Source organism: Mesorhizobium sp. YC-39 (assembly GCF_025753795.1).
Lineage (GTDB): Bacteria > Pseudomonadota > Alphaproteobacteria > Rhizobiales > Rhizobiaceae > Mesorhizobium.
Genome location: NZ_JAOWPS010000002.1, coordinates 977,903 through 1,032,572 on the forward strand (window position 1 = coordinate 977,903; position 54,670 = coordinate 1,032,572).

Sequence of the window (54,670 nt, forward strand, 5' to 3'; positions counted from 1 at the left end):
GATGAGCATGATGGCCAGGAACGCAAGACCGATCGAAATCGCCAGCGCTCCGTAGATACGGAACCGGCGTTCGGCGGCATAGCGGGCCTTCAATCCGATGTCGCGGCGCGGATGAGCCGCGACCCGAACCATAGTATCCATGGAGATGTCGGTCATTCGTACTGCTCCCGGTACTTGCGCACGATGTAGAGCGCCACGATGTTCATCACCAGTGTCAGCGCAAACAGCGTCAGGCCGAGCGCGAAGGCGACCAGCGTCTGCGGCGAATTGAACTCGAGGTCGCCGGTCAGCTGGTTGACGATCTTGACGGTGATGGTCGTCATCGCCTCGAACGGGTTGACGGTGAGATTGGCGGCGACGCCGGCAGCAAGCACGACGATCATTGTCTCGCCGATAGCGCGCGAGGCGGTCAACAGGATGGCGCCGACAATGCCTGGAAGTGCCGCCGGCAGGATCACCCGCTTGATCGTCTCCGAGCGTGTCGCGCCGAGGCCGAGCGAGCCGTCGCGCATGGCGCGCGGCACTGCTGTGATGATATCGTCGGACAGCGAAGACACGACCGGGATCAGCATAATGCCCATGACGAGGCCTGCGGTGAAGATGCTCTGGCCCTGGATGAAGGGCGAACCGCCGGTGAGCGCGGCGGAAAGGTCGCGCAGAAACGGTCCGAGCGTGACCACGGCGAAAATGCCATAGACGATGGTTGGTATGCCGGCGAGCAGTTCCAGCGCCGGCTTGACCACCGAGCGCACCTTGGGCGACGCGTATTCGGCCATGTAGACCGCCGACATCAGGCCGACCGGAACAGCGACCAGCAGCGCAACCAAGGCAATATAGAGCGTGCCGGCGAGAAGTGGGATCAGACCGAACTGACCCTGGCTGCCGCCCGACCCGGCCGCGGCGAAGCGCGGATCCCAGACGGTGCCGAAGAAGAAACTCATCGGCGAGACGCTCTCGAAGAAGCTGATCGTCTGGAACAGCATGGAAAGCACGATGCCGACCGTGGTCAGGATGGCGATGGTGGAGGCGGCGAGCAGCCCCCATAGCATCAGCTTCTCGACATTGTTGCGCGCCCTTGCGCGCGGCGCGATTTGCCTGAGCGCGTAGAAGGCGCCGGCGATCGACAGGGCAAGCGTAATGACCGCGCCGAACAGGCCGAGCCGGCTCTGCACCGCATTCGCCTCGACGGCGATCGGAATCATGTAATCCTGCGTATCGCTTGCCAGCGCCACACCCTTGGCGGCGAGCATCGGCTGCAGTTCGGCGAATGTGGTGGGCAGCGTGGTGTTCGCATCGAGCTGGCGCAGGCCCTTGGCGAGGCTTTTCACCAGGCTAACGTCCAGCGCCTCGCTCGCAACCTTGCTGTCGGCGGTACGCTCGGGCAGAGCGGCATGAATGTGCCGGTCGAGGTAGAAGGACGAACCGATGGTCCAGACGGCAAGCAGCAAAATGGCAGGCAGGACGGCGAGCAGGAAGGCCCACCAGCCATGATAATGGGCACGCGAATGCGGCTTCACCGCGCCATTGTCATGGGCCGCGGCACGCTGCCGGCCGACGAAGAATGCAACGACGCCGATGGCAACGACAATGGCGAGTACGAGCAAAGACGACATGGACCCACCCCAGGGAATTCCTTGTTTGAGCACGATCTACCCGAACCGGAGGTCAGCGAAAAAAAACCGGTTTCCCACTCTCGGGATCATGCTGCAGTCGCCACCGCCATTGCGGCTGGCGATAAAAACCGGGACGCAGACAATCCGCGCCCCGGCTTCATAGCTTGATTACATAGTCTTTCCGGCGGCGAAAGCGTCGCGCTGGGCCTGACGCTCGGCGTCCGGAGCAGCAACGAGGCCGTACTCGGCGAGCGGGCTTTCCGGGCCGACCATCTGGTCGTCAAGGAAGAACTCGACATACTCCTTAAGGCCCGGAACGACGCCGAGATGCGCCTTCTTCACGTAGAAGAACAACGGGCGCGAAACCGGATACTTGCCGCTGGCGATGGTCTCTGTCGACGGCACGACGCCTTCGACGGTAGCGACCTTCAGCTTGTCGGCATTGTTTTCGTAGAAGGCGAGACCGAACACGCCGACGCCGGTCTTGTTGGAGTCGATGCGGGCGAGCGTCTCGGTATAGTCGCCGTCGATGTCGACGGCCTTGCCGTCCTTGCGGATGGCGATGCAGGTCTTGCCGATTTCCTTGTCGTCGGCAATGCCGGCGGCCTTGAGAGCAGCCTTGTCGCAGCCAGCATCGAGAAGCTTGGTCTCGAACACTTCACGCGTGCCGTGCTTTTCGCCCGGAATGTAGGCGGCGATATCCCAGTCGGGCAGCTTCGGATTGACCTGGCTCCACTTGGTGTTCGGATTGTCGACGAGCTTGCCGTCAACGACGAGCTTGGCGGCGAGCGCCTTGTAGATGTCGGTGGGTACCAGCGCCCAGTCCGGACCCTTGATGTCGGTGGCGAAGACGATGCCGTCATAGCCGATGCGGACTTCCTGGATTTCCTTCACGCCAGCGGCGACGCAGGACTTGACTTCGTCTTCCTTGATCGGACGCGAGGAGTTGGCGATGTCGATTGTATCTTCGCCGACGCCCTTGCAGAATTCCTTGATGCCGGCACCGCTACCGCCGGATTCGACCACCGGGGTCTTGAAGTTGGTGAAGGCTTCGCCGAACTGCTCGGCGACGATCTTGGCATAGGGTAGAACGGTCGACGACCCGGCAACCTGGATCTGGTCGCGCGCGGCGGCGAAGCCGGACGACGCGGCGAGCGCAAGCGCCGCGGCCGACGCCGTAAGGAGGAATTTTTTCATGTGGCCTGCTCCTGTTCGGAAGATGGTCTCTCGGCACCATTGTGTGTCGGCGCCCGCTGAGGCCAATAGCCTTCGATTATTACAGTTGCATGACAGTTTCGTGTCACACCGGTAACGCCGCACAGCCATGTCGAAAGGATTGATCGCGGGCCCTCGCGGGCGTGGCCGCTGTTTGCCGCTGGAATCAGCGACTTGCGCGATTTCCGACCGTTCGCTGGCCGAACGGCCTAGTCAAAAAGAAAATCCGGGCGGGAGCGCGTTGCATGCGGCCAGAGGATGTCATGGCCCGTGCCATCGCCGAAACAGGGTCCGTTGGGGTAGAATTGACGCTGTCTCTTGCCGGCGGTCGCTGCTCCCGCCCGTAACTGGAGAGAGGGAACTCGAATGTGCACATTGTCCCGGCTGGGCGCGCGCTTTGGTATGGTGCGATCGCGCCATAGTCTTGTCCGCTGGGCATCACCGAATCTCGGCTGATTTCGCGATAACCTTCGCAAACTTGCGCACGACCGAACAAAAGGTTCGAAAGGACAAAGGACTGGGAGGCGCTGCAGATCCTGTGGGACTCTATCCCGCGTTGCGCTGGACCACGCCGTCCGCATCGAGCCAACGCTCGACCTTTTCGAGCAGGGCCCTCGGACTGATGGGCTTGGACAGATAATCGTCCATGCCGGCCTCCAGGCATCGCTCGCGATTGTCCTTCAGCGCGTGCGCGGTGACGCCGACGATCGGGACATGCCTGCCGCTCTCTTCCTCCAGCCGGCGTATAGCGGCGGTTGCTTCGAGACCGTTCATCTCAGGCATCGAGACATCCATCAGGATCATGCGTGGATCGAGCCTGTCGGCGGCGTCAAGCGCCTTGCGGCCGTTGTCGACGATCTCGAAGCGATAGCCGGTTTCTCCGAGGATCTGGGTGAAGACCAGCTGGTTTACCTCGTTGTCCTCGGCAACGAGGATGTCAAGCCGATGCCCGGCATCCCCAGGCGGGCGGGGGCGAACCGGCGGCGGTAGCAGCAGCGCCCGTTCGGACGCGCTCGACACCGGAGGGGGCGATTGCGCCGGCGATGGCTGCGGCATGTCGTTTGCCGAATCGGCGGGCTGCGCGCCGGTGCCGGTCATGGCGTGTCGGCGCCGTTGGATGGTGGCGACCAGCGTTTCCTGCAGCACCGAGGAGCGCACCGGCTTGATGAGTTGGGCATCGATGCCGAGATCATGAAAGCTGGTATTGGCCAGCGACTGGTCGACGGATGTCAGCATGATGATCGGCGTTTCGGCCAGGCCGGCAGTATTGCGCACGATCCGCGCCATTTCGGCGCCATTCATCTCCGGCATCTGATAGTCGAGCACGACGCAGTCGACCGGCACGCCATAGGCAGCGGCGGTGACGAGCACGTCAAGTGCGACGTCGCCGCTTTCTGCCGCACAGGAATCGAAGCCCCATGAAATCATCTGCTCGGTCAGGATCGACCGGTTGACGGCATTGTCGTCGACGATCAGCACCCGCGCGCCGGTCACGTCGACCGGCATGATACGCTGCTCGGTCTGGTTCCCGGCTGCAGGCAGTGTCACCGTAAACCAGAAGGTAGAGCCCTTGCCCTCGGCACTGTCTACGCCAATCTCGCCCCCCATGAGATCGACAAGTCGCGAGGTGATGGCAAGGCCAAGCCCGGTGCCTTCGTGCCGTCTTGTTGAAGAGGTGTCGACCTGGCTGAACTTCTCGAAGACGAATTTCAGCTTGTTCTGCGGAATGCCTATGCCCGTATCGGTCACCGAGATGGTGAGCCTGGTTCCTGCCGGAACCCTTTCGCCCGTCACATCGACCAGCACATGGCCTTCGTCGGTGAACTTCACTGCATTGCCAAGCAGGTTGGTGACGATTTGCCTGATGCGGCCGGCATCGCCGACGAACAGGCTTTCAAGGCCGGGCTCGACGCGCACGACGAGCTCGAGATCCTTCTCCTTGGCGCGTGCCGACACCAGCGTCGCCACGTCCTCGATCGCCTCGCGAAGGTTGAAGGGCGCCGGATCGAGCACGAGCTGACCGGCATCGATCTTGGAGAAATCCAGGATGTCGTTGATGATGGTGAGCAGCGCGTTCCCCGACTTCACGATAATATCGGTGAATATCCTCTGTTTCGGGTCAAGGTTGGATTTGGCCAGCAGTTCGGCCATGCCGAGCACGCCGTTCATCGGCGTGCGGATCTCGTGGCTCATATTGGCCAGGAATTCCGACTTGGCGCGGTCGGCGAGCACGGCCCGCTGCCGTGCCTCGCGCAGTTCGGCCTCGCGCTGCTTCATCTCGGTGATGTCGGTGGTCGAGCCGATCAGGTAGAGCGAACCGTCCGATGCCATCAGCGCGCCCTTGCGGGCGAACTGATGGCGGATGTTGCCATCGGCCAGCGTTACGGTCTCCTCGATCTCCTGGGTCTCGCCGCTGCTCAGCACCGCGAGATCACCTTTCGCGAAGGCTTCGCCATCCGTCCCGAAAATCTCGACGTCGGTCTTGCCGATCGCCTCTTCCATCTTGAAGCCGGTGAGATCGCACCAGCGCTTGTTGACGTAGAACAGCCTGAGGTCGGAGCGCTTGGCGTAGATCGACACCGGCACATTGTCGATGAGGCTGCGGAACACCTCATTCTCGCGCATGCTTTGTTCCAGGGCTCGTTCTCGCGCCTTGACGTCAGTGATGTCGGTGCTGGAACCGACAAGATGCACCGACCCGTCCAGTGCCACCAGACGGTTCTTGCGCGTCATCATTTGCCTCACCGTTCCGTCACGATGGGCGACAGGCTCCTCGATCTCCTTGAAACTGCCGGTGACGACGACCTCGGTATCGTCGCGATTGTAGTTTTCGGCATCCACGGCTCCGAAAAGCTGGTCGTCGGTTCGGCCGATGACATCCTCCTTGGGGATGCCTGTCATGGCGCACCAGGCCTTGTTGACGAACTCTATGGTCAGGTCCTCGGCCTTGATGAAAGCGGCCACCGGCAGTTCGTCCATCACGTGCCGGAACAGTTCGATCTGGCGCATGCTGTCATGCAGCGCCTTTTCGCGGCTCTTGATCTCGGAGATGTCGACGCGAACGCCGATGAACGTGCCGTCTTCGGTCCGCATGTCTTGGACCTGATACCAGCGGCCGTCCGGATTGACACGTTCGAAGGACGCGCTGGGCAGGCGATAGCGGGCCAATATGCCGTCGAGCCAACGGTCGGGATCGCTGTCGTAGAGCTTGTCGAGTTCGGGATCGCCGCTGGTGCGGAAATAGCCGGCCGAATGGCCGAGCGCCAACGCCTCGCGGAACGAGCGTCCGGCCTGCCACGCGGGTCTCAAGGCAGGCAGCATGTCCTGCAGCTTGCGGTTGGCAAAGACGAAATCGTCGTCGCGGTCGTAGATGAGGACACCGGCGGGTAATGAGTCCAGCACTGTGGCGAGATGCTTGCGCGCATCTTCGGCTTCGGTTTCGCGGCGCTTCATGTCGGAAATGTCGAAGATGAAGCCGGCAACATAATTGCGGCCGCTCGCCACCGAGACGCGGTTTTTCCTGACGATGCGGGAGCTGCCAATGCCCGAATAGGCGAAGTTTTCTTCCACCTCATATGGCTGGCCGCTCGCCAGGACCTGCCTTTCGCTCTCTTCGAAGCGTGTGGCCTCTTCCGGCTTGACGAAATCGCCACCAGGCCTGCCGAGCATGGCCTGCGGCCGCTGCCCGTAGAGCGCGGCGAACGCCTCGTTGACGAAGACGAAGCGCAGATTGTCGTCCTTGACGAAGATCGGATCCTTGACGTCGTTGATCACGGCCTCGGCCAGCCGCGATTTTTCCAGCGCCTCGGCAAGTTCCGCCTCTCGGTCCTTGATGTCGGTGACGTCGACATAGGAAATCAGCCGCCTGCCATCGGCAAGCGAGGCTATCGAAGAGATCAGCGTCCGCCCATCATTGCGCGGCAATTGCCGCGATCCCACCACGCCCGCCCTGATTTCCGTCTCGCGCCCGGCGATGTGCTTCTGCCAGGCCTCTTCATCGGAACCATTGGGATCGACGTTCCGGCTGGCCTCCATGACATCACGGAACGAACTCCCGACACCAGCGCGCCGAGGGTCGACCTTCCAGAGTTCGTAAAAAGCCTGGTTGATCATTTCCACGCGCAGTTCCGCGTCGAGGAGGATAATGCCGATCGGCATCGAATCGACCATGATGCGAAGGGTAGCAAAAGGTTCGGCCACCACTTCACTTTCGGGCATCCCGGAGCCCCCCGGATGAGCTTGGCTGGTGGCGAGCGTATAGGGTCCGTCATCCATCAGCACGGTGGCTACCGTGCGCGCCACGTCGGACAGGATCTGTCCGGTCTCGCCGTCTGTCGACGCAAGTTTTTGCTCTTGCGACCGCCTCAACTCGTCGAATGCATTGGCGAGCGCTGTGACATTGCGGCCGATGCCGCGATAGCCGGCAAATTTCTTCTCGCTATCGAAACGGGGAAAGGCGCTGATGCAAACCCAACGGCAATCCGCCCGGCCGCGCTTCAGCTCATGGACGAAATCACGAAACGGCCGATGTGCCCGCAGATCCTCCAGATGGGCAGCGGCGTTTCGATTGCCGACCAGGACCTGTTCCAGGAAGTTGAAGCAGAAGCGGCCGAGGACGCTGGCCGGATCGATGCCGGTGGCTGTCTGAAAGCTTTCTGAAAGCCAGGAAAAGCGTAGCTCGGCGTCGGTCTCCCAAATCCAGTCGGCCTCGACCAGTTCGCGAAGCGCCTTCGCCGAATCCCTATTTTCACCCGACGACGACGCACTGCGGCCACGCGCCGCCGTCTTGCGGGGCTTGCGTTTGCCGCGTACTGGTCCCTCCACTTCCGCCATGCTGTTCCAACCCGAAGATCAAGGCCGAACCTTCCCTCCACGGCCCGTCGGCGGAATGTGCCTGAGAAGCATTAACGTTCCGCTAACCTTAACGGATCGCGACCAGCGATTGATTTGGTAAAATCCCCTCTTTGTGCAGCCAGGGATCGCGGCGGACGCATCTCTGGGGACGCATTAGGCTGCGCTCATCTGCCCGTTGTCGCCAGTGCCGAAGGCGCGTTATAATTTCTGCAGGGGTGTTACTGATGTTGGGACGGATCCTGGCTTTTTTCCTGTGCCCGATGCTGTTGTTCGGGGGTGGTTGTTCGCGCAGTTACGACGGCACCGTGGTCATTCCCAGGCCGCTCGATGTCCGGCGCGTTTGGGACAAGCCCCCGCCGCATGCACAAGCCGATCAGTTGCAGCAGTCGGAGAGCGACGTCTTTCCGGTGGCGCCGCAAATGCCAAAGCGATCGGTGGCTCGCAGGAGTATCGCATCCGCAGCGCCTGCCAGGCGCATGACGGAGGTTTCCAACCCGCCCATTTTGTCGACCGGGCCAGCAAAGTCGCTCGCTTGCAGGAATGTCAGCGAGCCCGGCAAGCGGGTCCGGATGGTCTGCGAATAACGCCATCGACGCGCTTTGCGTCGAACGGCGAGGTCGAGAGGTGACGCTACAACGACGCCGCGCCCTTCTTGGGCTCTTGCGCACCAAGCTTGTCCAGCGCAATTCGGACCTGACGCAGTTCGTCCTGCCAGCCATCGTCGTCGCCCATCGGGCTTTCCGATGCCGCGCGCTGCAACCCCCGCGCTTCGGATTCGATGTCTCGAAGTTTTGCGATCTTCTCTTCGCTGGTCAGCGATTCGTCTTCGGTGATCTCCTGGACCTTCATTTCCCTGAATGTGACCATGGCATTGCTCCCCGATTGCTCCAGCGACAACGCAGCGACCGGCCAATGCGTTCCAGGCAGGAACGGCTGCTACGGGTTGGGGACCAGGGAGTTGGGAAACCGGGACAATGGCCGAGTGCACTCGAGAACGGCGGCCCGGCTGGCTGCCGCCTCGTCAATCTTCCTCGTCAATTCCGGGGAGATCAATCTTCAGGAAAGAAAGCCGGCCCGACCACCCTTACCGGTCTTGTGCCGGCCAGTTTTTCGATCGACTGATGCTGGGCGGCACCCTTGACCTCCGGGACTTTGGCATCGGGGGCTTCGGATTCGGGGATCTGCGCAACGGTGCCAAGATCCGGTTTTGCCGTCGGCAATGGAATGATGGCGTTGGCCATATTGGCGGGCGTTACCGTCCGTGCCCTGAGTTCGGCCACCCGCTGGTTGTAACGCTTGACGTCGCACGCTTTGAAATTCGCATCGTCGCGGTATCTGAAAGCGGTCGGAAGCTCTACATAGGGTTTTCGCGTTTCCAGCGCGACCATCTCTTCAGTCTCGCGGCTGACGTCGCTCAGTGTGTAGAGGTCGACGCCGACATCGTCGCAGATGTAGCGGCACTGATCGGCAGTTTCCTTCAGATCGTCCTTTTTGGCGAACTGCGATTTTGGCGCAGGGAAGAAATATCCGTCCGAAAGGCGGACGCAAAACAGCATCGGGCTGCCGGCATATTTCATGCCGTCGGACCGGGTCTTGGGTGCCGAACGCTGCTGCGCTTGCTTTTGGTCCTGCTGCTCTTTCTGCCGTTCCTGCTTCTTGGCCGTGGACGTGCAGCCTAGGGAAACGAACCGCGCCCGCAGGCCTGATGTATCCCGGCCCGAATTCGACGCACTGGCGATCTGGCGTTGCACCGCTGCCTTGCTCTGGATGAGATCGGCGCAGGGATTGAAAAAGAACCCGACCTTCGAATCTTTCGCCGAGCATCGGCGCTGCTTCTCCAACCTCTGGATCGCGACAAGCTGCCGGCGCAACTGGGCGACCTGCGGGCTTGACCCGGAGCCGCGACCGGCCGAGAGCATTTGGCCTCTGAGCGCGCTGCAAGTATCCGCATAGGAAGAGGAAACGCCGAGCGCGAATGTCGTTGCCAACACCAGCACCAGCATAGCGTTAGACCAGAAGCGTGTCATTGGAGTGACCCTTGCCTTGTTGCCGCCGAGAGCCCGGAACCGCATTCTTGTTGTCCGTGAATAAGACTGAACTAAATGAGGTCGACCTAATTCAAGCAAATCCACGATTTCCAGAGATTTTAGTTCTAGTCTATTACACCTGCTCTCGTAAATTCGATATTACACTTTTGTTTCAAGATTGAGACGAAAGCAGCGGCAACAACGCGGGCATGGTGAAACCGCAATTCGGCTTGGCTTCGACCATGATGGAAAATCAATTATCAATTTAACGCACAACAATCATGGGATTCCGCGCATAGATCAGAAAATATGTCTTAAATTGTTTATTTAAAATCGAATATTGCATTTATATCATCAATAAGTGATGGTATATTGTAAATATAAGCGGCTTATGTACAAATTTTCACTTTCCATTTAGGGGAAACGAGGCGCTGCATATCAGTTTTGATTTCCCATTCCTGGATTCTGACGCCAACAGCGGGACTGGACGTCAAATTCACGACGCTGGCGCCGGCGCGACCATCAAATTTGGGCGGCCGCTTCCCTGATCAATCCGGCATTGCTGGCGGTTGCGCTGAAACCTTTGCCCTGCCTCCGACGTTGATGCAGCAAAGGAGACGCAAGATGTCGATCCACTTCACTGTCTCGGACCTGACCAAAAATCTGTTCCACTCGCTGGGACTGGATCATCAGCGCGCGCCGCGGCCTCTCAACCCTGAGGAAAAACTGTTGCTGGAATGCTATCTGGCCGGGCAGATTCCGGAATCGGCCTGGAGCGACTATGTCTTCGAGACGCCGGAACTGGCGCGGCATGTCGAGGCGAGGCGCAGTCACCATTGAGACGCGTTGAACGGGTTCCAACAGCCATTGAGACAAGTTGCGTAGAGCGGTGGACGTTTCCGTTTGGGGCGGCTTTTCGGTGGAAATCTGATTGTCATTGGCGGACGTGGGTAAAGACATTGCCGGCGATGAAACACAGCTGAAAAAACAAAAAGGTCGGCACGTGGCCGACCTTTTCTTCTACCTCGGCATCCGCGCCGGTACATCCGCGGTCACGGGCATGAGGTGAACTGCCCCCAGTAGACTGAGTATTGGTAAACGAAACCTTAATCTTTCCCACACACTTGCCATCAGCCAAATGAACGACGCCTATCTACCGATAGCGCGATGCCAGACAGAGGGCTTCAACCTCTTCGAGGTAGAAGCGGCAGCGCATCCGCAGGTTTTCGAGACTGGCGCCGCTGGCCCCGTCGATCTCGACAGTCTGCATCATGAATTCGAAATGGGCGTGGAAGGCATCCGCCGCTCCCCAAAGCGTATCGAACTGGCAGGTATCGGCCATTGCCTCTGAAACGAGTTGGCGGGCTTCCGCGCGCGCAGCGTCCAACGACCACGGCCGTTCGGCGATCAAGGCTTCGAGCCGGCCGAAAATATCGCTCCTGGTTTCGGCGCCCAGGTTTTTCGCGCCCCTGATGTCAGCGCTTTTTATAGGTGCGATCATGTTCATGTCTTACGCTCCTTTCGTGCCGGATGAGCCGATGCCGGTTTACCGGGCCGGGCCGGGATCAAAGCCGGGTAGTGCGGCCGTGCGTTTCCCTCACGCACCCACCGATTGGGTCCGCACCGCTTTTGGTTGAAACGCCGAGCGGCGAGGCGTGCCAGCGATCAGCCGGACCGGCCGCCCGCCGCGAAGGACATCGAAAGCTTCGGCATAGGCCATGCCCAGCAGGTAGGCGATCATCGGGAAACGGCTCGCTTCAGCCATGGTCATGGTGGCAATGCATTGAAGATTTTCGATTTCGGATTGGCGTAGCGCTTGATTTGGCACGTGGCTGCTCCTGTTCATCTGGTGGAACTCGGGGAACACGTACCGGGCAACTAATTGATCGACCTGGCTTCGGAATGCGAAGCTGGGACTGCGATGGTCAATGCATAGACTGGCGCGTCGGTGAGGCGCTCCAGGCCGAGCAGACGCTTGATCGCCGAATGGCATAGCGCCGCCGTCGGGCACGCCGACAAGCCACGATTGGTCGCCGCCAGCATGATGTTCTGGCCGATATGGCCCGCCTCGATCAGGACCACCCGGTAGGCGTTGGCGTCCTCGTACTTCCACATCGTGCGATCGAGTTTTGCGCAGAGCAGGATCAGGCAAGGCATCGCATCCGCCCATTCCTGGCCACCGATCAGATCGGAGATCTTCGGCAGATGGTCCGCTGAAATTCTGCCGAGGTCGTGGTCGGCGGCTGAATAGTGATAGACGCCGGGATCGAGACCTTCGACCGCTTTCGCAACCACATAGGCTTCGTAGGGATTCCTCGCACCGCCCGAAGGCGTCATCGCCAGCGGCAGTGAACCCACGCAATTGGTGGTTTCGCCGGTAATGCCCATGCCGGCGAACAGGCAGTCGGAGAGCTGCTTCAATGTGATGGCGGGTGCGCCCGTTGTGCGATTGGTGCGCCGCCGCGCCATCAGTGCGAGCAGGTCATTGTCGTCCAACGCTTCCGGCAACCGAATGGCGCCAGGCGGGTTCTTGAGCAGAAGGCCCGGCTGCGGAATACGCCCCGCGCGCTCGATCTGCCGCTCCTCAGACTGCTCGATGCTGATGAATTCGCTGTCCTGCACGCAAAAATGCATTAGCGCGGTTGGCATGCCCCAGCCCCATTGACCGGAGAACGCCGCCTCCTGTTCGGCGACCTGCGACCCGGCCGTCACCAGTGCGGAAAAATCGACCAGCTGAGGAACAATAGCCTCGAGCTCGGAATGCGACCAGCCATGGCTGCGCGAGACATCTGCCGGCGATGCCCATTTATCCCAGGCCGCGAGAAGACCGATCACCTCGGAACTGCACTCGAACACGCGCCTGGTGAGGAAGTTGCAAGCGGTGACCTTGCCGGACCCGGGATAGAAGACCAGGGTTTTTGAGGAGCGCATCTTCATCGGTTCGACGCCATCGTGAAGACGGGGCGCCGGCAAGCGAAAAACCTGCCGGCGCCGCGCGGTTTCAGCGCTTGTTGTAGTGCATGCCCTGGGTGAAGAAGACGGTCTGCGTGCCAGCGCCGATTGTCAGCTTCGGAGCGGCGTTCACTTTCTTTGCCATTTCTTGTCCCTCTCTTTATGAGTCCACAATGGGATCCGCAGAAAGAAAGTAAGGTCTGAAATCCTAACGACTTCTTAAAAATATAGTAAATTTTTCAACAATACCGACATGATATAAGATATCATTTTCAATACGGAATGAACCGCAACAACTTACTCCGATATAGAGTAGCTTACATAAAATTTATGCTATTATCGAGTAGATTTATACTCAAAATGCGTCACAGGCAGATGCAGAGCCTGTCAGTCGACTCCGTCCCGGGCCAGACTGACGACGAGCTGATCGACGCTCGGGTCGTCGAGCCTGATGACATGCGCCATCCGGATCGCCTTTCTTGAGCTGATGGCAACTTCCTGCCGCATGATCACCGACACGAAAGCCGGCCCGGATTCGGTCAGCAGCATTGCCCTGCCGGTGAGAACTGGTTCGGAGATGGGCGCCCATTGCACCGAGATAAGCGACGGCTCGCCCGTCTGCCGGCGGTTGATGCCGCTGAAGTAGATCCAGTTCAGGCGCGAGATTGCCACCCCATAGTGATTGCCGCGCGCGCGTGCCCATGTCGACCCGCGCCGCTCGGACCATCCGGTCACCCTTCTGAAGGTGACCAGCTCGGCTTCGCGTCGCACGAACGTCACCGAACGCATCAAAAGGTCGGTGCGACCTGGTATGGAAAAATAGGTGAAGTAGGTGCCGCCGGCGATCGACGGGCTTGGCGGGCGTATCAACTGCTTGAACAGGCTTTCGGAAATCGGCGGCAGGCCTGGGACCGTAGACTCCGCAGCACCATGATCCTGGTACAACTCGGCCTCGTCGATCTTGAAATAATCGCAGATCAGCTTGGCTGTGGCCTTGTTCGGAACGGTCTGGCCTTGCAGATAGCGCTCGAACTGCGTGCGGTTGATGCGCAATTCACGGCACACCGCACTTACCGAGGCGTGATCCTTACAGAGCCGCCTCAGATTTGTGGCGAGATTCTCGCGAATTGACACGTCATCGCCCCCGCAGGCGAATTCAAAGTTTTTTCTGCCCGAATCCTATGGAACCTTTTTCTTCCCTACCCAGTGAACCCATTGATAGCACTCGCATAAAAAACCGGTATGATCCCGCCAATGTAACGGCGTGGCGGTCTAAAAAAAACAGCAAATCCGCTAGCGATCCCTGTCATAAGTCCAATTGACAATCGGATTTTCCGGACGTGATGGCAAATGGCCTGGAATTGCAAAAAGCGCCAGGCGGTTTTGCCAAAAAGCCGGCCCTGCTCTCGATCCGTCCAGTCGGCACCTCAGGCCTTGGCCTGCGATCTCACATAGGCAATATAGCCGCGCACGTCGCTGGCCGGTTCGGCATAGGCCTTGCCAAGTTTCTTCTCCATCGCCGCCATGTAATCCTTGGCCCATCCGGGCAGTGCATAGTCGATGACGGCCAGGAATTCGAGCGTCGCCGCGAGCCGAATGTCGGCGATCGATGGATTCTTGCCGCCGATGAATGGTTTGCCGTTCCTGAAGAAGGAGTGAAAGACCTCCAGCGGCTCCGCAATCGCGGCCGCGGCGGCTTTCTGGGCTTCCGACTTCCTGTCGGGATGGGCGTCGCTGTGGCCGACCTCGCCGGCATATTGCGGGAAGTTCAGCGCCGGATAGGTGGCCCGCGCCACATAGGGATAGAGCGTACCGATGAGATAGAACATGGCACTGTCGATCATCGCCCGCTTGGCCGGCGCCTTCGGATAGAATTTCTCCAGCCCGTGCTTGTTGGCGAGATACTGCATGATGGCGCAGCTTTCCCATAGGACGCCGCGCGGCAGGCCTTTATCCTCGATCATCGGTGTCAGATGCGCCGGGTTTCGCCCCATAAATTCGGGCGAGCGCGTAACACCCCATACGTCGGTCTCGAAATGGTCGAGCCCGGCCGCGCGCGCGAACACCCGCACACTCATATTGTTGACGCTCGGCTTCAGCATGCTGAGCTTCAGCCCGGCTTTTTTCGTTGATTTCGCTGCGTTCCGTGTGGACTTCTCGGAAACCTTGGCTGCAGGTTTTGCGGCGGCTTTCTTTGCCGGCTTGGCGGACGCTTTCGCTGCCTTGATCGCAGGCTTTGTCGCGGCCTTGGCCGCCGTTTTCGTCGCTGCCTTGGCAGCCGGCTTCTTCGCACTCTTCGTTGTCGTCTTTGCCATTGTGGTCCTCCCTCGGTTTGGCTGTCGTCAGTATGGATTCTTCGGCGCCCGGTCGTCCGACAAAGTGGCGCGCGAGCGCTCGACCAGCGCCTGGATCGCATCGGCGAGATGTACCTCCGCGATGTTGTAGTCGCCACGCGCCACACGCAGATTGTGCGCCTGCATCAGCACGTCGGCATGGGTGAAGCCGGCCGGCGGCTCGAAGCGGTAGGAGGCGAGCTCGATCAGCAGGCCGAGCGGATCCTCGAAATAGATCGAATCCATGAAGCCGCGATCCTTGACGCCACTGTGCTTGATGGCGCGCTCGTCGAGCCTGGCAACCGCCTGCAGGAAGGTGACGCGCGACACCGAAAAGGCGATGTGATGGACGCAGCCCGTGTCGGTCGGCGTGCGCCGTTTCTCCGGCGTGCGGCTCTCATCGGTGAAGATGGTGATCAGCCTTCCGTCGCCCGGGTCGAAATAGAGATGGCTTTCGCTGGCCTTGTCGAGGTTGGGCTGCTCGAAGATGAAAGGCATGCCAAGCACGCCTTCCCAGAAATCGATCGAGGTCTGACGCCCGGCGCCGACCAGCGTGATGTGATGGACGCCCTGCGATTGCAACTTCTGCATCTGGCTCCTCCCGGCCACGCCGCGCCTTGCCGGCGGACGGAAGCTTTGATGAACGGATGCTAATTCAATCCGAGCCGTTGCGCCAGAAGCGCCGGCGCTTCAGGACCCGGGCGGACCGATCGGCGATCCGTACTTGCCGGCGCCGAAGAATGCGCATCCGCGACCCTTAGATGAAAATCACATATTCTTCATCGGCACGTCGGGATCGACATGTCCCCCATCGGCAGTGATCTTCAGCCTCGAGAGGTAGTGTTCCCATCCCCTTCGATGGCTGTCACGCTCCTTTGCGTTCGGCAGTCCGCTGTGCGTGAAGCGGATCAGTGTCCCCGCATCCCTCGCGATCAGGTCGATCTCGACATGGCTGGAGCCGGGCGGCACGGTCTCGTTGTCTTCCCAGCCAAAACTGTAGGCAAGACGGTGGACCGGGATCACCTCGGTGAACTCGCCGCGCGCCATATGGCGACCACCGACATTGACGAGGAACAGACCGCCCGGCGTTGCATCCAAATTCGCTTCGGTCCCGATCCATCGCACGATCTGGTCCGGATCCGTCAAAAGCGCGAACACGGTCGCTTGTGGCGCCGCGACCTCAATCTCCGTGTAAACCGATTCTGCCATTGCTCACTCCAGTCACGTCCGCATCGAATGCCGCGTATGATTGAAGCGAATATGGGGAGTTGCAAGAACATGTTCGAGGCGTAAGCATAAGCCGGTGCCGAGTGATCTTCTACCGATGCTTCTCGCAAACTCGCTTTCATTCCTTCTGGACGACGCCGCGCATATTGGCGACGGTGGGCGACTTCTATTGCAGCTCTCAACACATTTGATGGAAGACGGCTTGCCGATCATTGCCGGCGCGCTGGCGCAGGATGCTCCCGACCCGATCATTTCACGCCGCATCTGGCTCTGGCGAGCGCCTAGCGGTGAAGTGGTCGAGGCTTTGGGGATAGGCGCCGACCGCCAGAATGCCGATCCCCGACTCGTGCTGCGGGAGTGGCTTGGCACGACGCGGGCGATCGTGTTCGACGAGGGAGCGGACCGTGTCGCACCGACTTTGGTGTGGGCGTTCGATCATACTCCGGATGAGGCGCAGTCAGAGCTGCTGCGGCAAATCTCCCGGTTTGCTGTGGCTCCGATGACCGCACTCGCAGAACGGTCTGCGAAACGCACATTGCTCGAAGCATATTTGGGAAAGCGCAGTGCAGCACATGTGCTCAACGGTCATTCTCGTCGAGTAAAGGGAGAGACGATACGGGCTGCGCTTCTGTGCGCGGACCTTCGAGGTTTCACCGATCTATCCGAGGTTCATGATGCAGACGAGATCGTATTGGTACTCGATGCCTGGTTCGATTGCGTCGCCGGCGCGGTGCACGCATTTGGTGGCGAGGTTCTCAAGTTTATAGGTGATGGCGTCCTCGCGATTTTCCCGATTGGCGAGCGCGATGCAAGGGCCGCATGTGACGCGGCGGTACGCGCCGTGAAGGCCACGCGCGCCGGAATAGATCATCTCAACCAAACTCGGCGCCGCAATGGGGGCCCTGAGTTCGGATATGGCATTGGCCTGCATGTCGGCGAGATACTTTGGGGGAATATCGGCACTGCCGGCAGGTTGGACTTCACCGCGATCGGCAAGGCTGTAAATCTTGTCAGCCGCATCGAAGGGCTGTGCAAGCCGTTAGGACGGACGGTGCTCGCGTCGACAGTGTTCGAGGCAGAAACTACCGAGCCGATGATCGCCATGGGCAGTCATCCGCTCAGAGGAATAGCAGGCGCGCAAACACTTTTCGGCTTGCCGGAATAGATCGAATGGTTGAGCGCGCCGTGGATGTGTCGTTCACCGCATATCTTGGTATCGTGCGAAGCCATGACTGGGAGAAATTCGAACGGCAAAGAAGCTACGATACTACAACGCGTTTCTGGAGCATGGCGCGTTTAGAGCCTAGCCACGCGCGTCGTGCGCAGCTTCGCTAGCCGGTGCTAAGGGCCGACTATTCCTGGCATCCACCCTTCGCCGAAGCGCCTGGAAGCGCCGAACAGATCGGCCAGCTCGCGCGGTCGAGCGTCAAGTTCGTCAGCGCCAAGAGCGGCGCGGGGATTGTCGACGCCTTCACGGAACTCGCCGAAAACGATCCGTCGCCGCCAATTTGTTTGATTGCTTGGTACGCCCAAGGGGAATCGAACCCCTGTTCCCGCCGTGAGAGGGCGGTGTCCTGACCGCTAGACGATGGGCGCGTTCAAGAACCGGCGATATAGGCTGACGGCCGGGAAAAAGCAACCGGGCTTCGAACAATCGGTTGTGCCGGGGATTCGGCCACTGCAGGCCTACCGTTTCGGCTGGATCAGGTCCCAGAGATTGCCATGGAGATCGGCGAAAACCGCCACCGTGCCATAGGGCTCAACGCGCGGCGCCTCACGGAATTCGACACCCTTTTCCAGCATCGTCGCGTGGTCGCGGCCAAAATCGTCGGTTTCGAGGAATAGAAAGACACGGCCGCCGGTCTGGTTGCCGATGCTATTTCTTTGCGCTTCATCCGCCGCCTCGGCCAGCAGCAGCCGCGCGCCCTGTCCGTTCGCCGGCGCGACCGTGACCCAGCGCTTGCCGCCACCGAGATCGACATCCTCGGTGAGGACAAAGCCGAGCTTGCCGACGTACCAGGAAATCGCCTCGTCATAATTTCTGACCACCAGCGCGACAGTCGCGACGCGTCGGCCTTCAGCAAAGCTGGTCATAGTTGCGGCCCCTATTTGTTACGGCCTAGCCATTTGTTGCGGCGAAGTCATCTGTTCCGGATTGCGAAGCGGCCGATAATGCGACGCTCGGCGATGTCGTAGACGAAGATCGCGCGGCTGCCGTCGGCGAGCTCGGCGTCGATGGAGACGCGGTTGCCGGAGAGCGACTGGCTGACTATTTTTGCGCCGACCGGCAGCACGATATCGCCGGTCAGTGGCTCGCCCGATGGCACCTGGATGTCGCCCGCCGGCGGCGGGCTGGCGGGCGGCGCATTGCGCGCTTTGTAGACAAGGGCTGCGATCACCACCATAAGGGCAAGGAACAGCAGGCCAAGATTGATGGCCATGAAGCGCACGAGTTTCTTCCGCACGCTTTCGACCCCGGGGTCGAGCGGTTTTTCCTCGTCTTCGTCGGCAAGCGGCCTGGCCATGGCAAAATTCCGGAACTTTTTTCGATGAGCGCTCATAACGAGAAGACCCCGCAATTCATAGAGGGCGCACCGACTGTGCTGGAGGCCGGCCTCGACGCGGCCGGCCAGCGCCTCGACCAATGGCTGGCGAGCAAGCTCGGCCCGGATATGTCGCGCAGCCGCGTGCAGATGCTGATCCGGCAAGGTGCGGTCAGCATCGGCGGCAAGCCGGTCGACGAGGCCAAGCGCAAGATGGCCGCCGGTGACCGCGTTTCGGTGGACATGCCGGAGCCGGAACCGGCCGAGCCGCAAGGCGAGGCGATCGCGCTCGACGTGCTCTATGAGGACAGCGAACTGATCGTCATCAACAAGCCGGCGGGGCTGGTCGTCCATCCCGGCGCCGGCAACTGGACCGGCACGCTGGTCAACGCGCTGATCCACCATTGCGGCGACAGTCTTTCCGGCATTGGCGGCGTCCGGCGGCCGGGCATCGTCCATCGCCTGGACAAGGAAACAAGCGGCGTCATGGTGGTGGCCAAGACCGACCGCGCCCACAAGGCCCTGTCGGAGGCCTTTGCCGACCACGGCCTGACCGGCGATCTCAAACGCGCCTATCTGGCGCTGGTCTGGGGCATACCGCCAAGGCCGACCGGCACGGTCGACGCGCCGCTCGGCCGCGCCGCCGACCGCGTGCGCCGTGCCGTGGTGCCGGAGGGTCGCGACGATGCGCGCCACGCGATCACGCATTTCACCGTGATCGAGCGCTTCGGCGAAAAGCAGCAGCAATTTGCCACGGCCAGCCTGGTCGAATGCCGGCTGGAGACCGGCCGCACCCACCAGATCCGCGTCCACATGGCCCATATCGGCCATCCCGTCGTCGGCGATCCCGATTACGGCCAGGCCTTTCGCACCAAGGCCAACCGCCTGCCCGAGCCGCTGAAGAGCGAGGTCAAGGCATTCCCACGACAGGCTTTGCACGCCCGGCTTCTTGAATTTCGCCACCCGACTACCCATCTAACCATGAGGTTCGAGGCGCCGATGCCAAGGGACATGGAGGAACTTGTCGGCGGCTTTCGCAAGCTCTGAACCTGACATCAACAAGCCTCAAGCAAGCCATCAAGAAACCTGACTGGCGTTGTTCACTTCAGCGTGACACACTGTTTCGTGTTGAACAAATGCCTGTCTTTTCTGGTTTTGTTCCTATATAGATCGGTTGTCGCGAGCGAGCCTTTTGGTGTTCGCGTCACATGCCCGCCGCGTTTCGGGGGCATCACTCCAATAGAGAGGGGGCGCTATCATGGCCCAGTCACTACCCAGTATCGTTTCCGGCGAAGGCGGCCTCAGCCGCTACCTGGAAGAAATCCGCCGCTTTCCGATGCTTCAGCCGCAGGAAGAGTACATGCTCGCCAAGCGTTATGCCGAGCATGAGGACACTACGGCTGCGCACAAGCTCGTCACCAGCCATTTGCGGCTCGTCGCCAAGATCGCCATGGGCTATCGCGGCTACGGCCTGCCGATCGGCGAAGTGATCTCGGAAGGCAATGTCGGCCTGATGCAGGCCGTTAAGAAATTCGAACCGGAGCGCGGCTTCCGGCTCGCCACTTACGCCATGTGGTGGATCAAGGCCTCGATCCAGGAATACATCCTGCGCTCGTGGAGCCTGGTCAAGATGGGCACCACCGCCAACCAGAAGCGTCTGTTCTTCAACCTGCGCAAGGTGAAGGGCAAGATCCAGGCGCTTGACGACGGCGATTTGAAGCCCGACCAGATCGCCGAGATCGCCACAAGGCTGAACGTCTCTGAAGCCGAAGTCGTGTCGATGAACCGCCGCCTGTCTGGCGACGCTTCGCTCAACGCCCCGATCCGCGCCAGCGAAGGTGAATCAGGCGAATGGCAGGACTGGCTGGTCGACGACCACGAAAGCCAGGAAGAGATGCTGATCGAGCAGGACGAGCTGGAAAACCGGCGCGGCATGCTGTCCGGCGCTCTTGCTGTGCTCAACGAGCGCGAGCGGCGTATCTTCGAGGCGCGCCGCCTGGCCGAGGAGCCGCTGACGCTGGAAGAGCTGTCGGCCGAGTTCGACATCAGCCGCGAGCGCGTGCGCCAGATCGAGGTGCGCGCCTTCGAGAAGGTGCAGGACGCGGTCAAGGCCGCGGCCAAGCGCCAGACGCAGGCCCTGCGCACCATCGAGGCGCAGCCGGCGGCTTAAGGCAGCTTCGGCAATGAACAGAAGGCGGCGCCAGGAAAACTGGCGGCGCCTTTTTTTGCGTCTAACGGCTGCGGCAGCGATTGGGGAAAAGAGGTGACATCCGATCAGGACAATCGCCTATGGTGCTCCCCCACTGGCGCCGACATAGGCGATTACCTATTGAGGCGGGCATCGACAGTTTCTTCAAAGCCCATCCAGCGGAAACTTCAGATACCGACGGCCATTGGCTTCCGGCTCCGGCAGTCGCCCGCCGTTCATGTTGACCTGCAGCGCGTGCAGGATCAGCCGGGGCATCGGCAGCGTCCTGTCGCGCGCCTCACGCAAGGCGACGAAATCGGCTTCGGTGTGCGCGGCAACGAGGTGGATATTCCCCGCTTTCTGCTCCGCGACCGTGCTTTCCCATCGCGCCTCGCGCCCGCCGGCCTGATAGTCATGGCCGACGAACAGGCGCGTCTCGTCCGGCAGCGCCAGAATGTCCTGGATCGAGCGCCACAGCCGCGCGGCGCTGCCGCCGGGAAAGTCGGCTCTCGCCGAGCCGCTGTCCGGCATGAACAGCGTGTCGTGGATGAAGGCGGCATCGCCGATCACATAGGTGATCGAGGCCAGCGTGTGGCCAGGCGAGAACAGCACCCTGACGGGAAGGGTTCCGATCCGGAAGGTCTCGCCATCGGCGAACAGCCTGTCCCATTGCGAACCGTCGGCGGGAAAATCCGGCCAGTTGTAGATCGCTTTCCACAATGCCTGGACGTCGACGATCCTGTCGCCGATAGCCGTTGGCGCTCCGGTCTTCTGTTTGAGATAGTGCGCCGCCGAGAAATGGTCGGCATGCGGATGGGTGTCGAGGATCCACTCGACGCTCAGTCCGCGCTCGCTGACGAAGTCGAGCAAAGCGTCAGCGCTCTTCGTGCCGGTCGCCCCGGACCTCTCGTCGAAGTCGAGAATCGGGTCGATGATGGCGCATCGTTTCGTCGTCTGGTCGGCGACGACATACTGGATGGCTCCCGTCGGCTTATCGTAGAAGCCGCTGACCTGTGGCTTCGCCAAAGCTACGTGCAATTTCGGCTTCCTCAAACCAACGCCGGCAGGAATGATTTTCTCTGTCAGCACCCGAGAGGAGTATGGTTGTCCACTCGGGCGGCTCAGTCAAGCATCACTTACCTCGCAACAGCGAGAAAGCCAAAAACGGTTCCGAAGCGCCGGGTTCAGCCAGAAGGCTGCTTGGTCTTCCTGAGATAGGGCAGGATCGTCTCATAGGCGCCGAAACGCTTGATCGCGTCCTCGTTGGAGACGGCGGCCGTGATGATGACATCCTCGCCCTGCTTCCAATTCGCCGGCGTCGCCACCTGGTGCTTGGCGGTCAGTTGCATGGAATCGATGGCACGCAGGATCTCATCGAAGTTGCGACCGGTCGTCATCGGATAGGTGAGAACCAGCTTGATCTTCTTGTCGGGACCGATGACGTAGACCGAACGCACTGTCGCATTGTCGGCCGGCGTGCGGCCTTCCGAGGTCTCGCCGGCACCTGCCGGCAGCATGTCATAGAGCTTGGCGACCTTGAGATCCCTGTCGCCGATCAGCGGATACTGCACCGAATGGCCGGTCGCCGTCTTGATGTCGTCCTGCCATTTGGCATGGTTCGCGACCGGATCGACGGAAATGCCGATGATCTTGACATTGCGCTTCTTGAACTCGCCTTCCAGTCCGGCCATCGTGCCGAGTTCGGTCGTGCAGACTGGCGTGAAGTTCTTCGGATGGCTGAAAAGCACCGCCCAGCCGTCGCCGATCCATTCATGAAAACTGATCGGCCCGTGCGTTGTCTCGGCGGTGAAATCCGGTGCGATATCGTTGATGCGAAGGCCCATGGCGTGTCCCTACCCTTAATTGGATTGCGGCCGGCACTGAGCGCAAACGCCGCCTTTGCCCTTTTATCACTCCGGCGTCATCCTTCAAACGACTGTTGCCGCCGGCATTGGCGTCGGCGGCAAAAAATTTTTGTCCTTTTTCGGTAAATGCAACAGGAATTTCTGCCGCCATCGCATCGGCCCAAAAATTGGAATCGATGTTCGCAAAGCACGATGCGAAGGGGTCAAAGAGATTAGAGCGTACTTTTGTGCGTCCGAACGGACGCACGTCGCTCTAATGGAAACCCGCCGGATCAGGCCTTCTTCACCACCAGCGTCGTCGCCAGATCCTCCATGCGCTGGGCCAGTGCGCCAAGCGCACCAGTCAGCACGCTGTCGTTCTTGTCGGCCTTGGTCAGCGCCTCATCGCGCGTCTTGCGCAGCGTCAGCACTTCCGTCTCCATGCCCTTGACGCGCTTTTGCAGTTCCGACAGCTCGTCCATGACCATGATGCCGGCCATCACCGTCAGCCTCTGGTCGCCGATCTCGCCGAACGAATCCTTCAGATGCGAGACATAGCGGTCGAAGCGCTCGGCGAGGTCGATCAGGTGCTCTTCCTGGCCCTCGTCGCAGGCCATGCGATATTGTTTGCCGTCGATGGAAACCGTGACTTGTGCCATTTGGCCAACCCCTATCTGTCCAGCACGGCGCGGATGGTTTCCATGGCGGTCACCAGCCGGCGCGAGACTTCCTTGTTGGCATCCTCCAGCCGTTCGGCGCGCGCTTCGGAATTGTCGAGTTCTTGCGCCAGCCGCGAGCGATCAGCGTTCATGCGCTGCACCTCGGCCTCGGCCTCCGAATAGTCCCGCTCGTTTTCGAGCTTGGCCGCCACGGCGTTTTCCAGCCCCTCGATGGCTTTACCCAGCCTGGCGATAACTTCCTTAAGCGTCGTTTCCCCGGTCATGGCTTTCGTCCTGCGCCCTGCCCATCACCGAATCATTCACGTTCAGAACGCGTTATGTCGGAAACATTACCCACCGTGTGAAGGCGACGTCAATAAAGCTCTCGCGACTGTCCCCTGCTAACGCTAATGTAGCGGGGTTACGGCATCACAAGGCCGGCAAAAACGCACCGATTTGTTGACTCAAGAGCCGCGCCTGCTATGTGTCGCGCACCCTTTCCAGGGCCTCTCCCAAGGCCCCAAACCCCCACCCTGGAGGAACCATGACGTCGCGTGAACAACATGACCGGATGGCCAATGCGATCCGTTTTCTCTCCATGGACGCCGTCGAGAAGGCTAACTCCGGCCATCCCGGGCTGCCCATGGGCTGCGCCGATATCGCCACGGTGCTGTTCACGCGCTTCCTGAAATATGATCCGAAGAACCCCCACTGGCCCGACCGCGACCGTTTCATCCTGTCGGCCGGCCATGGTTCGATGCTGCTCTATTCGCTGCTTCACCTGACTGGCTACGAGGACATGACCCTCGACCAGATCAAGCATTTCCGGCAGCTCGGATCGAAGACGGCAGGCCATCCCGAATACGGCCATGCCACGGGCATCGAGACGACGACCGGGCCGCTCGGCCAGGGCCTTGCCAATTCGGTCGGTTTCGCGCTCGGCGAGCGCATCATGAACGCCGCCTTCGGCAACGACCTCGTCGACCACTACACCTATGTGCTGTGCGGCGACGGCTGCCTGATGGAGGGTGTTTCCCAGGAAGCCATCGCGCTTGCCGGGCACCTCAAGCTCAACAAGCTGATCGTCTTCTGGGACAACAACAACATCTCGATCGATGGTCCGGTATCGCTCGCCGACAACACCGATCAGGTCGCCCGCTTCCAGGCCTCGGGCTGGAACGCCAGCCACATTGACGGCCAGGATCCCGAAGCAATTGCCTATGCCATCGAGGCTGCCCGCCACTCCGACAAGCCGACGATGATCGCCTGCAAGACGACCATCGGCTTCGGCGCCCCGACCAAGGCCGGCACCAACAAGGCGCATGGCTCGCCGCTCGGCGCCGAGGAAATCGCCGGCGCGCGCAAGTTCTTCAACTGGGATTCGCCGCCCTTCGAGATTCCCGCCGACATCCTCGATGCGTGGCGCGCCGCCGGTAAGGCCGGCGCCAAGCCCCGCACCGACTGGGAAGGCCGTCTCGCCAAGGCTGAGCCCAAGCTGAAGGCTGAGTTCGAGCGCCGCATCGCCGGCAAGCTGCCGTCGAATTTCGACGCCGTCATTGCCGACTACAAGAAGAAGCTTTCGGTCGACAAGCCGAAGGTCGCCACCCGCAAATCGTCGGAGATGGCGCTGGAAGTCATCAACGGCGCCGTGCCCGAAACCATCGGCGGCTCGGCCGACCTCACCGGGTCCAACAACACCAAGACCAGCCAGACCAAGAACATCACGCCTGACGATTACGGCCAGCGCTACGTCCATTACGGCATCCGCGAGCATGGCATGGCCGCGGCACTCAATGGTTTGACGTTGCATGGCGGCCTCATCGCCTATGGCGGCACCTTCATGTGCTTCTCCGACTACGCTCGCCCGTCGATGCGGCTTGCCTGCCTGATGGGCATCCGCTCGATCTTCGTCATGACCCATGATTCCATCGGTCTCGGCGAGGACGGCCCGACCCACCAGCCGGTCGAGCATCTGGCGGCCCTGCGCGCCATCCCCAATCACAATGTCTTCCGTCCGGCCGACGCGGTCGAGACAGCCGAATGCTGGCAGTTGGCCCTGGAGACGGAAAAGACGCCGTCGACGCTGGCGCTGACCCGCCAGAACCTGCCGACGGTGCGCACCGAATTCTCGGCGAAGAACCTGAGCAGCCAGGGCGCTTACGAGCTGGCCGCCGCCAGCGGCGAGGCGGCGGTGACGATCTTTGCCACCGGTTCCGAGGTCGAGATCGCACTTGCTGCCCGCGAGTTGCTGGAGAAGCACGGCCATCCGACACGCGTCGTCTCGGTTCCCTGCTTCGAACTGTTCGACAAGCAGAGCGAAGATTACCGCGCCAGGACGATCGGCAAGGCCAAGGTCAAGGTCGCCATCGAGGCCGGCATCCGCCAGGGCTGGGATCATCTCATCGGTATCGACGGCATCTTCATCGGCATGACCGGCTTCGGCGCTTCGGGTTCGATCGAACAGCTCTACCCGCATTTCGGCATCACCGCTGAAGCTGCGGCCAAGGCGGTGGAAGCCCGCCTGCACGGTAAGTGAGACCGGCTCCATGCACGGCAAAGCCGATTGATCGGCTTTGCCGGGCTGGACCAACCTAATCGATTTAAATTCGGCCTTCTGCGGCTGGATTCTTCGCTCGCCCGCCGCTATGAAGCAGCGGACCCATCGCCTTCCAGCTCCCAGGGAGAGAAAAATGACCGTCAGAGTTGCCATCAACGGATTCGGCCGCATCGGCCGCAACATCCTGCGCGCCATCCATGAATCCGGCCGCAAGGATATCGACGTCGTCGCCGTCAACGACCTCGGCCCGGTCGAGACCAACGCGCATCTCTTGCGCTACGACAGCGTGCATGGCCGCTTCCCGCATGAAGTGACGGTCTCCGGCGATCAGATCACCGTCGGCAAGGAGACGTTCAAGGTCACCGCGATCAAGGATCCGACGCAGCTGCCGTGGAAGGAACTCGGCATCGACATCGCGCTCGAATGCACCGGCATCTTCACCGCGCGCGACAAGGCCGCCGCGCACCTGACCGCCGGCGCCAAGCGTGTCATCGTCTCGGCCCCGGCCGAAGGCGCCGACCTCACTGTCGTCTATGGCATCAACCACGACAAGCTGACCAAGGACCACATCGTCATCTCCAACGCTTCGTGCACCACCAACTGCCTGGCACCGCTGGCAGCCGTGCTGCACGAGGCCGTCGGCATCGAAAAGGGCATGATGACGACGATCCACTCCTACACCGGCGACCAGCCGACGCTGGACACCATGCACAAGGACCTCTACCGCGCCCGCGCCGCGGCGTTGTCGCAGATCCCGACCTCGACTGGTGCCGCCAAGGCGATCGGCCTGGTGCTGCCCGACCTCAAGGGCAAGCTCGACGGCATCTCGATCCGCGTGCCGACCCCCAACGTCTCGGTCGTCGACTTCAAGTTCATCGCCAAGCGTTCGACCACCGTGCAGGAAATCAACGAAGCGGTGATCGCCGCTTCGAATGGCAGACTGAAGGGCATCCTCGCCGTCACTCATCACCCGAACGTGTCGATCGACTTCAATCATGATCCGCATTCCTCGATCATGGCGCTCGACCAGACCAAGGTCATGGACGGGAACTTCGTTTCGGTGCTGTCCTGGTACGACAATGAATGGGGCTTCTCCAACCGCATGGGCGACACATCCGTCGCCTTCGGCAAGACCATCGCCTGATCTCTTTTCTCACGACCTGAACGCCCGGCTTCGTCCGGGCGTTTTTTGTTGGAGCACCCATGTCCCCGGGACGCTCCAGGACCGCTTCGCGCTTTGGCCGGCACGATTGTGCTCTGAGCGTCAAAACCTGCGAAAATCAGCGGCATAGGCCAAAAAGCCGCTCTCCCGCCTTGCACTGGTCACGTCTTCGCCTCACTCTCCCGTAATTCGAGAGGGACACGAATGTGAGGGGCAAATTCGGATGGAGCATGCGATCTATCTCGTAACGCTGGTCGGCACCGCGCTCGTCGTTGCCGCCGCGTTTTCGAGCCTGATCGCCTTTCGCTTCGGCGCCCCTCTCCTGCTGCTCTTTTTATGCATCGGCCTCGCCACCGGAACCGACGGCCTCGGCATCGAGTTCGACAATGCGCGGCTGGCTTATTTTGCCGGTTCACTGGCGCTGGCCGTCATCCTGTTCGATTCCGGTTTCGGCACACCGCTCAACGCCTTGCGGCAGGCAGCAGCACCGGCGCTGTCGCTGGCAACGTTCGGCGTGTTGCTAACCACCGGTCTGTTTGGCGCCGCCGCCCACTATTTTATCGATCTCACCTGGCTGGAATCCTTCCTGCTCGGCGCTGCCGTCGCCTCGACCGACGCGGCGGCGGTCTTCTTCCTGCTGCGCGCCGGCGAGATCAATCTGCGCGAGCGTGTGCGTGCCACGCTCGAGGTGGAATCCGGCACCAACGATCCGATCGCCATCTTCTTGACCATCACCCTGGTCGAGATCATCGCGGCTCACGCCAACCCTGAAGCCAGGATGCTGGTCACCGACCTTTTCCTCGGCTTCCTCATCAATATGGGGCTTGGTGCCATTGTCGGCGTGCTCGGCGGCCTCGCCACCGTGCGCCTCGTCGACCGGCTCAACCTCGATCACGGCCTCCTGCCTATCTTCGTGCTAACGCTGTCGCTGATGGTGTTCGCCGCCGCCGGCGCTATTGGCGGCTCCGGCTTTCTGGCGGTCTATCTCGCCGGCCTGGTTGCCGGTAATTCCGACATCCGCGCCGTCACCATTCTCAAGCGCTTCCAGGACGGCATGTCATGGCTGGCGCAGATCATCATGTTCCTGATCCTCGGCCTGTTCGCGACGCCCTCGCAATTTCCGGCGATCCTGGTGCCGGCGGTGCTGCTTGGCCTGTTCCTGATCTTCGTGGCGCGGCCGATCGCCGTCTGGCTCTGCCTGATCCCATTTCGCCTGCCGCGCCCCGAGATCGCCTTCATCTCCTGGGTCGGCCTGCGCGGCGCCGTGTCGATCCTGCTCGCCATCACCCCGCTGCTCGGCGGTCTGGAGAACGGCCGTTTCATCTTCAACATCGCCTTCATCGTCGTGCTGGTGTCGCTGGTCGTGCAGGGATGGACCGTCGGCCCGCTGGCGCGCCGCCTCGGCCTGATCGTGCCGGCCCGCCTCGGACCGCTGGACAAGGTCGAGCTCGAACTGCCGGGTTCGGCCCATCACGAGCTTCTCGCCTACCGCGTGGCGCCTGGCAGCCCGGTGGCGCGCGGCGAGCGCATTCCGCGCTGGGCGCGGCCATCGCTGGTGCTGCGCGACGGGCGCTCGATGCGTTTCCAGGACATGGGCAGGCTGGCAGCAGGTGACCACGTCTACATCTTCGTGCCGGACCGCTATCCGCGCCTGCTCGACAAGCTGTTCGCCAGCCGCGCCGTGGTCGATCCCGAGGATGCCGATTTCTTCGGCGCCTTCGCCGTCGACCCGGCGCGCTCGGCCGCGGAACTGGAAGCAGCCTATGAGCCGGGCCTGACCGAGGAGGAGCGCAAGCTGACCGTCGGCGCCCTGGTGACCGCACGGCTCGGCGGCCGTGCCGAATATGCCGACCGCGTGCTGCTTGGCCCGATCGAATTGATCGTCCGCGACGTCGACGACAAGGGCAGGATCACGGGCCTTGGTCTTTCCTTTGAGCCGACAGCGCCGGTGGCGCGGGTGCCAGTGTTCCTCAGCGCCGGCGAGATCGGCGACCGCATCGCCGCCTTTGTCCGCAATTGGCGCAAGCCGCCCGAAGCGCACAATGGCGAGACGCAGATTGCCGAGGCGCTAATTGCCGAGGCACAGGCGGATGCGAAGCCGACCCAGGAACCTGCGGCAGAAAAAGCAGCGACCGAGAACTGACCACTCCACACAGGCACCGGGTCATATTTTCCGCCTAGGCCCTGTCGCAGGCCTTGCATCGTCATTGGCGCGGGGTATGGTCCCGGCGATTTTTCGCGAAAGGGATCAGTATGGCCAGCTTCAAGACACTGGATCACATCGGCAATATCAGCGGCAAGCGCGTGCTGGTGCGCGTCGACCTCAACGTTCCCGTCGCCGATGGCAAAGTCACCGACGCCACCCGTATCGAGCGCATCGCGCCGACCATCGCTGAGCTTTCCGGCAAGGGCGCCAAGGTCATCCTGCTTGCCCATTTCGGCCGCCCCAAGGAGGGTCCGACCCCCGAATTCTCGCTCGAGCCGATCGCCAGGGCGACAGCGGAGGTGCTTGGCCGCCCCGTCGGCTTTGCGTCCGACTGCATCGGCGACAGTGCAGCGAGCGCCGTCGCCGCCATGAACAAGGGCGACGTGCTGCTGCTCGAAAACACCCGCTTCCACAAGGCAGAGGAAAAGAACGACCCGGCCTTCACCGAAAAGCTCGCCGCCAATGGCGACATCTTCGTCAACGACGCCTTTTCCGCCGCGCACCGCGCCCATTCCTCGACCGAAGGGCTGGCCAATCTTCTGCCGGCCTTCGCTGGTCGCACGATGCAGGCCGAGCTCGACGCGCTGGAAAAGGGCCTCGGCAATCCTGTCCGCCCGGTCGTCGCCATCGTCGGCGGCGCCAAGGTCTCGACCAAGATCGATCTGTTGATGAATTTGGTGAAGAAGGTCGACGCGCTGGTCATCGGCGGCGGCATGGCCAACACCTTTCTTGCCGCGCGCGGCACCGATGTCGGCAAATCCTTGTGCGAGCACGACCTTGCCGGCACTGCCAAGCAGATCATGATCGAGGCGGCCGAGGCCGGCTGCGCCATCATCCTGCCGGTCGACGGCGTCGTCGCCAAGGAGTTTAAGGCGGGTACGGCCAGTCAGACCGTCGCCATATCACAGGTGCCTGCCGACGCGATGATCCTCGATGTCGGCGAAAAGACCGTGAAGACCATTGCCGAATGGATCGACCGCGCCGCGACGCTGGTCTGGAACGGTCCGCTCGGCGCCTTCGAGATCGAGCCCTTCGACCACGCGACGGTTGCGGCAGCCAGGCACGCGGCGGCGCGCACCGAGGCCGGCAAACTGGTCTCCGTTGCCGGCGGCGGCGACACCGTGGCGGCTCTCAACCACGCCGGCGTCGCCGACGATTTCACCTATGTCTCGACGGCCGGCGGCGCCTTTCTGGAATGGATGGAAGGCAAACCTTTGCCCGGCGTCGACGTGCTGAAGCACTAAGGCGAGAGGACGAAGCGGCGCGCTCGCGACTTTCAATCGATTCGCGTTTGCCCCAGCTGAACAGTTCGACTTGAACCTCTCTCGCGCTAATGTTCTGCTAGATGCGGACCAATTCAAGGAGAACCAGCATGAGCGAACGTCTCGAGGATATTGCCGCCGCGATCGTGGCCGATGGCAAGGGCCTATTGGCCGCCGACGAAAGCTCCGGCACCATCAAGAAGCGCTTCGACGTCATCGGCGTTGAATCGACTGCCGACAGCCGCCGCGACTATCGTGAGATGATGTTCCGCGCCTCCGACGCGATGACCAGGTACATTTCCGGCGTCATCCTCTATGACGAAACCATCCGCCAGAAGGCCGCCGACGGCACGCCGCTGGTCGACATTATCAAGGCTTCAGGGGCCATCCCCGGCATCAAGGTCGACGCCGGCGCCAAGCCTCTGGCCGGCTTTCCCGGCGACACCATCACCGAGGGCCTCGACGGCCTGCGCGAGCGCCTCGCCGACTACTACAAGATGGGCGCCCGTTTCGCCAAATGGCGCGCGGTGATTGACATCGATGTTGGCAAGGGCGTGCCTTCCGCCACCTCGATCGGCTCCAACGCCCATGCGCTGGCCCGCTATGCGGCGCTCTGCCAGGAGGCCGGCATCGTGCCGATCGTCGAGCCGGAGGTGCTGATGGACGGCGCCCACGACATCGCCACCTGCTACGAAATCTCGAAGGCCACGCTGATAAAACTCTACACTGAGCTCTATGCGGCCCGTGTCGTCCTCGAAGGCACCATCCTGAAGCCGAACATGGTGCTGGCCGGCAAGAAATCGGGCAAGGTGAGCAGTCCGGAAGAGGTCGCCGAACAGACCATAAAACTGTTCCGCGAGACGGTGCCGGCGGCGGTGCCGGGCATCGCCTTCTTGTCCGGCGGCCAGGAGGACGAGGAGGCAACCGCCAACCTCAACGCCATCAACGCCATTGGCCCACATCCGTGGAAGCTGACCTTCTCCTATGGCCGCGCCCTGCAGGCGGCCCCGCAGAAGGCATGGAGCGGCAAGGCGTCGAATGTCGCCGCCGGCCAGGCCGCCTTCGCCCACCGTGCCCACATGAACCATCTGGCGGCACTTGGAAAATGGCAGCCAGCGCTTGAAAAGGCCGCCTGACCGGAAACTTTCCGCATCGTTGGACCCGGGCCATGCGCCCGGGTTTTTGTTTGGAACAAGGCCAGCTGCGATCCTGCGCGTGAAAAAAGAGCGGCCTTGTCGGCTTCCGCCCCTGCCGAACGTCCTCTGTCGGAAAGAGGAGCAGGTTCATGCCAAGCAACAAGATCGTTTCCCGGGAAGACTGGTTCGAGGCGCACAAGGCGCATCTGGCGCGCGAAAAGGAATTGACGCGGTTTCGTGATCGCATCGCTGCCGAACGCCGCGAATTGCCGTGGCTGAAGATTCGCAAGGACTATGTCTTCGAGACCGAACAAGGGCCGAAGAAACTGGCCGACCTGTTCGCCGGCAAAAGCCAGCTGATCGTCTACCATTTCATGTTCGGGCCGGGCGCTGACTACCGCTGCGAAGGGTGCTCTTTCCTGGTCGACCACATCGACGGCGCCAACCAGCATCTCAGGCATCACGACGTGTCGCTGGTCGTCGTGGCGCGGGCGCCGCTGGCCGAGCTTCTGCCTTACAAGCAGCGGATGGGCTGGAAGTTCGACTGGGTGTCTTCCTACGCCTCGGATTTCAACTTCGACATGCAGGTTTCCTTCACCGACAAGCAGATCGCGGCCGGCGACACCACCTACAATTTCGACCAGCGCCCGCGAAAATCGAAGGATCTTCCCGGCGCCAGCGTGTTCTATCGGGATGAGGCCGGCGACATTTTTCTGACCTTCATCACGCGCGCCCGTGGCGGCGATCCACTGATCGGCGCCTACCATTATCTCGACATGACGCCGAAGGGTCGCAACGAGACCGGCCCCTATCACAGCCTGATGGACTGGGTGCGGCTGCATGACGAATATCAGGACAGACCGCAGACAGGGCATGAATGTTGCGGTTGATCCATCGTCGACCGCTGCAATTCACCTGCGGCGCCACATGCGCTAAAGGCTGGTTGTAATCCGCTCTATGGTATCGCCATGCGCCTTCCGGCCCTCCTCACCTGGCTCGCCTTCCCGGTCTACATCTGGCAAGGGCTCGGCGTGCGCCGCCGCACCACCCGCATGCTGCCGGCGCAAGGGCCGGTCATGCACGAGATATCGGGCAAGGCACCGGCAATCTCGCTTCTCGTGCTGGGCGATTCCTCGGCCGCCTCGGTCGGCATTGGCCATTCCGAGAACGGCCTGGCCGCGCAATTGGCTGTTCTGATCTCGCAACGTACCAGTCAGGCCGTGCGCTGGCGGGCGGCCGGCTTCAATTCGGCGACATCAGGCCAGATCCGCGACCACGTGCTGCCCAATCTGTCGGCCGATCCGTGGACGCATATCGTGCTCGCCATCGGCACCAATGACACCAAGAACTTCCACTCGGTGCCACGCTTCAAGAAGGAGTTCGGCGGCCTGCTTTACTCGCTACGCGCCAAATGGCCGGAGGCGCGTGTCGTGTGGTCGCCGGTGCTGGAATTCACCCGCGCACCGGCAATGCCGCCACTGCTCGGCAAGATCCTGGAAATCCGCGCCGGTGAGATGAACCGGATGGGCGAGCGCCTTTGCCTCGAGCGCGGCGCGGTGCCGGCGCCACGCCTGCCAATCACCGATCCGGAAGCCGGCTTTGCCTCCGATGGATTCCATGCCTCGGAAGCCGGCTACCGGGCCTGGGCGGAACATCTGGTGAGCCTGGTGCTGGGTAGGCTACCTGCCGCTTAGCGGGCCGCCAGCTTTACGTCCAATGCCCCAGCACTGCCGTGATCGAAATCGCCGCCATGGCCAGCAGGGCCAGCTTCCAGAAATCGCTACGCCGCTTCAGCCCCGGCCAGCCGAGCGGCTTGATAAGCTGGATGACCATCATGGCGATGATGACGAGCGCGAGGAGTTTCGACATGCCGCTTTTGACCAGCATAGCGGCCGGCTGTCAAAGCGCTCCTCGCCACGAGCCGATAGATACTAAGCCAGCGGCTTGAGGCCGGCCTCGATCGAAGCCCGCTTCGGTTCGAGGAAGGGCGGCAAGGCCAGCCTTTGGCCCAGCGTCTCCAGTGGCTCGTCGGCGGTGAAACCTGGTCCGTCGGTGGCGATCTCGAACAGGATGCCATTCGGCTCGCGGAAATAGAGCGAGCGGAAGTAGTATCGTTCGACCTCGCCGCTGGACGGCAGGTGAAATTCGGCCAACCGCGCCGTCCATTTGTGCAATGTCTCCTGGTCGGGCGCCCTGAACGCAACGTGGTGGACCGCGCCCGCGCCTTGCCGCGCCGGCGCAAAGCCCGGCTGCACCGCGACATGAAGTTCCGCCGCCGGCCCGCCTTCTCCCATCTCGAAGACATGGACCCGTCCCTCACCGTCCGGCGAGGCATAATCACGCGCTTTCCGCATATTCATCACCCTGGTCAGCACCGCCTCGGTATTGGTGATGTCGGGAACGCTGATGACGATCGGCCCAAGCCCGCGTATCTGGTGCTCAGCCGGCACCGGGCTTTGGGCCCAGGGGTGATTGTCCCCCTGGCCGCCATCGCTGACCAGACGCAGGCGCTGACCTTCGGGGTCTTCGAAATCCAAAGACGGATAGCCGCCAATGTCGCCGACCTCTCCCGTCGCGATGGCCTCGCCGTCCAGCCGTTCTTTCCACCAGGCCAGGCTTTCCGGGCTGGCGACCCGCAGGCTGGTGCGGACGATGCTGTTTGTGCCGCGCCGCTCGCGCCCAACCGGCCAGTCGAAGAAGGTAACATCGGTGCCGGGCGTCGCCTCCGCGTCGGCATAGAAGAGGTGATAGGCCGATGTGTCGTCCTGATTGACCGTCTTCTTCACCAGCCGCAGCCCCAGAACCCTGGTGTAGAAATGAAGGTTTCCGGGTGCGTTTGCAGTGATGGCGGTCAGATGGTGGATTCCTGTCAGTTGCAGGCTCATGGTCGTCTCCCTGATCTCTGGAAAAATTTTCTCCCTCAATATCAGAACCCCGAGTCTGCCGCTGAAGGCCGCGAATTCCGACAGTCCGTCGTTGCAGGTTGAACGACCTCCCCTTCATACCTTGATACGACCGGATGGCCCAAGCGCTGTCTTGCCTCGGCGACAGGCAGGAACAGAACGATCTCTAGAGACCCTGAACCCTCCTGACAGACTGCTGTCAGGAGGGGTGTGCGATGATGCCTTCATCGAAACAGAGGAGGCTAGTCATGAACGGTTTTACGATTTTGCGCAGCGTGCAGCACTATGTCGGCAAGATCCGGACGCTGCGCAACGAGATCCGCACCCAGCGGTTCATGGACGGGTTGCCGGCGGACCTCCGCAAGGACATCGGCTGGCCCGACATGTATGCCGGCACCCGCAGGAACGACAACTGAGGCGATTCTTGCAGGCCAGGATTGATACCAGCGCCGCGATCCCCAGATGTAGGTGGCAGGGCTGCTGAAGGCTCCTGACAGTATGTTGTCAGGAGCGGCGTGCGATAAAGCAGCAAGTTCAGGAGAGAGACATGGCCTTCATCCCTGCAAAAGCCTCGGCCTGGTTCGAGATCCCTGTCACCGACATGGCGCGCGCCCGCGCTTTCTATAAATCGGTGCTCGGGAATGATCTGGTGCTCGAGGAAAGCAGCCCGAACCCGATCGCCATGTTCAGCGCGCAGGATCGGATGGCATCTGGCCACGTCTACCCCGGAAAGCCGGCAGCACCTGGAACCGGACCGACCATCCATTTATCGGTGGCCGCACCGATCGAAGACGCCATGGAGCGGGTGACGCAGAATGGCGGCCAGGTCGTCTCGCCGGCGATCTCCATTCCGGCCGGCACATTCGCCTATTGCCTCGACCCGGACGGCAACAGTTTCGGACTCTTCGTCTAGGGGCTGCATGGTGAAAAGCTGGAACGACAGGCTGAACACACCGGGCATCAACGGCATCAAGCCGTCGCCACGCACGGTCGCGGACGTCGTCGAAGGCCCGCCGATGCTGGTGCCGACGGCACGCCAGGTCGATGATTTTATCCGGTCGATTCCGGAAGGCGTGGAGATGGATGTCCACGCGTTGCGCACCGCGCTCGCCATCGAGCACGGTGCCGAAGTGACATGTCCGGTCACCATAGGCTATCATCTGCGCACCGTGGCCGAGGCTGCCAATGAGGATCTTGAGCGCGGTATGTCGCTGGGCGACGTCGCACCCTTCTGGCGGGTGATCGACGCGAAGACGCCGACAACGAGGAAATTGTCCTTTGGCGCGGAGTTTGTCGCCGCGCAGCGTAAGCGCGAAGGGCTGAAGCCATAATGCGTGCCGCCCAAAAGTGGGAACCGGTTTTGGGACAACGACATGCATCATAAAGACAACACCGAGGGACCATACGATGCGCCGCGCCGACAGGCTCTTCCAGATCGTGCAGCATCTGCGCGGTGGCCGTCTGGTCACCGCCCAGAAGCTGGGCACGTGGCTCGAAGTTTCCGAGCGAACCATCTACCGCGACATCGCCGACCTGCAGTCGACCGGGGTGCCGATCGACGGCGAGGCGGGCGTTGGCTACATGATGAGGGAGGGTTTCGACCTTCCGCCGCTGATGTTCACGCGTGACGAGATCGTGGCGCTGGTCGCCGGCGCCCGCATGGTGCGCGCCTTTGGCGGCGCCGCCATGGCACGCGCCGCCGACGAGGCGCTGGTCAAGATCGGCGCCGTGCTGCCCGACGCCGAAAAGGACCGCATCGCCCGCACCGAGATCCACACGCCGATGTGGGTGGTGAGCGATGCCGCCCGCGAGGCGATCGACCTCATCGAGCGTGCCGTAGAAAAACGCCAGGTGCTGACCATCGACTATTCCGACGAGGCCGGCCGCGGCACCGCACGCGACATCAGGCCGTTGGGCCTGTGGTTCTGGGGCAAGGTGTGGACGCTGGTCGCCTGGTGCGAGATGCGCGACGATTTCCGCGCCTTCCGTATCGACCGCATCGCCTCTGTGGTGATTGCCGGCCGCGTCTTCAAACCTGAGCGTGGCAAGCAGCTCGCCGATTTCTATCGCGCGGTGGAACGCAGCGAGGATTACGGCATGTCGCGCGACCGCGCGGGACGGACGTGATCCCCTCCCAAGCCACGTCCGATAAAAAAGCCCGCTTCGAGCGGGCTTTTTTGTTTCATAGCTTGCCTTTCGCTATGGCTCCGGGCGTTCGTCGTTTCAATCGACAAATCGTTGTCAATTTGATCGGCCTGCGAGCCGAGCACTCCTCACTCCTCGTCTTCGTCCTTGTCCTTCGACTTCAGCGCCGAAAGCTTGGCGAAGACGGCTGTGGCGTCGAGTTCGGCATCCTCGTCCTTCGGCTTCTCCGGCGCCGGCACCAGCCGCTCGGTCAATGCCGCCGGCAGCAGCGTGTCGCCGGCCGGCTGCGCCTGCTCACGGCCGCGCGAGGCACGGTTGACTTCCATGTCGAGGTCGATCTGCGAGGCCAGTCCCAGCGTCACCGGGTCCATCGGCTGCAGATTGGCCGAGTTCCAATGCTTCCTGTCGCGGATCTGGTCGATCGTCGACTTGGTCGTGCCGACGAGGCGCGAGATCTGCGCGTCCTTCAGCTCGGGATGGTTGCGCACCAGCCAGAGGATGGCATTGGGCCGGTCCTGGCGCTTGGATAGCGGTGTGTAGCGCGGACCCTTGCGCTTGGATTCCGGCACCCGCACCTTGGGGTCGGACAGCTTCAGCCGATGGTTCTGGTCCTTCTCGGCGCGCGCGATCTCGTCGCGGGTCAGCTGGCCGGTCATGATCGGGTCCATGCCCTTGATGCCTTGCGCCGATTCTCCGTCGGCGATCGCCTTGACCTCGAGCGGATGCAGCCCGCAGAACTGCGCGATCTGCTCGAAGGAGAGCGCGGTGTTGTCGACCAGCCAGACGGCGGTCGCCTTGGGCATCAGCAGCGTGTTGGCCATTATAAAAATCCTTCTCGTTCGCCCGCGTTCCCGCGCGGGCGGTGGTTTTAGAGCCACCAAAATGGGAAATTCGCGGCCTGTATAACCGCTCTCTCGCCCTTTCGCAACGTTTTTGGGCAGCATTCAATCCTGGCGCCACCACGGGCAACCCGGTTTTTCAAAAAATATCCCGGCAGTCGGCATTTGCCGATTGTCGGGGCCAGGCCTTTCATCCAGATTTTCGGCTTCGATTGCAGTGGCCTGCCCTGAGATGGCCGAGCCGCTGATGGTGCGGGGCCAATCGATGATCGAGACCGGACACGCCGTCGCGGCGGAGTTGCTTCCGTTCGCCGTTTCGTATGCTCTGGTGGCAATGCTGCCGGGAGCCAACTTCGCAGTTGTCGCGCAGGCCGGGCTGACCGCTTCGCGCACGATCGCCTTGTCGGCTGCCGCCGGTACCGCCCTTGGCGCAAGCTTGCTGGCGGCCGTCGTCGCGACCGGAGCGGGCATGTTGCCGCCAGGGGGCATCGCGCACCAGGTGGCCGCCAGCCTCTACGGGGCGATGCTGGTGTTCATCGGCTGGAACTCGATGAGGCGGGCGCTGTCGACCAGGACCGCGGGGATCAAACAGCCGAAGCCAGTTCCGATCATTCGCCACTTCCGGCTGGCATTTGTCACGGCGGCTGCAAATCCCGCCACCGCGCTGTTCTTCGCGTCCTCTACGCTGAATTTGAATGTCCACGCATCCGCGATCGCCGTCGCGATGGTGTTTGTTGTTGCGATCATCTGGTTTGGCCTTGTCGGCCTTTCCATTTCCCAGCCAGCCACGCAGCGATTCTACGATCGTTTCCGAAAACCTGCGGACATCGTATTGGGCGGAGCTTTGGTGGCGCTCGGCTTTGCAGCACTTGGCCCCTGAAGCGAAGCATGCGCGCGAGCCGGCGCAATCGCAAAGGCCCCAAAAAGACAAAACCCGCCGGACTTGCGTCCAGCGGGCTCGGAACCGGCGACGAAAAACTGTCAGCGGCGGCTCTGGCTTTTTTCGGCGGATCCGGCCATTCGGACCGGACCTGCTCAAAATCAACGCGCCTGGCGGGCGATTCTCTCGATATCGCCGCGGTTGATGCCGAGATCGTTGAGCTGACGGGCGTTGAGCTTGTTCAGCTCACGCACGGTCTCATTGTACATGCGCCAGTTACGGAAAGCGCGGATCGGGTTCATGGTGGTCCTCCATTCGTTGGATCATTCGTTTCGATGGCGCGTAAATAGGCATCGCTGCCCAGGAATTGAACAGACGCTTTTGCATGGCCGCAATGCAATTGTGCATTGCAGCATTAAGCTTTTGTTCAGCTTACCGCGGGCGACGCACAAGCCCCAGGATGTGTTGAGATTCAGGTCAAGCCGGCCTCACCTGAATATCGATACATCCTAGCCGACGTCGAGCACGATCTTGCCTATATGTTCGCCCTCTTCCATCCGCTCATGCGCCCGCCACGCTTCCTTGAGCGGGAAGATCATGTCCATGACAGGCGCCACCTTGCGCGTACCGAGCAACGGCCACACCTGTGCCTCAAGTGCTGCGGCGATTGCCGCCTTGAACTCAACGGTGCGCGGCCGGAGCGTCGAGCCGGTGTGGACGAGCCGCTTGACCATGATCTTCGAAAAATCGGCGCTGGCGACCGCCCCGCCCTGCGTGGCGATCTGAACGATGCGGCCTTCTATCGCCGCAGCCTCATAGTTTCGCGCCACATAGTCGCCGCCGACCATGTCGAGGATGACATTGGCGCCCTTGCCTCCGGTCGCCTCCTTGACCGCCGCGACGAAATCCTCCTCGCGGTAGTTGATCGCCCGGTCGGCGCCAAGCTTCAGGCAGGCGTCGCATTTCTCCTTGGTGCCGGCGGTGGTGACGACATAGGCGCCGAAGGCAGACGCCAGCTGGATCGCCGTGGTGCCGATGCCGGACGAGCCGCCATGGACGAGCAGCGTCTCGCCGCTCTTCAGGCCGCCGCGTTCGAACACATTGTGCCAGACGGTGAAGTAGTTTTCAGGCACCGCCGCCGCTTCGGTGTGGGTGAAGCCGGCGGGCAGCGGCAGCACGCTGCCGGCATGGACCTTGACATATTCGGCATAGCCGCCGCCCGGCGTCAGCGCACAGACCCGGTCGCCGACGCGCCAGCGCGATATCTCGTCGCCAAGGGCCGCCACTTCGCCTGCTGCCTCCAGACCGGGCAGATCGGATGCGCCGGGCGGCGGCGGATAGGCGCCCTTGCGCTGCTGCACATCCGGCCGGTTGACACCGGCGGCACGTACCCGGATCAGGATTTCGCCGGGGCCGGGCGTCGGCACATCGCGTGTTTCCGGTTTCAGCACCCGCGGCCCGCCGGGTTCGGAGATTGCAATGGCCGTCATCTTCGCCGGAATTTTCTGTGCGCTCGCCATGAACTGTCCCGTGCCGGTCTGATTGCCGGCTGTTTGCATCAGCACCCCTGCCCTATGTATGCTGATTGCCAAATCAGGCAAATGGCCAAACTGACGTAGCGAAACCGCAATTGACCTCACCAGGGAGGAGCGACGATGGCGATCTTCGACGACGAACCCAAGAAGAAAGCGCGCCCGCACGAGATCGGCCAGGACCTGGCGCTGCTCTCAGTCGACGAACTGTCCGAGCGGATCGGCATCCTGCGCGACGAGATCGCGCGGCTGGAGGCTGAACTCAAGGCCAAGGACACCACCAAGTCCGCGGCCGAGGCGCTGTTCCGCCGCGGATAGGTTCCGCGCATCGTTTCCGGTGTCGAAGCGACGCCGCCGAAAAGCCTGAATGCAATTGTCTTCCGCCCTGCCACCCAAGCTCCAGCCCGGATCAGCAAATGTTCGCAACATACAGACCGATCCTCTCGCTGCTTCGCGGCACTGCTTTCCTGCTGGCGGCGTCCGGATTGCATGGCCTGCTGCTGCCGTTGCGCGGCCAGCTGGAAGGGTTCTCGACCGCATCGCTCGGCCTGATGGGTACGGCCTGGGCCGGCGGCTTCGTCACCGGCTGCTTTTTTGCCCCGCGCCTCGTGCGCCGCGCCGGCCATGTCAGGGCCTTCGGCGCCTTTGCCGCGTCGGGGGCGATCGTGGCGCTGCTGACCGGCCTGATCATCGATGAATACACATGGATCCTGCTGCGCGCCTTCACCGGCTTTACCATGGCCGGTGCCTTCATGGTCATCGAAAGCTGGCTGAACGAGAAGGCCACCAACGAGAATCGCGGCACCGTCTTCGGCCTCTATATGATGGTGACTTACGCCTCGATCATGGGCGGCCAGATGATCGTTGCCGGCGGCGACGTGAAATCGGCCTCGCTGTTCATGATCACCGGCATCCTGTTTTGCCTGTCGCTGATCCCGACCGCGGTCTCGACGCAGTCGCACCCCAAGCCGCTGCAGGACGTCAAGCTCGACGTCAAGGGGCTCTATGCCAATTCGCCAGTGTCGGCGATCGCCTGCCTTCTGATTGGTATCGCCAATGGCGCCTGGGGCACGCTTGGCGCCGTCTATGGCGCCCGCATCGGCATTTCCACGGCCGAGATCGCTCTGATGATGAGCCTGGTGGTTGTTGCCGGCGCTGCCATGCAGCTGCCGGCCGGGCGTCTCTCCGATAAGACGGATCGTCGCTTCGTGCTTGCCGGCGCTGCCTTCGGCGCAGCGCTGTTCGCCATCGCCATCTTCCTGTTCGAACCGCGATCCGGCGTCTTCGTCATTGTCTGCACCGCTGCCTATGGCGCCTTCGCCTACACGCTTTATTCGATCGCCGTGGCGCATGCCAACGACCATGCCCGATCGGAGGATTTCGTCAAAGTGTCGGGCGGCCTGCTGCTGCTCTATGGTTTCGGCACGATGATCGGGCCGATGCTGGCCGCCGGCCTGATGGGCTGGATGCGTCCCGAAGGCCTGTTCCTGGCGACCGCGCTGGCGCATCTTTGCCTGGCTGCCTATACGCTGCTGCGCATCAGCCGCCGCGCGCCGGTGCCGATCGAAAACCGCGACGCCTTCAAGACCCAGCCGGCCGAGCGTTCGCTCACGCCGGAGGCATTGCGGCTCGACCCACGCAGAAAAGATGAAACCGACGGTTGAGATTCGAAAGGCTTTGCCTCACAAATAAGGCATGATCTTTTCTGACGCCTTCATGGCGATTGCCGATCCCAACCGGCGCTATCTCTTGGAAGAGCTCCGGCGCGGCCCGAAGACCGTCAACGAACTGGCTGCCGGCTTGCCGGTTTCGCGCCCAGCGGTTTCGCAGCACCTGAAGGTGCTGCTCGAGGCCGGACTGGTCAACGCCAAGGCCGAAGGCACCAGGCGCGTCTATACCGTCAGCAATGCCGGCTTCCTCCGGCTCAACCTTTGGCTCGACCAGTTCTGGGATGCGGGAGAGCTTGGCTCGCCCGGGAACTGAAGTCCCGCGAAGGCGGTACCAATCGGTTTCATGACGGAGGGAACGATTATGGGACGCGAAGCGCTTCTTGGCGCATTGACTGCGGTTAATCTGGTTTTGCTCGCAGGGATCGGGCTGACGCAGATTCTGCCGGCGAAGGCACAAGATGGCGCAGGCATATTGCGCGGCAGCGGACTCGAGATTGTCGATCGCGAGGGCCGGTTGCGCTCCAGCATTTCCATTCAGCCAGCGGCGGCGGGCAAGGCCGAAACCGTTCTGTTCCGCCTGATCCCCGAGAATGGCCAACCCTCGGTCAAGATCAGCGCTTCGGTCGCCAGCGCCGGGTTGAGTTTCGTCGGCGGAGACGACAAGAGCTACATCATCCTCGAAGCGGCAGGATCCGAGAGCCAGCTCAAGATGGTGGAGCCGGACGGCCGCGAGAAGGTGTTCGCACCATAAAAAGTGGCAGGCAGGAATCGGATCTAGCCGTTGTTGTAGGGAAACAGTTTGAAATAAGGCTGCGCTTCCTCGATCACACGGGCCACCGACGGGCGTTCAAGCAGGCGGTCGTGATAGCGTTTTGCCGCTGGATATTTGTCACCGAAGGGTTCGACCTTGTTGGCATAGAACAGCGCAGGCGCCGCAGCGCAATCGGCCATGGTGAAGGCCTCGCCCACCGCCCATGTCTGTGCTTGCATCTCCTGCTCGATAATGGCGTACGAGCCACGCAGTTGAGCGCGGGCCTGCTCGACGCCGAACGGATCGGTCTTGCCTTCCGGCCGCAAACGGTCGCCAACGATCTTCTGCATCGGCTCCTGCACGTAGAAATCATAGAAACGGTCGGCCAGGCGAACCTGGCGGGCGAGATCGATATCGGCGGGGATCATCTCGACCGGACCAGGATAGTGCGCATTGAGATATTCGATGACGATGGTCGATTCCGGCACCGTCTGGTTCAACGCCTCGTCGCGCAGCACCGGCATCTTTCCGGTCGGCGACAGTTTCAGGAACGCCGCTCGCGACTGTTCGTTGCCGAGATCGACAACGACCGACGCGAACGGCGTGCCATTCTCGTAGAGCGCGATCAGCGGCTTCCAGCAGAAGGAGGCCAGCGGGTGAAGATGCATCGTCAGGGACATTGTTTCGCTTTCCGTGGTTCGCGCGGTTTGCCCTTGCTCAGATTGCTGGGGAGCCAAACAGACGCGGCTGCTTACTATTGCGGCCAATATGGTGCGCCTCAAGACCCAGCGCCGCTCTCTCTGGCTTGGCAATGCGCCGTGATCGCGGCAACGATTGCGCCCCAATCATCGGGATGCAATTCATGGCCGCCGCCTTCGATGCGGACAAGCCTCGCACCGGCAACGGCCTCTGCGACAGCGGCGCCATGCTCGATGGGAAAGATCGGATCCGCCGTGCCATGGATGACGAGGAGCGGAACCTTTAATTCGCGCAGGTCGCCTTTGCTGTCCTCATCACCCTTGAGCAGGAAATGATTGGTCGCGCTCAACAGGCCACCGGACCGGTCGTAATCCTGTTCGACGAAACGCCTCGTCCGCTCCTCGTCGAATGGATGCGCGGTGCCGGCGATGGCCTGTGCGTCCTTGACGATGAAGTCGACCACCTGGTCACGGTCGGACCAGTCGACGTCAGCCCCTTTGGCCGAGTGCTTCTTATAGGCCTCGCTCGTCCCGGGCAGATGCGACATATCGATCCCGGCCGGCGACGTGCTGATCGCGGTGAGCGAGAGGACGCGCGACGGATATTTCAGCGCCACAAGCTGCGCGATCATGCCACCCATCGACATGCCAGCCACATGCGCTTTGCTGATGCCATGGTGATCGAGCACGCGAATGGCATCATCCGTCATGTCGTCGAATGTGTAGGGCGGCTCGCCCGGCGCATATTTGGTCGAGTGGCCGGTGTCACGATTGTCATAGCGGATCACAAACAGACCCTCTTCGGCCAGTTTCCGGCAAAATGCCTCCGGCCACCAGAGCATCGACGCCATGGCGCCCATGATCAGCAGCACCGGCGGATGCGCCGGATCACCAAATGTCTGGGATGCGATGTCGGGTTCCGCAGTCTTCGTCATGGTCGCGATCTCCTCCTCATAAACCAATTGCATTCTGCAATCAGTTGCACGATAATAAAACTGATATCATAATGCAACCAGTTTTTCCCTGGAGAATCGCATGAGCACCGATCACCGGTCCGGATGCCCGATCAACCTGTCGCTCGAAGTCTTTGGCGACCGCTGGAGCCTGATCATCCTTCGCGACATGATTTTCGGCGGCAGACGCCATTTTCGCGAATTGCTCAACGGTTCGATCGAGGGCATCGCCTCCAACATCCTCGCCGACCGGCTGAAGCGGTTGATGGAATTGGGCATGCTGACCAAGGCCGACGATCCCTCCCACAAGCAGAAGGCGATCTATAGCCTGACCGAAATGGCGATAACCCTGGTGCCGATCCTGGCGCATCTCGGCGCCTGGGGCCGCGTCTGGCTACCGGTCAGCGAAGAACTCTCGATCCGCGCCGAGCTCCTCGAAAAGGGCGGCCCGCCGTTGTGGGACAAGTTCATGGACGAATTGCGCCACGAGCATCTGGGCGCACCTACCGTCGTGTCAGGCCCCACGGTCCGCGCGACCTTACAGGCCGGATACGAAGCTTTTGTCGCCCGCAAGGCGCCGGAGGCGGGGCGCGAACCGGCAGCCTGATCAACTTATTTTCCCAATTGCGGGCCGGCTCTGCTATCAAGGGGCTGAAAATCATAATTCAAGGGATTGGATAGCGCTCTTGGTCGAGAACTCTAAGGATACCGCGCGCGCACGCGCGGATTTGCGTTTCAAGAAGCAGGAAGAGGCAGCCACTGTCCGCCAGAAAGCGATGGCCGAATATGTCGCCGAGAGCGACGCCCGCCAGGCCAAGACCAACAAGCTGAGAGCACTGCGTCTCGCCAAGGAAGCGGAAGACTTGGCCAATGCGCCACCTGCCCCGGTGAAAAAGCCGGCGCGCGCCAAGAAAAAATAGCCCATCCGCTGAACCTCCGCCTAAGGCCTGGAAGCGGCCGGAAGGCTGCGCCATGATCCGCTGGCGCGAGTCAACGACCCGTTCCAGAATGCCATCCATTCCGTTTCTTCACGCAAAGCAATTTCAACCGAAACCGGGATTTTGCATCTCCCGCTCCCGGTCGATGATTGACGCGCCTCAACAGGAGAATGCCATGACCGCGCTGACGCTCGACACCGCCATCAAGATCATCGAGGCTGCCTTTGTCAAAGGCGCCGAACTCAAGCTCAAGCCGCTCGGCGTTTCCGTCCTTGATGCCGGCGCCCATCTGGTCGCCTTCCAGCGCCAGGATGGCGCCTCGTTCCTGCGTCCGCAAATGTCGGCCGGCAAAGCCTATGGCGCGCTTGCCATTGGCATGGGTTCGCGCCGTGTCGAAGCCTTCGCCAAGGAACGCCCGCATCTGGTCGCCGGCATCTCGGATGTCTCCGGCGGGCGCGTCCTGCCTGTCGTCGGCGGCGTGCTGATCCGCGACAAATCAGGCGCCATCGTCGGCGCTGTAGGCATTTCCGGCGACACGTCGGACAATGACGAGGCAGCGGCAATCGCCGGCATCGAGGCCGCCGGCTTCACCGCCGACCCAGGCTGAGGTGGAGGAGTTTCCAACGTCGTCATCCCAGGGCGGCGCAGGAGCGAAGCTCCGCCGCGGAGACCCTGGGATCCATGCCGTGACCCTAGCCGAGGAGTGCCGCGGAGCGGAATTCTGCACCGAAGCAACGCTCTGAAGCCAATCGCCGGGCATGCCGTCGACGCGAGCGAAACTTCTACGCCGAGGAACTAGTTCATATTAATATCACGGCTGGCCGACCGCATCGACACCGAGAAGCCGGCCAGCACATCGATCAGCGCGATGACAGTCAGCGTGAAGAAGACGGAATGCGCCGCGCCCTTGACCAGCAGGAACTCGACCAGGAACGCCACGAAGACGAAGGTCGACAACAAATGGTCCATGATCGAGGCGTTGGTCGTGCGTGTCGCCTTCACCATTTCGATGAAGAAGAAGATCAGCCCGATCAGCACCATCAGGTCGCCAAGAGTCATCGAGAAGATGCCGCCCGACATCATGCGGACCGAGAACATTTCGCTCGCCCACGGATCGTCGCCCCCGCCAAATATTCCCAGAAGCCCGAGATTGTAGAGCACGAAGGGCACGATCAGCAGCGGGATGGCACCGAACATAAGGCGTCTCCGGTTGGACTGTCTTCTGTAGTAGGCGCCCGGCATCCACCGTCAAGAATTTTCGCATGCGGCCGCGAACACGGACAAAGACGGTGCGAAACAACAATGTCAGCGGCGCCCGGCTGGCACCCGATGCGGCCACTGGGATGTCCGGGATTGGTTTCGGTGGACGATCGCCGGCGCCAAACGCAAAAAGACCGGCCAGAGGCCGGTCCTTTGAAAGTCACGAAACCGGGGAAGCTTCTCCGCTTTCCCGGAGAAGCTCCTCAGCTTTCCTTGGGCGTCAGCACCTGGCGGCCGCGATACATGCCGGTCTTCAGGTCGATATGATGCGGCCGGCGCATTTCGCCGGAATTCTTGTCCTCGACATAGGTCGGGGCCTTGAGGGCGTCGGCCGAGCGGCGCATGCCGCGCTTGGACGGAGAGGTTTTTCGTTTCGGAACGGCCATGGATATGCTCCACTAGATGGTCAAAATGCCCCGGCCGCCCTCGTGAAAGGGCCGCGTCAGGGGCCGGAATCTGAGAAAGTCGGGTGCCTATACACGCCTGATGCCGTTTTGGCCAGCACCGAAGCGAATTTTTTTGCGCCTACTGGAGACAGCCGACATAGGCGCCGGACCGGCCCGCGCGCCGCTCGATCAGCAAGGCCAGCCGTCTCAGCCCCTGCCCAGGTTTAGCCGGGTTGCGCGCGATCGGGTTCGGCAAGGTGACGGCAAGCAGCGCCGCCTGCCGTCGCGACAATTGTTTTGCCGAAACGCCGAAATGATGCTGGGCGGCGGCCTCGATGCCATAGACGCCCGGCCCCCATTCGGCGATGTTGAGGTAGATTTCCATGATGCGCCGTTTCGACATCACCGCGTCGAAATAAACGGCCAGCGGCAGTTCGACGACCTTGCGCACCGAGCCCAGCGGCCGCGACCAGAGATAGAGGTTCTTCACCGTCTGCATGGTGATGGTTGAGGCACCGCGTGTAGCCTCGCCGGCCAGCGCATCGTCGACGACGCCCCTCAATTCGCCAAGATCGATGCCGCGGTGGAAACAGAACTGCCCGTCTTCCGACATGATGACCGAATGCGCCAGCACCGGCGCCACATCGTCGATCGAAACCCAGCGCCGGTCATAGCCGGAAAACGTCGCCAGATCCTTCAGCATCAGCGTCGACACCGGATGCACGAACCACGGCAGATAGAGGAAGGTCAGCACCGCCGGAATCAGCGCCAGCACAAGCACGACGGCGATGCCGCGCCGGACCCAGCGTTTGAGACCGATGCGGTTGCCGCGTTTCGGTCTACCCGCCATGTCCAACCCTTCGGTTTCGAGATCGACGATCGGTTCCGCCAAGCCGTCCAACCCACGCTACTCCTTGCCCCGGCATAATGGCGCTTGGCTTCTTGCGCAACGTCTGAGTGTCGGCTACCGGTCCCGGCCATGACGAAAGACGATCAAATGCCGTTCGAGACAGTACTTGTCGCACGCGCTGGCCCGCTCGAGGCACTGCTCAGGCGGCTTCTCGACGAACGCCCGCTTTCGGGCGAGATCGCGCGGCCTGGGCACCTGATGGCGGCGATGCGCCACGGCGCGTTGAACGGCGGCAAGCGCCTGCGGCCCTTCCTCGTCCTGGAAAGTGCCGCGCTGTTTTCCGCCGACGGCGAGGCAGCCCTGCGCGTCGCGGCCGCACTCGAATGCGTGCATTGTTATTCGCTGATCCATGACGATCTGCCCGCCATGGACGATGACAATTTGCGCCGTGGCCAACCGACTGTGCACAAGGCCTTCGACGAGGCGACCGCCATCCTCGCCGGAGACGCCTTGCTGACGCTTGCTTTCGACATCATTGCCGATGAGGCGACAGCGCTGCCGGCTGAGCGCAGGGCAGCTCTGTTGCTGGCGCTGGCCCGTGCCGCCGGGGCTGGCGGCATGGTGGGTGGCCAGATGCTCGACCTCGAAGCCGAGCGGATCAGGCCGGACGAGGCCGGCATCATCCGGCTGCAGGCGATGAAGACCGGCGCGCTGATCCGCTTCGCCTGCGAAGCGGGCGCAATCATTGCCGGTGCGCCATCGGCCGACCGCGAGAGACTGGCCGAGTTCGGCTCGGCGATCGGGCTGGCCTTTCAGCTTGCCGACGACTTGCTCGACCTGACGGCGGATATCAGCCAGATGGGCAAGGCCACCGGCAAGGATGCCGCCGCCGGCAAGGCGACGCTGGTGGCGCTGCATGGCGCCGACTGGGCGCGGGACCAGCTCAACGGGCTGGTCGACCAGGCGCATGCGCTGCTTGAGCCCTATGGCGAAGACGCCGTGCTTTTGAAAGAGGCGGCAAAATTCGTGGCGGACCGCAACAGCTGACGCTGCTTCAGGCTGGCCCCTCCCGCCCTGGCCGCATTCTGATATCCACCGGCTGGTTGCAGCTGCTCGGAAATACACCCAATAATAGTCAGCCGAAGGCCCGCGCGCTGAATTGACCTCTCTCGGAGGCGCACATAGGTTCCGCCTCATCCGATCGGCGGGGGGCGCCTTCCGGAACCGAGTTCGACGGAGCCTTGCGTCCGATGCGCGGCATCGGCGACAACGAAAGCTTGGTCAACGCGTTCGCTCAGACGGATCAGCCCTGGGCTCTACCCTTGGGAGACCGTGCCTATGGCGGACCATTCTTCGATCTAATTGGGGTATCTGTCGATGGGTCAGACGGCTGCGTCCAAATTATAGCGGCGAATCCAATCGAGGCTCGTTTCGTCAGAGAGCTTTGCAACGCCAGGAGTTACGTCCTCGGTATTCGGTGCTTGAACTCCCAGAGCTTCGCAGATGGACACCAATGTCGCGGCCGGATCGCTTGAGAGACGCTCATAGCCGACACGAAGCGGGGTTATGCCTTGTTCTTCGAACCACAAGTTCCAGGCAGAGTCATAGGTCGCGAGTTCAGTGACCTCATGTTTGATCCGCTCGAAATCGTATCGGGGTTCTTTCGGCGGTGCGACCCTTTCGATCTCGGTTCCGTCAGGAGCGATATGCCAAAGACCAGTTTGCTCTGCCTTGACCAGGGAAACAGCTTGCGCGAGCTTATTCTCACGGGAGAGATGTATATAGAGAATATTGCCAAACGCTTTTTCAAAACGCGCCTTGTCCGATGGAAGTTGTGGGAAAATCTGATCGAGGATTGCCGAGAGTTCGTCCAGATTTTCCTTCATCAAACGAAGACCGAAAATGCCGGTCCTGTCCTTTCCAGCCCTGATTGCTCCGTTGAGATATGCGATATTGAATTCGCGCCCACCCACCGTGTCAGGGTTCGGCAAATCCCATTCCTCGGCCCACTCGCATATGTTCTGGCGCCGATAGAACGAGTGAGGATTGCCGGCCACCCTTGTGGATGCCAGTAGATTGCATAGGAGAGTGCTTCCGGTTCTCGGAGTGCCGCAGATAATGTATCCGTCAAACATGCTACAGCTCATGCTGGTCGTCGGCGGCAGGGCAATCGCCCGAGGGCAAGTGATGGGCGACGCTATAACTGAAATCTTTGCTGTATGCGACGGGCACACTCCAGCGGAGTAAGGACGCTGGTGTCGACTTCGAGATCGTAGTCGATGCCCTTATGCACGCGGTCATATTGCCAGCGCGCCAGTCCCGGCAAACGGTCGGCCCGCTGGATTTCGCGGCCCTCGAGAATATCGAGCGAGGCGAAGACGCCGACTAGGTGTAGATCGAATTTCGACAGCAGCCCTAGATACTCCGGCATCTCGCCGTTGCACATTACATCGTCGACAATAAGGTTGTTGCCCTGTTCCGCCATCGCGGCAATGGCGTGCCGCATGCCGCGCAAGGTTCGCGCACCGACCGGACCCGTGTTGATGGCGACGATCGGCGGCCCGCCGTCTTCCCCGACCGCTTCATAGGCGAAACCGGCGGCATTGTCCTGAAGGGCTTCAGGCAGCATTGCGATGAAAGCGTCCATCTGGACATGCAGGAAGGGCTCGGCGGTTATCGTCTGCAACGCCTTGGCGATCGAGCTTTTGCCGACGCTGCCGACGCCGTTGAGAAGGACGATCCTGGCGGTCATGTTTCCAGCGCTTTCAAATTCGGCGAGACCGCCGAGACCCTATCGGTTTCGCACCACAATGCAGGCGCCGCCGACGCTTTGCAGTTTCTGGCAGATATTGTCGGCCTTGGCTCTGGTGTCGGCGCCGATCCGCACCGCATAGATGCCGCGCCTGCCGATAGGGGTCCGCACCCGGCTGACCACCGGAGTGCTGCCGCTGAGCAAGGCCGGGAACCGGCGCTTCACGCTGCTCCATTGGTTGAGCGCGGCGGCGCGGCGGAAATTGCCGGCCACCTGCACGCCCCAAGGCTTGATGTTGATCCTTGCCATAGCCACGGTTCTGGACATGATCACCGGCAGCTCGCGGCAGGCGACCGCAAAATTCGCTTTCTTGTCGAGCGGCCGGATGATGCCGGCATAGGCGGTGTCGGTGAACCTGTCGGCCGGCTCGCCCATGACGTCCAGAACGTAGCTTTCGGTCTCCATCGGCAGGAAGCCGCCGGATTTCAGCCAGCGCGACACCCGGGTTTCGCCGGCATTGTAGGCAGCAGCGGCGAGACCCAGATTGCCGAAGCCGGTTTTCAGTTCGGCGAGATATTTCGCCGAGGCCGGGATGGCCTGCTCGATATCGAAGGAATTGGCGAGACCGCGCATCTTGGCGGTGCCCGGCATGAACTGGGCGATGCCTTCGGCGCCGACCGGACTGACAGCGTTGGGATCGAAGCGGCTTTCCTTCCAGATCAGCCGGGCGAAGAAATCCTTGGGCAGGCCGTTCTGGTTTGCATGGGCCTCGATCAGGTTGCAGACCCGGTCGATCAGGCGCTGTTTGGTGGGGCGCGGCGGATCGGCGTGGGCGGCTGTCGCCCAGCCCAGCCCAGCAAGCAAGACCAGCGTCGCCCACGGGAAGTGCATCGACCTACTCCGCCGCGGCCTTACCGTGTTGCCCGAACCGGTTCTCGATATAGTCGGCGACCATCTTCTCGAAGTCGGCGGCAATCGACGGCCCGCGCAGCGTCGCCGCCTTCTTGCCGTCGACGAACACCGGCGCCGTCGGCGTCTCACCCGTGCCGGGCAGCGAAATGCCGATATCGGCATGCTTGGATTCGCCGGGACCGTTGACGATGCAACCCATCACCGCGACCTTGAGGTTCTCGACGCCGGGATATTTCTCCCGCCACACCGGCATGTTCTTCCTGAGGTCCGCCTGGATATTCTGGGCGAGTTCCTGGAACACGGTCGAAGTGGTGCGGCCGCAACCGGGACAGGCGGCGACGATCGGCACGAATTGCCGGAAGCCCATGGTCTGCAGCAGTTCCTGCGACACCTGCACTTCGCGCGTGCGGTCGCCATTCGGTTCCGGCGTCAGCGAGATGCGGATGGTGTCGCCAATGCCTTGCTGCAAAAGGATGCCCATCGCCGCGGACGAGGCGACGATGCCTTTTGAGCCCATGCCGGCCTCGGTCAGGCCGAGATGCAGCGCGTGGTTGGAGCGGGTGGCAAGCTCGGTATAGACGGCGATCAGATCCTGTACGCCGCTGACCTTGGCCGACAGGATGATCTTGTCGCGGCCAAGGCCGATCTCCTCGGCCATTTCGGCCGAGAGAATGGCCGACTGCACAATCGCCTCGCGGGTGACTTCCTGCGCGGTCAGCGGAAAACCCTGGGCCTGGTTGTCGTCCATCAGCCGGGTCAGCAGCTCCTGGTCGAGCGAGCCCCAGTTGACGCCGATGCGCACCGGCTTGTCATATTTGATCGCCATCTCGACGATGTCAGTGAACTGCCGGTCCTTCTTGTCCTTGAAGCCGACATTGCCGGGATTGATGCGGTATTTGGCCAGCGCCTCGGCGCAGGCCGGATGGTCGGCAAGCAGCTTGTGGCCGATATAGTGGAAGTCGCCGACCAGCGGCACGTTGATGCCCAGCCGGACAAGCCGATCGCGGATGGCGGGCACCGCGGCAGCGCTCTCGTCGCGGTCGACGGTGATGCGCACGATCTCGGAGCCAGCGCGATGCAGCGCGGCAACCTGGGCGACCGTCTGGTCGACATCGGCGGTGTCGGTGTTGGTCATCGACTGTACGACGACAGGGGCGCTCCCACCGACGATCACGCCGCCGACATCGACGCCGACCGATGTACGGCGCGGAAAGGGAGAGGAAAAATATCCGGTCATGCCGGCTGCCTTTTATCTCTGGAGCGACGTGCGTCCACTTGGACGCACAAAGTACACTCCAACACTTTTAATCTGCGCATCGTGCTTTCCGAAAACCGGACCCGGTTTTCGGGCCGATGCGCTAAGGTCCGGGCATGAGGTGGAGGAGCAAAGATGGCTTGTCAATGGCGACAAGCAGGCAGACCTAGCAAATCCATAGCGGCAAGACGGCGGCGAACACCTTCGATGTCGCCAATGATCGGAGCCATGATGTGCGGAGTCTAAAACAGAACACCATTCCCGGCGGCATGGCTGCCACCGGAAACATGGTCGCGCCGAAGCGGCGCAGCTAGTCCTGGAAGTAGGTCAGTGCGTCGTCGGTTTCGCCTTCAGTTTTTCAATCTCGTCCTTGATTGCCAACTTGCGCCGCTTGAGATTCACGATTTCGAGGTCGTCGACTGATGGATGGTTCATCGCATCGTCGATTTCGCGCTCGATGTCGCCGTGTTTCCGCTGCAACTCATCAAGATGGGATGCAAGAGACATGATTGGTTCTCCCTTTCATGGTTTCCTCGATTGCAGCCGTCAAGGCGCGTTCCACCGCAGGCTCGCATCTGTGACGGCACCATGACACTCTGCCACCATCGGGCATGGATGTCGAATGCTGCGTGGTAGCATTCCACGACAATGTGAAATGTGGTAAGGGCTGCGCGCCGGTGGCAAAAGAAGCCGGTCCCGCCCAAATCAAGCCCATTTTGGGCGTTGCAGACGTGCAGACGGTAGATAATGTCCGAACAGGAACAGGCTGATATCCGCCTCGAATATTCACGGCTGAAGCAAGAGCACGCCGATTTCGACGCCGCCATCAATGCGATGATCGCCATGAACTGCGATCCGCTGCAGATTCAGCGCATGAAGAAGAAGAAGCTTTTCCTCAAGGACAGGCTGATGGCGCTGGAAGACCGGATCATTCCCGACATCATTGCCTGAGCGACCTCACTGTCGGCCTATCCCGGGATCGACAGCCTAGCCGCACGGCTCCGCAGCAAGGCAATGAGCTCGCCGGTCTTTGCTTCGGACGTGTCTATCGGCACCACCAGGCACATCGTCGCCTCGACCTTGCCGGGCGCCGAGAAGACCGGCGCGGCCAGGCATTTCGTGTAGGCATCAACCAGCCCTGACGTGATGCAATGGCCGGTCGCCTTGGCGGTAGCGATGTCGGCGATGAAATCGTCGAGCCGCAATCTGCGGCCGTCCGGCAGAACAAGATCGTCTTCGGACACCATGTCTTCGATCGCGGCCCTTTCGAAACCGGCTAGCAGCAGACGGCCGGAGGCGGTCCAGGGCAGCGGGATCTGCAAGCCGGTGGCCGAGCTGATGCGGAACGGCCTTGTCCCCGGACTGGAATGGACGATCGTATAGCGGCCGCTTTGCAGCATGCACAATTCAGAGGTCTCGCCGGTCTCGCGCGATAAATTGTCGACCTCCTGGCGGCCTCTCCTGAGCAGGTCGTTGCCGCGCACATAGTCCATTCCGTAGAGGTAGAGCTTCTTGCCGAAATAGACCCGATTGCCGTCACCAGCCATTTCCAGCAGGCCCGCATCCACGAGTTCGCGCACGAGCGTGTAGGTGGTCGAGCGGGGCGCATTCACACCCTTGGCGAGGTCGCCAATGCCGACCGCCCGCTGGGTCGTGTGCAGGAACTCCAGAATATGGAGCACCCGGTTAAGGCCCTTCTCGCGAGAGCCCGCAGTCCTGTCCTCGTCCGGACCAGTGTCCAGCCGAGCCGCCAAGGCATTGCCATCTTGCATTGTTGATTCCCGATGTTAGTATCTGTCTTGTACAGGATACATATGTCTTTTGTAAGAGACAAATTGCAACTGACGCATGTGTCGGCAAAGGGGAACACAACACGAAAAGGAGGTCGCCGTGAACGACACATCCAAGAGACGTGATTTTCTGAAACTGGGCATGGCCGGGCTGGCAACGGCCGGCGTGATGAGCGCGGCCGCAACGGTCGATGTCCAGAAGGCCGCGGCTCAGGCAGCCTCGGACAGCCTGCTGCGCACCGTTCTCGATCGCGGCAAGCTGATCGTCGGCACCGGCAGCACCAACGCGCCCTGGCACTTCGAAAACGATGCCGGCGAACTTGTCGGCATGGACATCACCATGGGGCGCATTCTTGCCAAGGGTCTCTTCGACGATCC

At 61.7% G+C, this 54,670-nt stretch carries 62 protein-coding genes and 1 tRNA gene (2 of these 63 cut by a window edge); 27 read left to right on the forward strand and 36 right to left on the reverse strand.

Annotated elements, in window-relative coordinates:
• The 6 genes from pstA to OHD62_RS14205 form a co-directional block, all read right to left on the reverse strand.
• Positions 1-156, reverse strand: partial view of a phosphate ABC transporter permease PstA gene (gene pstA, locus OHD62_RS14180; protein WP_263783412.1) — the 5' end (the start) only. It extends 1,161 nt beyond the left edge of the window; the window shows 156 of its 1,317 coding nt (coding positions 1-156); the start codon lies at positions 154-156; the stop codon falls past the left edge of the window.
• Positions 153-1,613, reverse strand: coding sequence for a phosphate ABC transporter permease subunit PstC (gene pstC, locus OHD62_RS14185; protein ID WP_263783413.1), 1,461 nt, complete (start codon positions 1,611-1,613; stop codon positions 153-155). The genes pstA and pstC overlap by 4 nt, the downstream gene beginning before the upstream one ends.
• 168 nt (positions 1,614-1,781) lie before the next feature.
• Complete coding sequence (locus OHD62_RS14190) at positions 1,782-2,810, reverse strand: substrate-binding domain-containing protein (protein WP_263783414.1); 1,029 nt, start codon at positions 2,808-2,810, stop codon at positions 1,782-1,784.
• A gap of 564 nt (positions 2,811-3,374) precedes the next feature.
• The gene (locus tag OHD62_RS14195) at positions 3,375-7,661 is read right to left on the reverse strand and encodes a PAS domain-containing protein (RefSeq protein ID WP_263783415.1); all 4,287 of its coding nucleotides are present in this window, start codon (positions 7,659-7,661) and stop codon (positions 3,375-3,377) included.
• Positions 7,662-8,312: 651 nt separating this feature from the next.
• Positions 8,313-8,579 (reverse strand): hypothetical protein, encoded by a 267-nt coding sequence (locus OHD62_RS14200; protein WP_263783416.1) that lies wholly within the window; start codon positions 8,577-8,579, stop codon positions 8,313-8,315.
• A 152-nt stretch (positions 8,580-8,731) separates the two neighbouring features.
• Positions 8,732-9,814, reverse strand: a complete 1,083-nt coding sequence (locus OHD62_RS14205) for a DUF2865 domain-containing protein (RefSeq protein WP_263783417.1) — start codon at positions 9,812-9,814, stop codon at positions 8,732-8,734.
• A 519-nt stretch (positions 9,815-10,333) separates the two neighbouring features.
• Between OHD62_RS14205 and OHD62_RS14210 the strand changes: the two genes are divergently transcribed.
• Both OHD62_RS14210 and OHD62_RS14215 read left to right on the forward strand, forming a co-directional pair.
• Positions 10,334-10,549, forward strand: a complete 216-nt coding sequence (locus OHD62_RS14210) for a hypothetical protein (protein WP_263783418.1) — start codon at positions 10,334-10,336, stop codon at positions 10,547-10,549.
• Positions 10,550-10,640: 91 nt separating this feature from the next.
• On the forward strand, positions 10,641-10,778 hold the full coding sequence (locus OHD62_RS14215; RefSeq protein ID WP_263783419.1) for a hypothetical protein: 138 nt from the start codon (positions 10,641-10,643) through the stop codon (positions 10,776-10,778).
• Positions 10,779-10,862: 84 nt separating this feature from the next.
• On the opposite strand, the gene OHD62_RS14220 is transcribed toward OHD62_RS14215, so the two are convergent.
• The 7 genes from OHD62_RS14220 to OHD62_RS14250 form a co-directional block, all read right to left on the reverse strand.
• Complete coding sequence (locus OHD62_RS14220) at positions 10,863-11,216, reverse strand: hypothetical protein (RefSeq protein WP_263783420.1); 354 nt, start codon at positions 11,214-11,216, stop codon at positions 10,863-10,865.
• 90 nt (positions 11,217-11,306) lie between these two features.
• Entirely contained in the window at positions 11,307-11,537 is a 231-nt protein-coding gene (locus OHD62_RS14225) for a hypothetical protein (RefSeq protein WP_263783883.1), read from the reverse strand.
• A gap of 50 nt (positions 11,538-11,587) precedes the next feature.
• Entirely contained in the window at positions 11,588-12,646 is a 1,059-nt protein-coding gene (locus OHD62_RS14230; RefSeq protein WP_263783421.1) for a SagB/ThcOx family dehydrogenase, read from the reverse strand.
• A gap of 402 nt (positions 12,647-13,048) precedes the next feature.
• A complete protein-coding gene (locus OHD62_RS14235; RefSeq protein WP_263783422.1) occupies positions 13,049-13,795 on the reverse strand; it encodes a helix-turn-helix domain-containing protein in 747 nt (248 codons plus the stop codon).
• Between the two features lie 293 nt (positions 13,796-14,088).
• Positions 14,089-14,976: a glutathione S-transferase family protein gene (locus tag OHD62_RS14240; RefSeq protein WP_263783423.1), complete on the reverse strand. Its 888-nt coding sequence runs from the start codon at positions 14,974-14,976 to the stop codon at positions 14,089-14,091.
• Positions 14,977-15,003: 27 nt separating this feature from the next.
• Positions 15,004-15,585, reverse strand: coding sequence for a VOC family protein (locus OHD62_RS14245; protein WP_263783424.1), 582 nt, complete (start codon positions 15,583-15,585; stop codon positions 15,004-15,006).
• A 177-nt stretch (positions 15,586-15,762) separates the two neighbouring features.
• On the reverse strand, positions 15,763-16,203 hold the full coding sequence (locus tag OHD62_RS14250) for an SRPBCC family protein (RefSeq protein ID WP_008873905.1): 441 nt from the start codon (positions 16,201-16,203) through the stop codon (positions 15,763-15,765).
• A gap of 115 nt (positions 16,204-16,318) precedes the next feature.
• Here OHD62_RS14250 and OHD62_RS14255 point away from each other — a divergent pair, with 115 nt between their 5' ends.
• Positions 16,319-17,386, forward strand: coding sequence for an adenylate/guanylate cyclase domain-containing protein (locus OHD62_RS14255; protein ID WP_263783425.1), 1,068 nt, complete (start codon positions 16,319-16,321; stop codon positions 17,384-17,386).
• 356 nt (positions 17,387-17,742) lie between these two features.
• Here OHD62_RS14255 and OHD62_RS14260 read toward each other — a convergent pair.
• From OHD62_RS14260 to OHD62_RS14270, 3 genes are all read right to left on the reverse strand, one after another.
• Positions 17,743-17,817: transfer RNA gene (locus OHD62_RS14260), tRNA-Glu, on the reverse strand.
• A 90-nt stretch (positions 17,818-17,907) separates the two neighbouring features.
• A complete protein-coding gene (locus tag OHD62_RS14265; RefSeq protein WP_263783426.1) occupies positions 17,908-18,315 on the reverse strand; it encodes a VOC family protein in 408 nt (135 codons plus the stop codon).
• 47 nt (positions 18,316-18,362) lie between these two features.
• Positions 18,363-18,746, reverse strand: a complete 384-nt coding sequence (locus OHD62_RS14270) for a fimbrial protein (RefSeq protein ID WP_263783427.1) — start codon at positions 18,744-18,746, stop codon at positions 18,363-18,365.
• 24 nt (positions 18,747-18,770) lie between these two features.
• Between OHD62_RS14270 and OHD62_RS14275 the strand changes: the two genes are divergently transcribed.
• Both OHD62_RS14275 and rpoH read left to right on the forward strand, forming a co-directional pair.
• The gene (locus OHD62_RS14275; RefSeq protein WP_263783428.1) at positions 18,771-19,811 is read left to right on the forward strand and encodes an RluA family pseudouridine synthase; all 1,041 of its coding nucleotides are present in this window, start codon (positions 18,771-18,773) and stop codon (positions 19,809-19,811) included.
• Positions 19,812-20,022: 211 nt separating this feature from the next.
• Positions 20,023-20,934 carry an RNA polymerase sigma factor RpoH gene (gene rpoH / locus OHD62_RS14280; RefSeq protein WP_095089340.1) on the forward strand — a complete coding sequence of 304 codons (912 nt, stop codon included), beginning with the start codon at positions 20,023-20,025 and terminating at the stop codon, positions 20,932-20,934.
• 183 nt (positions 20,935-21,117) lie between these two features.
• Here rpoH and OHD62_RS14285 read toward each other — a convergent pair whose 3' ends face one another.
• The 4 genes from OHD62_RS14285 to OHD62_RS14300 all read right to left on the reverse strand — a co-directional run bounded on the left by OHD62_RS14285 (position 21,118) and on the right by OHD62_RS14300 (position 23,739).
• Positions 21,118-21,990, reverse strand: coding sequence for an MBL fold metallo-hydrolase (locus OHD62_RS14285; RefSeq protein WP_263783429.1), 873 nt, complete (start codon positions 21,988-21,990; stop codon positions 21,118-21,120).
• Between the two features lie 146 nt (positions 21,991-22,136).
• Positions 22,137-22,796 (reverse strand): peroxiredoxin, encoded by a 660-nt coding sequence (locus OHD62_RS14290; RefSeq protein ID WP_263783430.1) that lies wholly within the window; start codon positions 22,794-22,796, stop codon positions 22,137-22,139.
• 293 nt (positions 22,797-23,089) lie between these two features.
• On the reverse strand, positions 23,090-23,455 hold the full coding sequence (locus OHD62_RS14295; protein WP_263783431.1) for a cell division protein ZapA: 366 nt from the start codon (positions 23,453-23,455) through the stop codon (positions 23,090-23,092).
• 11 nt (positions 23,456-23,466) lie between these two features.
• On the reverse strand, positions 23,467-23,739 hold the full coding sequence (locus OHD62_RS14300) for a DUF4164 domain-containing protein (protein WP_006327981.1): 273 nt from the start codon (positions 23,737-23,739) through the stop codon (positions 23,467-23,469).
• Between the two features lie 260 nt (positions 23,740-23,999).
• On the opposite strand from OHD62_RS14300, the gene tkt reads away from it, so the two are divergent.
• The 7 genes from tkt (at position 24,000) to OHD62_RS14335 (ending at position 33,472) form a co-directional block, all read left to right on the forward strand.
• A complete protein-coding gene (gene tkt / locus OHD62_RS14305; protein ID WP_263783432.1) occupies positions 24,000-25,991 on the forward strand; it encodes a transketolase in 1,992 nt (663 codons plus the stop codon).
• Between the two features lie 154 nt (positions 25,992-26,145).
• Positions 26,146-27,156 (forward strand): type I glyceraldehyde-3-phosphate dehydrogenase, encoded by a 1,011-nt coding sequence (gap, locus tag OHD62_RS14310; protein WP_263783433.1) that lies wholly within the window; start codon positions 26,146-26,148, stop codon positions 27,154-27,156.
• Positions 27,157-27,397: 241 nt separating this feature from the next.
• Positions 27,398-29,317, forward strand: coding sequence for a potassium/proton antiporter (locus OHD62_RS14315; protein WP_263783434.1), 1,920 nt, complete (start codon positions 27,398-27,400; stop codon positions 29,315-29,317).
• A 110-nt stretch (positions 29,318-29,427) separates the two neighbouring features.
• Positions 29,428-30,624, forward strand: a complete 1,197-nt coding sequence (locus OHD62_RS14320) for a phosphoglycerate kinase (RefSeq protein ID WP_263783435.1) — start codon at positions 29,428-29,430, stop codon at positions 30,622-30,624.
• Between the two features lie 128 nt (positions 30,625-30,752).
• Positions 30,753-31,778 carry a class I fructose-bisphosphate aldolase gene (locus OHD62_RS14325; RefSeq protein WP_263783436.1) on the forward strand — a complete coding sequence of 342 codons (1,026 nt, stop codon included), beginning with the start codon at positions 30,753-30,755 and terminating at the stop codon, positions 31,776-31,778.
• Between the two features lie 149 nt (positions 31,779-31,927).
• Positions 31,928-32,668 carry a DUF899 domain-containing protein gene (locus OHD62_RS14330; protein ID WP_263783437.1) on the forward strand — a complete coding sequence of 247 codons (741 nt, stop codon included), beginning with the start codon at positions 31,928-31,930 and terminating at the stop codon, positions 32,666-32,668.
• A gap of 78 nt (positions 32,669-32,746) precedes the next feature.
• Positions 32,747-33,472, forward strand: coding sequence for an SGNH/GDSL hydrolase family protein (locus OHD62_RS14335; RefSeq protein ID WP_263783438.1), 726 nt, complete (start codon positions 32,747-32,749; stop codon positions 33,470-33,472).
• Positions 33,473-33,485: 13 nt separating this feature from the next.
• Here the strand turns inward: OHD62_RS14335 and OHD62_RS14340 are convergent, their stop codons facing one another.
• Positions 33,486-33,647: a hypothetical protein gene (locus OHD62_RS14340; RefSeq protein WP_008873884.1), complete on the reverse strand. Its 162-nt coding sequence runs from the start codon at positions 33,645-33,647 to the stop codon at positions 33,486-33,488.
• A gap of 62 nt (positions 33,648-33,709) precedes the next feature.
• Positions 33,710-34,663: a ring-cleaving dioxygenase gene (locus OHD62_RS14345; RefSeq protein ID WP_263783439.1), complete on the reverse strand. Its 954-nt coding sequence runs from the start codon at positions 34,661-34,663 to the stop codon at positions 33,710-33,712.
• A 266-nt stretch (positions 34,664-34,929) separates the two neighbouring features.
• Between OHD62_RS14345 and OHD62_RS14350 the strand changes: the two genes are divergently transcribed.
• The 4 genes from OHD62_RS14350 (at position 34,930) to OHD62_RS14365 (ending at position 36,808) form a co-directional block, all read left to right on the forward strand.
• Positions 34,930-35,097 carry a hypothetical protein gene (locus OHD62_RS14350; protein WP_263783440.1) on the forward strand — a complete coding sequence of 56 codons (168 nt, stop codon included), beginning with the start codon at positions 34,930-34,932 and terminating at the stop codon, positions 35,095-35,097.
• A 131-nt stretch (positions 35,098-35,228) separates the two neighbouring features.
• Positions 35,229-35,594: a VOC family protein gene (locus tag OHD62_RS14355; protein ID WP_263783441.1), complete on the forward strand. Its 366-nt coding sequence runs from the start codon at positions 35,229-35,231 to the stop codon at positions 35,592-35,594.
• 7 nt (positions 35,595-35,601) lie between these two features.
• Positions 35,602-36,012, forward strand: a complete 411-nt coding sequence (locus tag OHD62_RS14360) for a hypothetical protein (RefSeq protein WP_263783442.1) — start codon at positions 35,602-35,604, stop codon at positions 36,010-36,012.
• Between the two features lie 76 nt (positions 36,013-36,088).
• Entirely contained in the window at positions 36,089-36,808 is a 720-nt protein-coding gene (locus tag OHD62_RS14365; protein WP_006327961.1) for a helix-turn-helix transcriptional regulator, read from the forward strand.
• A gap of 146 nt (positions 36,809-36,954) precedes the next feature.
• Here the strand turns inward: OHD62_RS14365 and OHD62_RS14370 are convergent, their stop codons facing one another.
• A complete protein-coding gene (locus OHD62_RS14370) occupies positions 36,955-37,647 on the reverse strand; it encodes a DUF1013 domain-containing protein (RefSeq protein ID WP_263783443.1) in 693 nt (230 codons plus the stop codon).
• 250 nt (positions 37,648-37,897) lie between these two features.
• Between OHD62_RS14370 and OHD62_RS14375 the strand changes: the two genes are divergently transcribed.
• Entirely contained in the window at positions 37,898-38,545 is a 648-nt protein-coding gene (locus OHD62_RS14375) for a LysE family transporter (protein ID WP_263783444.1), read from the forward strand.
• 161 nt (positions 38,546-38,706) lie between these two features.
• Here OHD62_RS14375 and OHD62_RS14380 read toward each other — a convergent pair whose 3' ends face one another.
• Together OHD62_RS14380 and OHD62_RS14385 are read right to left on the reverse strand one after the other, a co-directional pair.
• A complete protein-coding gene (locus OHD62_RS14380; protein ID WP_008873877.1) occupies positions 38,707-38,847 on the reverse strand; it encodes a DUF1127 domain-containing protein in 141 nt (46 codons plus the stop codon).
• A 207-nt stretch (positions 38,848-39,054) separates the two neighbouring features.
• Positions 39,055-40,065: an NAD(P)H-quinone oxidoreductase gene (locus OHD62_RS14385; protein WP_263783884.1), complete on the reverse strand. Its 1,011-nt coding sequence runs from the start codon at positions 40,063-40,065 to the stop codon at positions 39,055-39,057.
• 135 nt (positions 40,066-40,200) lie between these two features.
• On the opposite strand from OHD62_RS14385, the gene OHD62_RS14390 reads away from it, so the two are divergent.
• The 4 genes from OHD62_RS14390 to OHD62_RS14405 all read left to right on the forward strand — a co-directional run bounded on the left by OHD62_RS14390 (position 40,201) and on the right by OHD62_RS14405 (position 42,498).
• Positions 40,201-40,395, forward strand: coding sequence for a DUF1192 domain-containing protein (locus tag OHD62_RS14390; protein ID WP_263783445.1), 195 nt, complete (start codon positions 40,201-40,203; stop codon positions 40,393-40,395).
• Positions 40,396-40,493: 98 nt separating this feature from the next.
• Entirely contained in the window at positions 40,494-41,741 is a 1,248-nt protein-coding gene (locus OHD62_RS14395; RefSeq protein WP_263783446.1) for an MFS transporter, read from the forward strand.
• A gap of 31 nt (positions 41,742-41,772) precedes the next feature.
• Positions 41,773-42,060: an ArsR/SmtB family transcription factor gene (locus OHD62_RS14400; RefSeq protein ID WP_263783447.1), complete on the forward strand. Its 288-nt coding sequence runs from the start codon at positions 41,773-41,775 to the stop codon at positions 42,058-42,060.
• Between the two features lie 48 nt (positions 42,061-42,108).
• Positions 42,109-42,498 (forward strand): hypothetical protein, encoded by a 390-nt coding sequence (locus OHD62_RS14405; protein WP_263783448.1) that lies wholly within the window; start codon positions 42,109-42,111, stop codon positions 42,496-42,498.
• Between the two features lie 23 nt (positions 42,499-42,521).
• On the opposite strand, the gene OHD62_RS14410 is transcribed toward OHD62_RS14405, so the two are convergent.
• Together OHD62_RS14410 and OHD62_RS14415 are read right to left on the reverse strand one after the other, a co-directional pair.
• Positions 42,522-43,178 (reverse strand): glutathione S-transferase family protein, encoded by a 657-nt coding sequence (locus OHD62_RS14410; RefSeq protein WP_263783449.1) that lies wholly within the window; start codon positions 43,176-43,178, stop codon positions 42,522-42,524.
• Positions 43,179-43,276: 98 nt separating this feature from the next.
• A complete protein-coding gene (locus OHD62_RS14415) occupies positions 43,277-44,131 on the reverse strand; it encodes an alpha/beta fold hydrolase (protein ID WP_263783450.1) in 855 nt (284 codons plus the stop codon).
• A 100-nt stretch (positions 44,132-44,231) separates the two neighbouring features.
• On the opposite strand from OHD62_RS14415, the gene OHD62_RS14420 reads away from it, so the two are divergent.
• From OHD62_RS14420 to OHD62_RS14430, 3 genes are all read left to right on the forward strand, one after another.
• Positions 44,232-44,756 carry a winged helix-turn-helix transcriptional regulator gene (locus OHD62_RS14420; RefSeq protein WP_263783451.1) on the forward strand — a complete coding sequence of 175 codons (525 nt, stop codon included), beginning with the start codon at positions 44,232-44,234 and terminating at the stop codon, positions 44,754-44,756.
• Positions 44,757-44,835: 79 nt separating this feature from the next.
• Positions 44,836-45,069, forward strand: a complete 234-nt coding sequence (locus OHD62_RS14425; RefSeq protein WP_263783452.1) for a hypothetical protein — start codon at positions 44,836-44,838, stop codon at positions 45,067-45,069.
• Positions 45,070-45,262: 193 nt separating this feature from the next.
• A complete protein-coding gene (locus tag OHD62_RS14430; protein ID WP_263783453.1) occupies positions 45,263-45,694 on the forward strand; it encodes a GlcG/HbpS family heme-binding protein in 432 nt (143 codons plus the stop codon).
• Positions 45,695-45,882: 188 nt separating this feature from the next.
• On the opposite strand, the gene OHD62_RS14435 is transcribed toward OHD62_RS14430, so the two are convergent.
• The 3 genes from OHD62_RS14435 to OHD62_RS14445 all read right to left on the reverse strand — a co-directional run bounded on the left by OHD62_RS14435 (position 45,883) and on the right by OHD62_RS14445 (position 47,634).
• Positions 45,883-46,284, reverse strand: a complete 402-nt coding sequence (locus OHD62_RS14435; protein ID WP_263783454.1) for a hypothetical protein — start codon at positions 46,282-46,284, stop codon at positions 45,883-45,885.
• Between the two features lie 266 nt (positions 46,285-46,550).
• Entirely contained in the window at positions 46,551-46,733 is a 183-nt protein-coding gene (gene rpmF / locus OHD62_RS14440) for a 50S ribosomal protein L32 (protein ID WP_008834724.1), read from the reverse strand.
• A gap of 139 nt (positions 46,734-46,872) precedes the next feature.
• Positions 46,873-47,634: a biosynthetic peptidoglycan transglycosylase gene (locus tag OHD62_RS14445; protein WP_263783461.1), complete on the reverse strand. Its 762-nt coding sequence runs from the start codon at positions 47,632-47,634 to the stop codon at positions 46,873-46,875.
• 78 nt (positions 47,635-47,712) lie between these two features.
• On the opposite strand from OHD62_RS14445, the gene OHD62_RS14450 reads away from it, so the two are divergent.
• Positions 47,713-48,630 carry a polyprenyl synthetase family protein gene (locus OHD62_RS14450; RefSeq protein WP_263783462.1) on the forward strand — a complete coding sequence of 306 codons (918 nt, stop codon included), beginning with the start codon at positions 47,713-47,715 and terminating at the stop codon, positions 48,628-48,630.
• 335 nt (positions 48,631-48,965) lie between these two features.
• Here OHD62_RS14450 and OHD62_RS14455 read toward each other — a convergent pair whose 3' ends face one another.
• The 5 genes from OHD62_RS14455 to OHD62_RS14475 form a co-directional block, all read right to left on the reverse strand.
• Positions 48,966-49,730 (reverse strand): Stf0 family sulfotransferase, encoded by a 765-nt coding sequence (locus OHD62_RS14455; protein ID WP_318528598.1) that lies wholly within the window; start codon positions 49,728-49,730, stop codon positions 48,966-48,968.
• Between the two features lie 50 nt (positions 49,731-49,780).
• On the reverse strand, positions 49,781-50,335 hold the full coding sequence (locus OHD62_RS14460) for a chloramphenicol phosphotransferase CPT family protein (RefSeq protein ID WP_263783464.1): 555 nt from the start codon (positions 50,333-50,335) through the stop codon (positions 49,781-49,783).
• A 39-nt stretch (positions 50,336-50,374) separates the two neighbouring features.
• Positions 50,375-51,226 (reverse strand): lytic transglycosylase domain-containing protein, encoded by an 852-nt coding sequence (locus OHD62_RS14465; protein WP_263783465.1) that lies wholly within the window; start codon positions 51,224-51,226, stop codon positions 50,375-50,377.
• A gap of 4 nt (positions 51,227-51,230) precedes the next feature.
• Positions 51,231-52,484, reverse strand: a complete 1,254-nt coding sequence (gene ispG / locus OHD62_RS14470; RefSeq protein WP_263783466.1) for a flavodoxin-dependent (E)-4-hydroxy-3-methylbut-2-enyl-diphosphate synthase — start codon at positions 52,482-52,484, stop codon at positions 51,231-51,233.
• Positions 52,485-52,829: 345 nt separating this feature from the next.
• Complete coding sequence (locus OHD62_RS14475; protein WP_006327870.1) at positions 52,830-53,009, reverse strand: YdcH family protein; 180 nt, start codon at positions 53,007-53,009, stop codon at positions 52,830-52,832.
• Between the two features lie 240 nt (positions 53,010-53,249).
• Here OHD62_RS14475 and OHD62_RS14480 point away from each other — a divergent pair, with 240 nt between their 5' ends.
• Positions 53,250-53,453: a YdcH family protein gene (locus tag OHD62_RS14480; protein WP_077380473.1), complete on the forward strand. Its 204-nt coding sequence runs from the start codon at positions 53,250-53,252 to the stop codon at positions 53,451-53,453.
• Between the two features lie 17 nt (positions 53,454-53,470).
• On the opposite strand, the gene OHD62_RS14485 is transcribed toward OHD62_RS14480, so the two are convergent.
• Positions 53,471-54,274: an IclR family transcriptional regulator gene (locus OHD62_RS14485; protein WP_263783469.1), complete on the reverse strand. Its 804-nt coding sequence runs from the start codon at positions 54,272-54,274 to the stop codon at positions 53,471-53,473.
• Between the two features lie 118 nt (positions 54,275-54,392).
• Here OHD62_RS14485 and OHD62_RS14490 point away from each other — a divergent pair, with 118 nt between their 5' ends.
• Positions 54,393-54,670, forward strand: partial view of a transporter substrate-binding domain-containing protein gene (locus OHD62_RS14490; protein ID WP_412177374.1) — the 5' portion only. The gene runs 604 nt beyond the window's last position; 278 of the gene's 882 nt are visible here — the first part of the coding sequence; it begins with the start codon at positions 54,393-54,395; its stop codon lies beyond the right edge, outside the window.

Excerpts from the sequence above, each read along its gene's own strand:
- OHD62_RS14480 (WP_077380473.1), top strand. The coding sequence starts at position 53,250 with ATGTCCGAACAGGAACAGGCTGATATCCGCCTCGAATATTCACGGCTG.
- OHD62_RS14270 (WP_263783427.1), bottom strand. The coding sequence starts at position 18,746 with ATGGCCAGGCCGCTTGCCGACGAAGACGAGGAAAAACCGCTCGACCCC.
- OHD62_RS14385 (WP_263783884.1), bottom strand. The coding sequence starts at position 40,065 with ATGGCGAGCGCACAGAAAATTCCGGCGAAGATGACGGCCATTGCAATC.
- OHD62_RS14275 (WP_263783428.1), top strand. The coding sequence starts at position 18,771 with ATGAGCGCTCATAACGAGAAGACCCCGCAATTCATAGAGGGCGCACCG.
- rpmF (WP_008834724.1), bottom strand. The coding sequence starts at position 46,733 with ATGGCCGTTCCGAAACGAAAAACCTCTCCGTCCAAGCGCGGCATGCGC.
- OHD62_RS14460 (WP_263783464.1), bottom strand. The coding sequence starts at position 50,335 with ATGACCGCCAGGATCGTCCTTCTCAACGGCGTCGGCAGCGTCGGCAAA.
- OHD62_RS14190 (WP_263783414.1), bottom strand. The coding sequence starts at position 2,810 with ATGAAAAAATTCCTCCTTACGGCGTCGGCCGCGGCGCTTGCGCTCGCC.
- OHD62_RS14230 (WP_263783421.1), bottom strand. The coding sequence starts at position 12,646 with ATGAAGATGCGCTCCTCAAAAACCCTGGTCTTCTATCCCGGGTCCGGC.
- OHD62_RS14335 (WP_263783438.1), top strand. The coding sequence starts at position 32,747 with ATGCGCCTTCCGGCCCTCCTCACCTGGCTCGCCTTCCCGGTCTACATC.
- OHD62_RS14325 (WP_263783436.1), top strand. The coding sequence starts at position 30,753 with ATGAGCGAACGTCTCGAGGATATTGCCGCCGCGATCGTGGCCGATGGC.
- OHD62_RS14395 (WP_263783446.1), top strand. The coding sequence starts at position 40,494 with ATGTTCGCAACATACAGACCGATCCTCTCGCTGCTTCGCGGCACTGCT.
- OHD62_RS14295 (WP_263783431.1), bottom strand. The coding sequence starts at position 23,455 with ATGGCACAAGTCACGGTTTCCATCGACGGCAAACAATATCGCATGGCC.
- OHD62_RS14245 (WP_263783424.1), bottom strand. The coding sequence starts at position 15,585 with ATGCAGAAGTTGCAATCGCAGGGCGTCCATCACATCACGCTGGTCGGC.
- OHD62_RS14360 (WP_263783442.1), top strand. The coding sequence starts at position 35,602 with ATGGTGAAAAGCTGGAACGACAGGCTGAACACACCGGGCATCAACGGC.
- rpoH (WP_095089340.1), top strand. The coding sequence starts at position 20,023 with ATGGCCCAGTCACTACCCAGTATCGTTTCCGGCGAAGGCGGCCTCAGC.
- OHD62_RS14350 (WP_263783440.1), top strand. The coding sequence starts at position 34,930 with ATGAACGGTTTTACGATTTTGCGCAGCGTGCAGCACTATGTCGGCAAG.
- OHD62_RS14415 (WP_263783450.1), bottom strand. The coding sequence starts at position 44,131 with ATGACGAAGACTGCGGAACCCGACATCGCATCCCAGACATTTGGTGAT.
- OHD62_RS14375 (WP_263783444.1), top strand. The coding sequence starts at position 37,898 with ATGGCCGAGCCGCTGATGGTGCGGGGCCAATCGATGATCGAGACCGGA.
- OHD62_RS14330 (WP_263783437.1), top strand. The coding sequence starts at position 31,928 with ATGCCAAGCAACAAGATCGTTTCCCGGGAAGACTGGTTCGAGGCGCAC.
- ispG (WP_263783466.1), bottom strand. The coding sequence starts at position 52,484 with ATGACCGGATATTTTTCCTCTCCCTTTCCGCGCCGTACATCGGTCGGC.
- gap (WP_263783433.1), top strand. The coding sequence starts at position 26,146 with ATGACCGTCAGAGTTGCCATCAACGGATTCGGCCGCATCGGCCGCAAC.
- OHD62_RS14240 (WP_263783423.1), bottom strand. The coding sequence starts at position 14,976 with ATGGCAAAGACGACAACGAAGAGTGCGAAGAAGCCGGCTGCCAAGGCA.
- OHD62_RS14420 (WP_263783451.1), top strand. The coding sequence starts at position 44,232 with ATGAGCACCGATCACCGGTCCGGATGCCCGATCAACCTGTCGCTCGAA.
- OHD62_RS14265 (WP_263783426.1), bottom strand. The coding sequence starts at position 18,315 with ATGACCAGCTTTGCTGAAGGCCGACGCGTCGCGACTGTCGCGCTGGTG.
- OHD62_RS14220 (WP_263783420.1), bottom strand. The coding sequence starts at position 11,216 with ATGAACATGATCGCACCTATAAAAAGCGCTGACATCAGGGGCGCGAAA.
- OHD62_RS14410 (WP_263783449.1), bottom strand. The coding sequence starts at position 43,178 with ATGTCCCTGACGATGCATCTTCACCCGCTGGCCTCCTTCTGCTGGAAG.
- OHD62_RS14435 (WP_263783454.1), bottom strand. The coding sequence starts at position 46,284 with ATGTTCGGTGCCATCCCGCTGCTGATCGTGCCCTTCGTGCTCTACAAT.
- OHD62_RS14380 (WP_008873877.1), bottom strand. The coding sequence starts at position 38,847 with ATGAACCCGATCCGCGCTTTCCGTAACTGGCGCATGTACAATGAGACC.
- OHD62_RS14475 (WP_006327870.1), bottom strand. The coding sequence starts at position 53,009 with ATGTCTCTTGCATCCCATCTTGATGAGTTGCAGCGGAAACACGGCGAC.
- OHD62_RS14315 (WP_263783434.1), top strand. The coding sequence starts at position 27,398 with ATGGAGCATGCGATCTATCTCGTAACGCTGGTCGGCACCGCGCTCGTC.
- OHD62_RS14450 (WP_263783462.1), top strand. The coding sequence starts at position 47,713 with ATGACGAAAGACGATCAAATGCCGTTCGAGACAGTACTTGTCGCACGC.
- OHD62_RS14195 (WP_263783415.1), bottom strand. The coding sequence starts at position 7,661 with ATGGCGGAAGTGGAGGGACCAGTACGCGGCAAACGCAAGCCCCGCAAG.
- pstC (WP_263783413.1), bottom strand. The coding sequence starts at position 1,613 with ATGTCGTCTTTGCTCGTACTCGCCATTGTCGTTGCCATCGGCGTCGTT.
- OHD62_RS14210 (WP_263783418.1), top strand. The coding sequence starts at position 10,334 with ATGTCGATCCACTTCACTGTCTCGGACCTGACCAAAAATCTGTTCCAC.
- tkt (WP_263783432.1), top strand. The coding sequence starts at position 24,000 with ATGACGTCGCGTGAACAACATGACCGGATGGCCAATGCGATCCGTTTT.
- OHD62_RS14430 (WP_263783453.1), top strand. The coding sequence starts at position 45,263 with ATGACCGCGCTGACGCTCGACACCGCCATCAAGATCATCGAGGCTGCC.
- OHD62_RS14405 (WP_263783448.1), top strand. The coding sequence starts at position 42,109 with ATGGGACGCGAAGCGCTTCTTGGCGCATTGACTGCGGTTAATCTGGTT.
- OHD62_RS14290 (WP_263783430.1), bottom strand. The coding sequence starts at position 22,796 with ATGGGCCTTCGCATCAACGATATCGCACCGGATTTCACCGCCGAGACA.
- OHD62_RS14400 (WP_263783447.1), top strand. The coding sequence starts at position 41,773 with ATGATCTTTTCTGACGCCTTCATGGCGATTGCCGATCCCAACCGGCGC.
- OHD62_RS14485 (WP_263783469.1), bottom strand. The coding sequence starts at position 54,274 with ATGCAAGATGGCAATGCCTTGGCGGCTCGGCTGGACACTGGTCCGGAC.
- OHD62_RS14300 (WP_006327981.1), bottom strand. The coding sequence starts at position 23,739 with ATGACCGGGGAAACGACGCTTAAGGAAGTTATCGCCAGGCTGGGTAAA.
- OHD62_RS14465 (WP_263783465.1), bottom strand. The coding sequence starts at position 51,226 with ATGCACTTCCCGTGGGCGACGCTGGTCTTGCTTGCTGGGCTGGGCTGG.
- OHD62_RS14455 (WP_318528598.1), bottom strand. The coding sequence starts at position 49,730 with ATGAGCTGTAGCATGTTTGACGGATACATTATCTGCGGCACTCCGAGA.
- OHD62_RS14340 (WP_008873884.1), bottom strand. The coding sequence starts at position 33,647 with ATGTCGAAACTCCTCGCGCTCGTCATCATCGCCATGATGGTCATCCAG.
- OHD62_RS14355 (WP_263783441.1), top strand. The coding sequence starts at position 35,229 with ATGGCCTTCATCCCTGCAAAAGCCTCGGCCTGGTTCGAGATCCCTGTC.
- OHD62_RS14345 (WP_263783439.1), bottom strand. The coding sequence starts at position 34,663 with ATGAGCCTGCAACTGACAGGAATCCACCATCTGACCGCCATCACTGCA.
- OHD62_RS14370 (WP_263783443.1), bottom strand. The coding sequence starts at position 37,647 with ATGGCCAACACGCTGCTGATGCCCAAGGCGACCGCCGTCTGGCTGGTC.
- OHD62_RS14320 (WP_263783435.1), top strand. The coding sequence starts at position 29,428 with ATGGCCAGCTTCAAGACACTGGATCACATCGGCAATATCAGCGGCAAG.
- OHD62_RS14365 (WP_006327961.1), top strand. The coding sequence starts at position 36,089 with ATGCGCCGCGCCGACAGGCTCTTCCAGATCGTGCAGCATCTGCGCGGT.
- OHD62_RS14250 (WP_008873905.1), bottom strand. The coding sequence starts at position 16,203 with ATGGCAGAATCGGTTTACACGGAGATTGAGGTCGCGGCGCCACAAGCG.
- OHD62_RS14390 (WP_263783445.1), top strand. The coding sequence starts at position 40,201 with ATGGCGATCTTCGACGACGAACCCAAGAAGAAAGCGCGCCCGCACGAG.
- OHD62_RS14255 (WP_263783425.1), top strand. The coding sequence starts at position 16,319 with ATGCTTCTCGCAAACTCGCTTTCATTCCTTCTGGACGACGCCGCGCAT.